Genomic DNA, 57,671 nt, shown 5'->3' with positions numbered 1-57,671 from the left:
CCACCTGCGACAAGCCGGTCGAGCGCACCGTACGCCGGATCGCTGACCAGTTGGAAGGCGTATCCGGAGCTGAAGTACGACACGTTGACCAGCAGGATGAGCAGCAGCGCAATCCCGCGCAACGCGTCAATGGCGTTGATCCGGGCGTCGTCGGTGTCCTCCGCGGCCACATCCAGGCCATGGCCCTGCTGCCCACGTCTGAGCAGACTCATGACATCACTCCTCGAAAGACGACGGTGTTGGCGTACGAGGCAGCGACCATCTCCCGGGCGCTGCTGCTCCCACCCGGACCTCCGGGGCCCAGGAAGGCAGTGCAACTGCCCGCGGCGATGCCGATGGTGACGCCGTCCAGCGCGGTCGCCGGGCCATCGTGGGTCCTGCGAAGCGACGTCAGAAGAACGAAATCAGTCATGTCGTACAGCGTATGAGTGCACTAGCAACCGATAACAGTGAGGCTGGCCCCCGTATTCGTCTACCGGGTACCGTGACTGCACTAGTGCACGGGAGGCTGCTGTGGAGGAACCGCCGTACCGCCGGATCGCCGCCGGTCTCGCGGACCGGATCGCGTCGGGCGAGCTCGCGCCCGGGGCGAGGATCCCGTCGACCCGGCAGCTCATGGCCGAGTACGGGATCGCGATGGCGACCGCGACGAAGGTCCTGGCAACCCTGCGCGAACGGGGTCTCGTTGAGCCCATGCGGGGCGTCGGCACCGTGGTCGCCGCGGCCGGCGCGGGTAGAGCACCCGACCCCGACCGCGAGCAGGTGGTCGCCGCCGCCGTGGCCATCGCCGACGCCGAAGGGCTGCACGGCCTGTCGATGCGCCGGCTCGCCGGACAGCTCGGCATTCCGACAATGGCGATCTACCGGTACGTGGCCGACCGCGAAGAGCTGGTGCTGTTCATGATCGACGAGGTCATGGCCGACAACCCGCCGCCGGCCCTCACCCCGGACCGCGACGGCTGGCGGGCCTGCCTGGAGGCCTTCGCCCGGTTGCAGTGGGCGATGTACCGGCGGCACGCCTGGCTGGCCCAGGCACTCTCCTTTACCCGGCCACTTCCGGCCCCGCACGCCATGGCCCACACCGAGTTCGCGATGCGGGCCCTGGACGGGCGCGGGCTCGACATGAACGCACAGTTCACGGCGGCGGTGACGGTGGCCAACTACGTGCGCGGCACGGCGGTGAACCTGGCCGAGGAGGCGCAGGCCGAGCAGGACAGCGGCCTGACCGACACCCAGTGGATGGCGGCCCACGGAGAACGGATCGGCACGGTCCTGGCCGACGGGCGGCTCCCGCTGATGGCCCGCTTCATCACCGCCGACGACATGGTCTGGAGCCTGGACACGCTCTTCGAGTTCGGCCTCCAACGCCTCCTCGATGGCCTCGCCCCGCTCCTGCGATGACGTCCGGGGGCCTTTACCGCGCCGGCAGCAACGGGTCCGCCACCGCCGGCGCGGCCCGACGTCAGAGCCGGGAGGTGAAGGTGGCCAGGAAGCGGTGCGGGGTGACTGCGCCGGTGTTGTCGAAGCAGATGACGTCGATGTCGGCGTTGGTGGTGTACGTCCAGGGTTGGGTGAGGTGGCAGTAGTTGCTGCCAGCGCCCTGCGCCACCACCTGGGCGTGCGTCTCCTTGATGCCGACCTGCGGGAAGGTCGCCAGGTAGCGGCCGGCGGGCGCCAACGGTGCCACCGTGTTCGCACCGACACCGAGCACCGAGTTGTCGTTTGTCGGCCCGCCGACGGCGGTACCCAGGTAGCCGAAGTACGAGGGCGGGCCGAGGGAGCCGATCACCGGCCGCCGACGGTGGTACGAGAGGACGAAGTCGGTGTTGATGAACGCGCCGGCCTGGTCGTAGCAGAAGACGTACACCTGCACGCCGGTGCCGACAGCGCTCCAGGAGTAGACCTTGCAGCGGCGGGGACCGGCGTTCGGCTGCACGGCGGTGACCTGCACGTTGCCGGCGAGCACCCCGGCCAGTCCCACCCCGGGCAGCCGCACCAGGTACTGCCCGACGCCCACCGGCCCGACCGTGTTCACGACACCGGTGGAGTTGTACGACTGCGCCACCAGGCCGCTGGTCCACTGCACGTACGCGTGGGAGGTGCCGGCCGGCAGCACGCCCGAGCTGGTCGTCCAGAGCACCGTGAACGGGGTGTCGTCGCGCGTGCCGCCCGGCTTGTGGCACTGCACGTCGACGATCTCGTCGGCGCCGGACTGGAACCAGCGGACCACCTCGCAGTAGTGACCGGTCCGGTTCACCGGGGTCACGTGCGGCACGCCCCGTGAGCTGGCACCTATCTGCGGGAAGCGGACCTGGAACCGGCCGGGCGCGAGCTTGATGCCGTCGGCCCAGGCGACCGGGAACGCGGTCTTCCAGCTACCCCACTGCCGGCTGGTGTCCAGCACGGTCCAGGCCGGCACCGTGGGGTCCTTGACGTACGCGAAGCCCCAGCGGTCGGCGGTGGCCGCCACGGCCGGTGCGGGCGGCGTGAGCGCGCCGGCGGCCAGGACGGCGGCCAGTGTTGCGGTGACGAACGATCGGAGACGCATCTGTCCTCCAGTCGACGGGAACATGTCGGAGAGGAGTGTGCGCGCAGTGATTTCATGGTCGCAGTCAGCTACCTAGTGCGCTGGTGTCGGCTGTCCGCTACCCGTAACGGAGCTTCTGAGCAGTGCAGGCACACGGGGGCGCTTCGGGGTCTGCTGCCGCTGACCGCACCAGCCGAGGCCTCAGGCGCCCTGGGATCGATGCCCCGGCGGATCCGGTGAACGACGCCGAGCAGCCGGCGCGCGAGCGTCTGCTCAGCGGAGGCGGTCGGCCAGGTCACGCACCGCCTCAGTGAACGCCTCATCAGATTCGCAGGGGCGGTGTCCTTTGATCGGTGGCGGAAAGATGTCGCCGGACGGAGGTGTGACGCCGTACGGGTCGCGAAGCCGTCGGTCCACAGTCGCCTCTCGGTCGGATACGCCGGGTGCCTCGTCGGGTCGTTGCGGCGCGAAGACGCGACCCCCGATGGGGTCGGTGTCCCGCCACAGATTCACCCACCGCCAGTCCACTCGGTCGGCGATCTCGTGGATCACCTCGTCGCTGACGTACGCGGGAAAGAGTCGGGCGTACAACCGTCGGAGGGGCGAACCGTGGGTCAGCAGCGCGACCCGGTCGGTGACCCGTGGCGGCAGTTGGAGCACCGTCGCGGCGAGCAGGACGGAGCCGTGGCTGTGTCCGGTGAGCACCACCGCGTTGCCGGAGTCGACGAGGTGGGTGATCCGGCAGGTCAGTTCGGGAACGGCCCGTTCGGCGTAGCACGGGGGCGCGAACGGGTGCGCGGCTCTGGGCCAGAAGGTGCCCAGGTCCCACAGCACGCCGACGTACCGGCGGAATCCAGGGGTGCGATAGGCGAAGATTCCGCCGAGGACCAGGCCGATGATGAGGGCGGCGATCAGATAGCTGCCGACACCGATGCTGAAGTCGACGAAGCCGACCGGCAGCCCGACGTAGCGCTGGACCAGTTCGCTGGGAGGCGTCGGCAGCAGGCCGAGCGCGACCGCCGCCAAGCCGATCCCGGCAAGGCAGGCGTAGACAACCGCGAGCGGCACCAGCCGCTCGGTGAACTGGGCGCGGGCCAGGGTTCTGCGCACCTGCCGCAGCCGCGGCGTGGCATTGGTCGGCGCGTCTGGGAAGTCACGAGCGACGATCGCGGACGCGGCCCGGATCCGGCCCGGTCGTGACGCCACCGACACCACGCCGGCAATGGCCAGCGTCGCCAGCACCGCCACCGAGAAGCCGAGGATCGCCCAGATGCAGGCCTGTGGTGGGCTGGTGATCAACGCCTCCGCGGTCGGCGCGCCCCGGTTCAGGACGTCGGACACCCGATAGAGCAGTTCAGCCGAGAACGTGAGCGCCAGACTGATCGCGGCCACGGAGGTCGCGAGGGCGCCGAACCCGAGCGCGGGCGGGACATCCGTCTTACCCCGGTGCCAGAACAGCACCGCCCCCAGGGCAGCCAGCAGCACCGCCTGACCGATGAACAGCCCGACGACGGTCAGGTTGTAACCGGGCAGCCCGTTCCGCTCCGGCCAGGAGGCCGAACTGGTCAGGACGTGGATCCAGACCAGCACGGTCAGGCCGAGGCGATCGTTCGCAGCACGCTGACCAACCGGTCGAGCCAGCACTCCGTGGGCGTGGTCAGGGGTGGGGTGCAGAGCAGAACCGCACACATGATCAGCAGGAGTCCGGCAGTTGCCGCCAGCGCGACGGTGCCGACCGACAGGTTCTGTGCGGCCCGGGCACCGAGCAGACTGAGGTCCAGCGTGGCAAACGCCGCCGCGACGTGAATCGAACGCAGTCGACCAACCAGCGGCTCATTGTCCCACCGGCCGACGGCGGTGAGCCGGTTCGCCGCAAGAGGCTGTCCTGCCGCGCGGAAGACGTGAGACGGGAGCGCCGGGCGAGCGCTGAGCCCCCACATCAGGCTGATGGCCGCAGCCGGCACCAGCGCGAGTACCGCCAGACGCAGTCCGGCAGGACGCCCGCCGAGCCAGGAGAGCCAACTGCGTCCGGCCAGGCACTCCGGTGAGGACATGCACTTCCACGCAATCACATCCAGTGCGATCCCCACGATGCTCAGGACGTACATCGTGGTCAGGGTGAGCGCCAACAACCGGCACAGGGCCTTGATCACCGGGTCGGAGCCGGCTCCGGCCGGACGCATCCAGATGGCGAGGTTGATCAGCATGAAGGGCAACAGGATCACCATCGACAGCGTTCGCACCGCGTTGCCAGCAGGCAGGTTGTTCCAGCGGTAGGCCTCCAGCGTCACCCCGCCGGCCTCGCCGCCCTCGTGGTTTCCCGGCCGCGGCCGGTAGAAGCCGCCCCGATGGTCGCCCGCCACCTGCTGCACGTGCGGTCGATCCAGCAGGTCATCCGGGCCGGTGGCGGAAACCCCGTGCACTCGCAGTTCCACGACGCCGTCAGCCCCAGAGCGCCCGCCCCCGTGTCGCTGATCCATCCGGTACCGGCCCCCGGCGTGTACGAGGCGCACACCGACCCGCTCGGCTGATCCGACGGCGCCCGCGTGGCGCAACGGGCGTACCCCGCGAAGGGAGATGCAACCGCGTGCTCGTAGCGCGCCGCTTCGTGCCGATCACCCGTGGCGGACCGACCCGACTACCAAGAGGTGTCTGGTCCGCCGGCATTCTTCGGGTATCGACTCGACGACCTGTCCGGCGTGGTACCAATACCCGGATAGGCCAAGCTGGCAGGAATGGGCGGCCCATGTCGACAAGGGCAGCAGCGCTGCTGCGGAAACCCGGGCAACCGCAGCGACCGAGCCTTCTGGAACTCTTCTTCGACCTGGTCTTCATCTTTGCCCTCAATCGGGTCTCGCAGCGGCTGGTCGAGGAGTTCACCGAGCAGCGAATCGTCCTCATCGAGGCTGGCGAGGCGCTGGTGTTGCTGCTGGCCTTCATGGTGCTGTGGTTCGTCACAGCATGGGTCACCGACCTCTACGATCCGCAGCGGCCGCAGCTTCAGGTGCTGGTCTACACGGCAATGCTCGGCGCGCTGGTGATGGCGGTCGCGGTGCCGCAGGCGTTCGGTGACAGAAGTCTGGCCTTCGCCGGTGCGTACGTCGCCGTCCACATCATTCGTGGGCTGGTCATCGTGCCGCTGCTGCGCGGCCACGAAGCTCAGCGCCGAGCGGCTGGAGTGTTCTTCTGGTTCACGCTGTCGGCGGTGCCGTGGATCGCCGGCGCGATAGTGACGGATCTGGCCCGCAGCCTGCTGTGGACGATCGCGATCGCCATCGACGGCGCGGCACTGCTGCTGTTCTATCCCGCGCCGTGGTCCCGCCTCACCCAACGGCAGTGGCCCGTCCTTGCCGAATACCTGTCCGAACGCTACCGACAATTCTTCATCATTGCTCTGGGCGAACTGATTCTGACGACCGGCTCGGCCTACAGCGACACATCGTTCCGGCGCGGCGGAGCCGCGGCAGCCTTCGCGGTTTCTTTCATCACCACTGTTCTGCTGTTTCGCGTCTACGTCTTCCGGGCGGGCCAGTTGTTGCCCGAAGCCATCAGAGCCGCCGCTGAGCCCGCGCACCTCATCCGGGAGGCTTTCCTCGCGCACGTACTCATGGTGGCCGGGATCGTCGCCGTTGCCGTCGGATACGAAATCGTGATCGAACATCCGTTCGGGCACACCAACGCGGCGTGGATCCTCGTCGTCCTCGGCGGACCGATGCTGTTCCTGATCGGGCGAGCCCTGGTGGAACACGCCGTATTCGCCCGGGTGTCCCGTTCTCGGATCTTCGGCGCTCTGGCGCTTGCCGGCGCCTCGCCGTTCATGACCCTGCTGCCGCCGCTGGCCGTGGCCGTCACCGCCGTCATCGTCCTCGCCGGCATCGCCGCCTCCGACGCCGTCCACGCCAGGGGTAAGCCTCCCGAACGGCCGCACCCGGCCAACGCCAGGCAGTGAACGGCGGCCGCGCCTCTAGCTTCGAGGTAGCACGGTGATGGCCACGACGGCGCTGTTGACGACAGTGGCCGTCACGGTGCGGGTAACGGCTGCCGCCGCGGCGTCGGCACCCCAGTCGCCCCGCTCGAGTTCCTTGGCTCGGCTGATCACCGATGACGTCCACGGGATCTCGCTGTCGAACTGCGGGAGCGTCCCGCTCGCCGAGAGCAGCGCCGCGAGCGCGGCGATCCGGGCTTGCGGCTCCGCGCCGTCCACGAGGACCCGCCGTACGTCGGCGAGCAGGCGGGGCCGTCGTTCGGTTCGGCCCTCCCGCAGGGCTGTCGTCCGGAACAGGCCGAGTACTTTACGCGGCTCCTGGTCGATGTCGCCCCGTGTGATGAGCCGCTGCAACACCGGCGCCCGCAGGGCGGGACCGATCGCCGCCAGTGCCGTCTGCACCCCTCGGGGTTTCTCGGCGAGGTAGTCCCACGCCGGCCGCAGCAGGCCGTCCGACGGCGGGTGACCCGCCACGCTGCTGACCCGTCCCCGGTCCGTCGTGGTCAGGTGGTCGCCGAGGGCGAGGTCAGCGAGGACGGCTCCGCCGAGGACGTAGAAGAGGGTGTTCTCTCCAGCTATGGTCCCGGACCTGGGTTGGAACAGGAGCAGCAGGAGATCTTCCACAAGGGTCGGGGCGTCCGACCGGGGATCGGTGGTCATCGGCGGGGCTCCCAGCGGAAGAGTCGGGTGGCCAGAGCGACGGCGACGACGACCCAGCCGAGCGTGGGCGCGAGCAGGAGCAGGGAGTCGGTCACGGCGACGCCGCCGTTCCAGGCGTTCATGGTCAGTTCGGTGGCCGCGCCGCCGGGCAGCAGCCGCTTGAGCCAGGCGAGGTTCTCGGTGCCGGTGATGCCGACCCAGCTGGCCATGGCGATCACCCCGAGGGTAACGGGCAGGGTGGTGACCTGGGCGTGTTCCGGGGAGTTCGTGAGGCCGGCCGTGGCCAGCGCCAGCCCGATCATCATGGCCACTGTCGCGAGGACCGCCACCACCAGCAGGGCGACGTTCGCCGGTGCGCCGGCGACCACGGCCAGGGCGGTCAGGATCGCTGTCACCTGCACCACGGTGAGGACGACCACGGGCAGCAGTAGGCCGGCGAGGATACCGGCGTCGCCTTCGGCGGTGGAGCGCAGTCGCTTGAGGAAGAGGTTCTGGCGTCGGGAGGCCAGGGTGGTGACGGCCGTGGCGTAGAGCCCGAACGCGGCCACTGTGAACAGCACGATCGCGGCGATGTAGCCGAGGCTCCCGAGGTCGGCGTAGGTCTCGTGCTGACGGACGAAGAACGCGGAGACCGCGGCCGGGATGATGAGGCTGGTGATCAGCACCAGCCGGTTGCGGAAGATCTGGATCAGTTCGCTGGACGCGATGGAAAACACGGTGAGGGACCTCTCGAAAGAACGAATCAACTGTTGATGGCGCGGAAGACGTCGTCGAGCCGGGTCGGGCCCGCCGCCAGGTCCCGCAGCTCCACGGCGTGGTCCTGCGCCCAGCCGAGCAGGAGGTGCAGGTCCTTCTGCAACTCGAAGGACTCGACCACCACCTTCCCGTCGGCGTCGACGACCGCGTGCAGCGGTAGCGGCGGCACAGGCGTGGCAAGGGCGAAGCGGATCACGCCGGGGAGAGTGTGGGTCAGCTCGGAGACGGTGCCCTCGCGGTGCAGGGTGCCCTGGTGCATGAGCCCGATCCGGTCGGCGCGCTGCTGCGCCTCCTCCAGGTAGTGGGTGGTGAGCACGATGGTGGCACCGTTCTCCCGCAACCGGTCCACTGTCGCCCACACGGCGTCGCGGGACTGGATGTCGAGGCCGGTGGTCGGCTCGTCCAGGAAGAGCAGCTCCGGGGTGCCGTAGACCGCTGTGGCGAAGTCCAGCCGCCGCTTCTCCCCGCCGGACAGCTGGGACACCTTGCGGCCGGCTCGACCGGTCAGGTCGACCACGTCGAGCACGCGGTCGACGTCGTCGGTACGCCGGGTGAGCCGGCCGATCAGGCCGACCGACTCACGGACGGTGAGGTCCGGGGAGAAACCACTCTCCTGGAGCATGACTCCCATTCGGGGACGTACCGCTCTCCGGTCGTCGGGGCTGTGCCCGAAGACGCGTACGGTGCCCGAGGTTGGCCTCCGGTGTCCCTCGACTACCTCCAGGGTCGAGGTCTTTCCAGCTCCGTTGGTGCCCAGCAGCGCGTACAGCTCTCCGGGTCGTACCTCGAAGGAGAGGTCCTTGACGGCGTGGAAGTCGCCGTAGGTGAGGTTCAGCCGTTCGACTTCGATGACTGGTGTGGTGGACATGTACCCATGACAGCGCGGGCGCGGCCGACCCGGCAGTGGCACCACGTCATCACCGCATGTGACGTGGTGTCACTGGTCAGGGCCCCTGACTGCCGGATACTGGCGTGGTGACCGCGAGATCGCCGCGCTTCACCGAGTCGACGCAGGGAAGGCTGCGCCGGCTCAACCTCGCGACGTCACTGCCGCCGGTGGTGTTCGCCGCGGCGGTCCTGCTCTACACCGACGCGCGTACCTGGTGGCACATCGTCGTCCTGGCGCCCGGGGCCGTGGCGGGCGTGGTGGCCTTCGAACGGTGGACGGCGAACGACCTCGCCAGGGTCGCGCTGCCCTGCCTGGTCGTAGCGGCAGCGGTCTGGCCGCTCGGGGTCCTGGTGACAGGCAGCCCGAATGCCTACTGGGGCTTCTGCGCAGTAGGTTCGCTTGCCCTGCGCGAGGTGCGACGACGCCGGAAGCTGGTGATGGCCGGGCTGTTCGCCTACGTCGCCGCCGTCGGCGCGGCGCGGCTGCTGGTGCAGCCTGACGACATCGGTCACGTTCTGGTCACCTACGTTCTCATCCCGACCGCCCTCACCATCATCGTGACGGTCTTCACCGTGGTGGGCGAGCGGTTCTACGACCTCATCCGGGAACTCGAACAGACGCGGGAACGCGAGGCGGAGCTGGCAGTGGTCCGGGAGCGCGTACGGTTCGCCAGCGACCTGCACGACATCCAGGGCCACACCCTGCACGTGGTCAAGCTGAAGATAGCCCTGGCCCAGCGACTGCTGCTCCGCGACGCCGCTCGCGCGGAGAAGGAGCTGCGGGAGACGTACACGCTGGTCAGCGACACCATCGCGCAGACCAAGGAGCTCGCCTACGCGCAACGGCGACTCAACCTCACCGCCGAGATCGAGAACGCGAAGAACCTGTTCGAGGCTGCCGGCATCCGGGTCCGGGTGACCCGGGAGGCCGAGGTAGATGCCCGCGCCAACGAACTGCTCGGGCAGGTGCTGCGGGAGACGACCACCAACATCCTGCGGCATGCGCAGGCCACCCAGGTGCAGATCACGCTCACCGCGTCGGGCATCACCATCGTCAACGACGGCGTGACCGCCACCACGGCCCCTGAGCTCAGGGGACTGGCGGCGCTGAGGCAACGGGTGGCGGTCGACGGAGGTGAGCTGACCGTGGAACAGAAGGACGGGCGGTTCCTGACCGCCGCGGTCTTCCCACCCATTCGGGCCGACGCGGCCCCGACGGTAAGCGGGAAGGACGGCCGATGACCACCATCGTGCTCGCCGACGACGAGGCGCTGCTGCGCACGGCCCTGGCCGCGCTGCTGCCGATGGAGGGCGACATCACCGTTCTCGCCGAGGCGCAGGACGGTCGGACGGCGATCGCCGCCACCCTGCGACACCGGCCCGACGTGCTCGTCATCGACCTGGAGATGCCGGGCGTGGACGGCCTGGGCGCGGTCGCCGAGATCCGCCGCGAGCGACCGGAGCAGGTGATCCTCATGCTCACCCGGCATGCCCGCCCCGGCGTGCTGCGCAAGGCGCTGAAGCTCGGCGTCCAGGGCTTCGTCAGCAAGTCCGCCGAGCCAGCCCACATCACCTCGGTCATCGCCACCCTGCACTCGGGGAAACGCTGGATCGACCCGGACGTGTCAGTGCTCGCCGTCACCGAGGACAGCCCTCTCACCGACCGTGAAGCCGACGTCCTGCGGGTCACCGGCGAGGGTTACTCGGTCGCCGACATCGCCGCTCGGCTCCACCTCGCACCGGGCACTGTCCGCAACTACCTCTCCAACGCGATGCGCAAGACCCAGACCCGGACCCGCCACGAAGCGGCCCGCTACGCCCGCGAACACGACTGGCTGTAGACGCGTCCACCGTCGCCGACCATCAGTTCCGGCTGTTTACGGAGAGGTCCGACGCGCGGTTGGTGACCTTCGCTGTCGACGCCGAAGCGGGCCGGACGGTTCGATCTGATGGTGATCAGCGAACCCGTCTCGGTGAGGCGTACCGTCGTCCGCGCGTTCGATGAGCGGATGACGGGCGACGTCGCGTGTATCGACGATCTCACCGCATCTTGTGGACCGCACGGGCGATCTCCTGCCGCAACAGAGTCGCCTCGTTGTCGCTGTCACAGAGCAGCAGCACCGCGAACTCTGGCTGGCCGAACGGGCTGGCCCAGTGATGAACGGCCTGCACCAGGATCTGGAACAGCGTGTGCCGATCCTCGGCACTGCTCGACAGCACCCGGGGCGCGTTCTCGACAACGATGAGATACCCGTCCGCGGGCAACCAGTTCAGATCGCTGAGACAGTCGGACAGCGCGGCCCAGTTCCAGCCGAAGTAGCCCGGAAAGAACAGCGCGTCGGAGAACTCGTAGAAGGCGTGGTCCGCATCCGTCATCCTCGTTCCGTCGAGCCGGGCGACGACGAACCTGCCCGCTGCCGGTAACACCGCCGCCAGCTCGACCAGGGCACTGCGCGAGCAGACCACGACCTGATCGGTGGAGCCGTTCCCCCACCTGCTCATCACACGATGACCAGGTTGGCCATGTCGACGACCGGCCGGTAGCCGAGGGCGGCGTAGATCTTGTTCGACGTCGGGTTGGCCTGGTCGGTGAACAGGCAGACCCGCGCACCCTCGGCCTGGATTCGGCGGGAAACCTCCGCCACCGCGTTGCTGGCCCAACCGCGCCCCCGCTGGGCCGGCGGTGTGTACACCGGGCCCACGCGGGCCACCCCGAACGACGGTGGGTTGGCACCGGTGAGGTGCACCGGCTCTCCGGTCTCGTCGACCCAGAACCACAGCCGTCCGGCGTGGAGCCGACGCAGCACCTCAGCGTGGTCGAGCGCTTCGTGCGCACTCGTACCGCGTGGGCGGCCCGCCTGTTCGTCGGCGTCGCCGATGAACGCGGCGAGCCACTCCGTGACCAGTCCCGCGTCGTTCTCGGTCGCGGCCACCAAGCCGCCAGGCACCGGCGGCGGCCATGTCAGCTCGCCGAGCGCGTGCAGCCGTGTGTGCCGGGAGACCTGGACCTCACCCCCACCGAGCCGGGCCAGCGCGGTGGCGCACAGGTGGACCGTGGGCAGGGCCCCGTTGACCGCGAGGACCTCCTCCCCGCGATCGTGCAACGCGTGGGCCAGCGCAACGGCCGCCTCGTCGGGCATGGGCAGCAGGAATGGAGGATAGGGGGGATGCGGCGCCGAGCGCATCCCGGCACCGACAACGGTGCCGGAGTCGTCGCTGACCACCAGCCACCAGTTGCGGTCGGGCTGCGGGATCCCCTCGGCCCGCTGTGACAACAGCCGGTGCGCGATGGTGGTCACGACCGTGCTGACGACCGGATCGGCGCCCAGGTAGCCGCCCGCAGTGGCCAGGAACTCACCCGGATCGCTGAGGAACCGCAGCCGCAGTCCGGTCCTCGGGACAATGCTCATCCGCGTACGCTAGCCACCGCCCACCACATCGACACGGGAATTTCGTACGGCCCGAGGACCTGCGAACGCTGAGCCAACCGTGATGGCGGGCCCACGGTTGGTCCCGGTCGGGCGGGGTACACCGCCGCGAGTGGCGCGGGGACTGGGTTCACCCGGCTGGGCCACCGAAGGCGCTTCGGAGGGGCCGATGTCGGGTGCGTCAGCGCGGTCAAGCGGGCCCGGGATGTCCGATGACGTGGTGGAGCTGCGGGTACACGGGGCCGCCAGCGCGAGCGCCGCCCAGGTGTTGAACGTGGCGCAGGTCGAGCAGGTCGCGGGCGACCGCAGTGGGGGCTTCTACCGACCCCACCGCCCATGTTCGTGCGGCAACGGCGAACGGGTGACGGAGGCGTACCGCTGGGGTGACCTGCCCGCCGGAAGCGTGGTCCGAACACTGACGTTGGTGTTCCTCCTGCCGTTCATGCTGGCCAACCTGGCGATCTGGATGCGACCGGCGAGCCCTGGCTCCGACGCGATGGTCAGGTCCCTGTGCCGGTTGCTGGCGCTCACCCTCACCGCGCTGTATGTGCTTGCCTTCGTCGGCGTCACGCTGGACGTGATCGCGTGGAAGTGCATGGGCTCGCCACGATGCCTGGCCGGGCGCACCTGGATGTCCTGGTTGGGTGGGCAACCCGTGGGCCTGCGCCTCGCGGTCCTCGCTGTGGTTCCGGCCGCCGCTATCGGCGTGCTCTGGCGGGCCGGCACCCGGCCGGGAAGGATGTTCGACGCGTTCCGTGCTCCCGCGGACGAGGTCTCCGAGCATCGACTCGGCGGGATCGGTCAATGGGACGCGGGGCCGCTGGTGGGTCGGCTGCGCTCGGTTCACGTCGCGGCGGCGTTCGCGACACTGGACGTCGCTCTGCTCGCCGCCCGAGCCGCGAACGGCGCCTCGGCCAGCACGATCGGGTTGGCCGTGGCCACCGGGACGGTGCTGGCCAGTTGCCTGGTCCTGCTCTGCATGCCTGCGCTGCTCGACCGGGCCGCCTCGGATCGGCGACTGGACCGAATCACGCGCACGGTGCGGACGGTAGCCGTGGCCCTGACCATCGTGGTGACGGCCCACGTCCTCGTCAGCCCAGCGCCGTGGCACGAGGGGGGCGGGCTACCCGGCTACGGCGCAATTCTCACCTCGCTGTTCGTTGCCCAGACGGCCCTGCTGGCCGCCCTCGGCGCTGTGCTGCTCTGGCGCCGGGTTCGGCGGCGCGACGCCATCCCGCTGCTCGGGCTTGGGGCCCTGGTGATGGCGGCCAGCGCGGTGAGTCTGGCGGTGGCGGTGTCCGCAGAGTTGGTCTACCGGGTGGCGGATTTCCTGGACCGTGATGCGCCGACCGGAGAGGGCCTGGCCTCCGGTCTGCCGCCGGCGTTCACCTGGGCGATCTTCGGCTTTCTCCGGACAGTGCTGTTCACGCTGGTGGTTGCGGTTCCGGTCGTCCTCATCTCGCGACGCCGTCGACTTCGTGCCGCTGCGGCGATTGTCGCCTGCGACTACCCGGACCGCCCGCCCGCAGCCGCGACCCGACTGCGGCAGGTGCAGAAGGCGATAGCCAGGGCCCGCTTCACCGAGAGACTGGTTCCGTTGGCGGTGGTCTACGCCTGCCTGGCCGGGATCGGCACGGCCACCACCACCCTCGGTCTGCTGGACTTGCTGCCGAGCGAGTCCGTGCAGCGGTACGCACGGGTGCCCGGCGACCTGATCACCTTCTCCATCGCGTTCGGCAGTTGGGGGATCGCCGCGATCATCCTCGGCCTGACCATCGGTGGAATCTTCGCCTACCGGACAGTCGAATTCAGGCGCCACGTTGGTGTCCTGTGGGACCTGGGCACGTTCTGGCCCCGGGCCGCCCACCCGTTCGCGCCACCCTGCTACGCCGAACGAGCCGTGCCGGAGTTGACCCGACGAATCACGTACCTGGTCGGACGCGGCAACCTCGTGCTGCTCACCGCACACAGCCACGGCTCGGTCCTGGCCGCCGCGACAGTGCTCCAGTTACCGCCCCAGGTCAGTAGTCGAGTCGCTCTGCTCACCCATGGGTCACCACTGAGCCGACTCTACGCGCGACTGTTCCCCGCCTTCGTCGACGACGAGGTGCTGCACGAGATCGGCGCTCGCGTGGACTGGCGGTGGGTGAATCTGTGGCGCGACACCGACTCGATCGGCGGCTGGATATTCACCGCCCACCGGGCGACCACGTCGGTAACCGTCGGTAGGACGGCGGCAACGGTGGACCGCCGGTTACGGGATCCCGCCGACGTGGTGCCGCTACCTGGCGACAGCGTCCCGCCGCCGATCCAGGGACACCGGCCCCGCGGATCGGAGCAGCGGTACGCCGAGGCGGCCCAAGAGTTGATCGAGCGCCTCCGCCAGCCGGTGGACCCACTACCGCTTCCGGGCGACCCGGCGACCGGGCACTGACGGATCCGCGGCGGTGACGCGGGCGCGCCCGAAGTACATGAGCTCCCAGATCGCGTCCTCGGTGAACTCCTCAACCAGGTGTCCGCCCTTGTGGTGCTCGATCGTGAGCAGGCCGGCGAAGCGGAGGTAGGCGCCGTCGAACCGGATCAACCGGGCCGCTGCCCGCTTCAACCAGGGCAGGTCCCTGGTGAGGGGGTTGCGGACCAGGTCGCGCTTGCGGTCGAAGGTCACCACGTACGTGTCGTCGTCGTCCACGTACGTGTAGCGGACGATCCCCGCGACCGGCTTGCCGGTCTTCGCGTCGGTGTAGACCCCGTCCCGCTCGAACGTCATTTTCGCTGGATCGTCGCCGATGATCCGGCCGGCGCGGGCCAGCATGAAGATGGGGATCTCGGCGAAGCCGTACTTCTCGGCAGCGGTGATGAACGACGCGATGACCGTGTACGGCCCGGCCTGCCCCCGCCCCCAGTACCAGTCATTGAGGATTTTCGGCAGCCCGACGTTGCCCCAGTTGTGGTCGTGGTAGCCGACGCCGGTCGTCTCATGCCGCGCCCCGTCGATCGTGTACGAACCCCGCACTGTTCCTTGGGGCACCGAGGGCAGCCAGTTGAACTGGAGGTCGCGCTCCGGGCCGAACAGCATGTGCCCGGTGGCCGGACGCCAGGCCGGGACGTCGGTCGTCAGCGTGAAGTCGACCCGCAGCCCTCCGGCGGTCGCCTGGATCCGGTACTCGCGCAGGTTCTCGCCCTGGAAGCGGTTGCCCGGCCCCATCCGGACGTCAGTACGCCCGCTCGCCGCCGACCACTCGGCCGCGGGGATCGCGATCGTGTTGTTGGACATCGTCCCGTCCGGCAGTTCCAGGTTGACCCGGAGTTGCGGCGACAGCGGGCTTCCCGCCGCGCCGAGGTCCTTGTTCATGAACACCACTACCACCTTCGCGCCGTCGTCGAGGTGGGCGTCGAAGTACCACCACTCGTACGACCCGGCGCGATTGTCGGTGCGGGCGCCGTCCTCCCATTCGCGTACGACATCGCGCTCCAGCCCGAAGCGGGCATGGTCGTCGCTCAGCGCGGCCAGTTTGGAGTGATCCGACATAACTCTTCGTCTCCGTTGCCTCTACAGGATCAAGATGTGCGGACGGCTCACACCGTGGCGAATCCCTGCCGCCAGGACGGATAGGCCGGGGTCCAGCCAAGGTGCGTGCGGGCGTGGTTGTTGTTCGCTCCCCGCGCCCAGCCGTGCCGCTCGCCCCCGGTCACCGCTGGCGCTGGCACGTCGGCGGCCGCGCAGAACGCGGGCACCCACTGCGCGGCGGCGGCTGGCTCGTCGTCGCAGACGTTGACGACGCCGACGGGCCACTCCAGAGCCGCGACCGCGGCGGCGACGGCGTCGTCGACGTGCAGCAGGCTACTCACGTCCGCGTCGGCGGGGACCTTGCCGGCGGCGGCGAACTGGGCCATCAGACCGTCGCGGGCGTACCAGGTGCTCGGACCGTAGAGGGTGCCGTATCTCAGCACGACCCACTCGGGCGCCTCCTGGACGGCGGATTCGAGCGCCGCGGCACCTGCCACACTGGTCTGGCGTGGCTCTGGGGCGCTGAGGTCGAGCGGGGTCTCCTCGGTCGCCGGCTCGGCGCCCGGCTCGTACGCCCAGGAGATGCTCTGTGCCACGATCCGGCGTACCCCGACGGCGAGCGCCGCGTCGACCAGGTTGCGGGTCCCGGTCCGACGCAGCCGCGAATTGGCGGCGAAGTCGCCGGTGCTCAGGCTGGTCAGCTGGTGCATGACCACATCGGGCCGGGCCTCGCGGACGGCGGCCGCCACCGTGTCCCGGTCGAGCACGTCGACGGCGACCGGGCCGTTGCGAGCCAGCCCGATGACCTCGTGCCCCTGGGCGGTCAGGATCGGTTCGAGACGGCGGCCGATGACGCCCGTCGAACCGGCGAGAACGATACGCATGACGTGCCTCTCCGTCAGTTCGGCCGGGTTGAGCGGCGGTCCTTACGCTGTTCGAGCTCCTCGGGGCTCACCAGCACCAGCATTTCCTGACCGGGCGCGCACACCATCACGACCAGGAATTTGGTCACCCGATCGGACAGGTTGTTGGCGGACCGGTAGTGGATGACGTCGCCGCCGGGCTCCCAGAACGCCTCACCGGCCTTGATCACCCGTTCGGGCTCACCCTCCAGCTCAAAGATCATCTCGCCCTCGAGCAGGTAGCCGAAGACCGGGCCGGAGTGCCGGTGTGGCGGCGTGCCCGGGTCGCCCGGTGGCAGTTCGATGGTCGCTGTCATCACATGGGAGCCCTCCGGCAACTCCGGCGGCATGGCCGTGCCCAGCAGCACGATCTCGTTGTTTCCGATCTTCATGGTCTGCATGAATCGAACGTATCCCCGACCGGACCAACAGGATGGACCAGTTGGCGGCGGGTCTGATGGACCAGTTGGCAGAGTCCGGACAGCGCCTCCTGCCAGGCATGAGCCGGCGGCGCCGCGTATCCGAGGACCAGGGCGGCCGCCTGCCGCTCATCCGCGGGATCGTGCCAGTAGCCGTTGCTGTGCAGGCCGATCAGGTGCAGCCCTTCGCGGCGTCCGGCCTGGATCAGCCAGCGCTCCTCCGCCACCGAGGCCAGCGGTAGCAGCGCGTGCACGCCGGCAGCGACGCCCTCCAGCGCAGTGGTGGTCACCTCGGCCAGGCGGCCGGCCAGCTCGGTCCGGCGACGCCGGTAGGTCAGGCGCATGCGGCGGATGTGCCTGTCGTAGTCGCCGTGCGTGAGCAGGTCGGCCATGGTGAGCTGGTCGATCGCGGAGACTGCGGCACCGGCCTCCACGATCGTCGTCGTCAGTTCACGACGCAGTGGCTCGGGGACGACGAACCAGCCCAGGCGGACGCCCGGCGCCAGCGACTTGCTCGTGCTGCCGGCGTACACGATCCGCTCGGGCGCCAGCGCCTGCATGGCGCCCACCGGCCGCTGGTCGTAGCGGAACTCGCCGTCGTAGTCGTCCTCGATCAGGAACGCGTCGTGCTTCCGGGCCCATGCGATGAGCCGGTAACGGTGGCGTGGGGCGAGCACGACTCCGGTCGGATGCTGGTGCGCCGGGGTGAGCAGCGCGGCCTGGCCCGCCGCGTCGTCCGGGTCGGCCCCGCCGGGGCCGACGGTGAGCGGGGTGACTGTCAGGCCCGCGGCGCGCAGCACCATGCGGTGATGGGCCAGACCGGGGTTCTCGGTGGCGATGGCGCGTACGCCGCGCCGGTGCAGCGTTCGCGCCAGGAGGGAGAGGCCCTGGGTGAAGCCCGCCGTGATCACCACCGCGTCCGGGTCGCAGAGCACTCCGCGAGTGCGCGCGAGATATCCGGCCACCGCCGCCCGCAATGCGGGTAGCCCGGTCGGCTCGGAGTAGTCCAGCGTGCCGCGCGAAGCCGTTGTCAGCGCCCGGCGGACACTGTCCGCCCAGGCCGTCCGGGGGAACGACGCGAGGTCGGGAATCCCCGGCCGCAACTCGATCAATGGCCCGGCCGGGGGCGACGGCCGCGGTTGCCTGCGCGAGTCGGGCGGATCATGGAGTACGTCCGCGACCCTGGTTCCCGAGCCCGGTGCCGTCAGCAGCCATCCTTCCGCCACCAGTTGCGCGTACGCCTGCACCACAGTGCCCCGGGCCAGGCCCAGGTCGGCGGCCAGGCTCCGGCTCCCAGGTAGGCGCGACCCGGCCCGCAGCCGGCCTGTCCGAATGCTCTCCCGTAACGCGCTCTCCAGCGAGCGACCCGGGAAACCCGCACTCCGATCGAACTCCAGATGCAGGTCAAGCGACTTCGTCACTCGGTAACGATCCCATCCGTGCGAGCAGCGCCGGCAGGTTCGGCGACGACTCACGTGCCGGCCGCCGCCGGTCACCGCAGCGACAGTTGCGGGCTCCACCCGCTCGGGCGGTCTGAGCGGTTTTCGCCGAGCTGAGGAGTCTCGGAGAGGTAGAACCAACAGTGACATCACAGCGGTTGACCTCTCTTTCACCCCGGCGCCCGGTCCGGGCGCCGCACCCCCGCGGCGTCACGGGGAAGGCGGACCGGGAGGTGACTCAGTGCGTATCGGGGTAGCTGGCGGGACCGGCGGCGTCGGACGCCTCGTCGTCCACGCCGTAGGGGCTGCCGGCCACGAGCCGGTCATCCTCGCCCGCTCCGCAGGCGTGGACCTGATCCGCGGTTCCGGGCTGGACGAGGCGCTGACCGGCGTGAATTGGGGTTACTACCTGCCCGTCCGACTTCCGGGAGCGACCGGTCGAGCCATGGCCGGACACGGCCTGCTGCCCAGCGGCCCGGGCCCGCGCGGCAGACAGACCCTGGACCAGTGGCTGACCAGCCCGGCAGCGCAGCACGACGCCCGGCGGGCCCGATGAACGACGGCCGGTCACCCAGCCCCGCCGCGCCGCAGGCAGCGTCAGCAGACGGGCGGGACACCGCGCTGACCGCGTTGATCCGGACCTCCCTGGCCGTCCTCTTCCTCGACGAACTCGTTGTCGGGTTCTGGAACCAGGCCTTCCCCGAAAGCTTCTACAACAACTTCCCGACCGTCTCCCTCACCCCGCCGTTCAGCGAGCACTACGCGCGAGACTTCGGCGGAGCTACCCTCGGCCTGGCCGTCGTCCTCGGCATAGCGTTTGTCGCACCTCGAGCCGCTTTCACCATCCCCGCCGCGGCGGCCTTCTCCACCTTCGCCATACCCCACTTCTTCTTCCACCTGACCCACCTCCACCACGCCACCCTTGGCGAGAAGGTGTTCCTGACAACCGCCAATGCCGTCGTCGCCCTGCTCGGCCTTCTCGTCATCGCCCTGACGCTCGTCCGAGACACCAGGCGTCGCCGCTCCCCGGCCACGTGATGCGGGCGGGCCCGGCGCGATGCCGGGCCCGCCCGTTTCAGGTGTGCTGGATCCCGCCCTGCCGCTGGTCGATCCGCACAGCATCGAGGAGGTGCCGAGCGGAGGCGGCCGTGATCAACCTGCGAGGGCGGCGAGCCGGAACTGCTGGTTGGTTTGTCCGTGGCAGTCGTAGAGCTGGATCTGGGCGCCGTTGGCGGTGCTCCAGGCGTCCAGGCATCGTCCGGATTGGACGTTGCTGATGGTGCCGTTGGAGTTGACGTTCCACTGTTGGTTGGTCTGGCTGTGGCAGCTGTAGATCTGCACTGCCGCGCCGTTGCCGGTGCCGGCCGCGTCGAGGCACATGCTGCCGTACACCTGTAGTTGTTTGCCTGAGGTGTAGGTCCAGGCCTGGTTGGTCTGCTTGTTGCAGTTGTAGAGCTGGACCCGGGTGCCGTTGTTACGCGAGGCGTTGGGTACGTCGATGCACCGGCCGGACTGCGTGCCGACGATCTCGCTGGCGGAGCCAGGTGGGACGGTCGGTGGATCGGTGGGGGTCGGCGGATCCGTGGGGGTCGGTGGATCGGTGGGGGTCGGCGTGGAGGGCAGCAACGGGCAGGTGCTGCGGTAGGTGACCACGCCGCTGGAGTCCAGCAGTGGGCAGAGGAACTGGCTGTACCGGGCGTCATTGTCGATGAACATCTTGACGAACGGCAGCATGGTCCGGACCATCACCGGGTTCGACCGTCCGACCATGAAGCCATGATCCGCGCCGGCGACCTCCAGGTAGACGCTCTCCGTCGTGGCCGGGAGGCTGTTGTACAGGCCGGTGGCGTAGGACGGGGTGACCACCGTGTCCGCCTGCCCAGCGAAAATCATGGTGGGCACCCGGTCGTTGGCCAGGTTCGACGACGGCGAGTAGGGCGCGATGCCGACCACTGCCTTCAACGACGGGCGTCGGGTGGCCGCGCTCAGCGCGCCACCGCCGCCCATCGAGTGACCGGCGACAGCCAACCGGTTGGGGTCGACCCGGTCGCGGACGGGGCTCTGCTGTGTGAGGTAGTCCAGTGCGGCGAGCAACTGGGTGCCGCGGGCCGTGTCGAAGTCGTTGCGGCTGTTGGTCTCGATGCCGATCACGACGAAGCCATGGGACGCCAGCCACGGGCCCATCCAGGCCAGTTCGGCGGAGAACAACGCGGTGTAACCCGGCGAGATCGCGATGGCACCGAAGGTGCCCTGGCTGGTGTCGGTCGGGTAGTAGATCCGGCCGCCGTTGAAGCCGTACCCGGTCGGGACGCTGACCGAGGTGTTGGCGAAGGGGCCGTTCACCGCGGTGACGCTGGTCCGGGTGGGGTCCGGGCCGCGCTGGTAGGGGTTGTCGGCGGCCGACGCCGACCCGGTGGCCAGGGTGACGGTCAGTAGGCCGACCGCTGCGGCGATCCCGGCCGCAGCGAGTTTGACCAGCCGGCCACGGATGCGGGGCGCCACGTGGTCGGCGGGGGTGTTCCCCGAGGGCGGGGGGTGGTGCGCGGGTCCTTGCACTGTCGGTACCTCCTGGTGGTGGAGCGGGGGGCGGGTGGGCTCGTCGTGTGCCGAGCCCACCCGCCCCCGGTGTCGTCCGATGGTCAGCGTTGCAGGGTCAGCAGACCCGGCCGGTACGGCAGGAGGCCGTAGTCGCCGCCGGAACTGGGGGAACGACCCTGGTAGAGCAGTTGCAGGTTGCAGGCGTTGACGGTCATCGTCTGGTCCGCGTTGGTCCGCAGCAGCTCACCGTGGCTGATGTCGTTGGTCCAGGTCGCGCCGCTGTTGGCCTTGCCCGCGAACGGGTTGCTCTCGGACGTGGCCTGCGGCGTCCACGAACCACCCAGACTGGTGGCCGTGAACGAGCGGAAGTAACGCCCGTTCGCGCCGATCGCTTCGACGATCATGAGGTACTTGTTCAGGCCCTGGAGCTTGTAGACCTGAACGGCCTCGAACAGGTTGTTCGTCGTGTCGGTCATGATCGTGGTGTAGTTGGAGCCGAAGCTGCCCGGGAAGTTCCCGATCGGCATGCTCGCCCGGTAGATCCGACCGTTGTCGCCGGCGAAGAACAGGTACATGTTCTGGTCGTCGCCGATGATCGCCTGGTCGATCGGACCGGTCGAGGAGTTGGAGATGCTGCCGGTGAACAGCGTCTGGGCCGACGACCACCCGTTCGGGTTGGTCGGGTCACTCGAGGTCCGGTACGAGAAGGCCGTGCCGCCCCACTGATAGGCCAGGACCCAGATGTTGCGCGGGGCGAAGTAGAACAGCGACGGCGCGACGGTCGCCGAGTTCATCGCGTTCTGGCTGGCCGAGCCCATCTGCGAGTAGTTGCTGAAGAGACCGAAGTTCATCGAGCCCCATGTGGTGCCGGTGTCGTGCGTGGTGGCGTAGACAAGCTGCTGGCCGTTGTACGGGGCGACGGTGAAGTCCTTCAGCGACACCCACCCCGACCTCGGCTGCGCCAGCGCGCCGGTCGACGACCAGCGGTACGACGAGGGAAGGTCACACGTGTCGCCGGTCGGCGGGGGCGTGGTGGGCGTCGGCGTGGGCGTCTGGGTGCCGCCGCCGACGGCGGCGAGCCGGAACTGCTGGTTGGTTTGTCCGTGGCAGTCGTAGAGCTGGATCTGGGCGCCGTTGGCGGTGCTCCAGGCGTCCAGGCATCGTCCGGATTGGACGTTGCTGATGGTGCCGTTGGAGTTGACGTTCCACTGTTGGTTGGTCTGGCTGTGGCAGCTGTAGATCTGCACTGCCGCGCCGTTGCCGGTGCCGGCCGCGTCGAGGCACATGCTGCCGTACACCTGTAGTTGTTTGCCTGAGGTGTAGGTCCAGGCCTGGTTGGTCTGCTTGTTGCAGTCGTAGAGCTGGACCCGGGTGCCGTTGGTGGTCGAGGCGTTGGGTACGTCGATACACCTGCCAGATTGGGCGCCGACGATCTCGCTGGCGGAGCCCGGCGGGACGGTGGGAGTCGGACCCGGCGTGGTGGGCGTGGGGGTGGTCCCGGGGCCCGCGCTGTTCAGCGCCTCAAGGGCGGCCGTGTAGGCGGCCTTCTTGTTGCCGTTGCAGTCGAAGAGCAGCGGAGTGCCGCTGGAGCGCCACGAGTCGCAGTCGCGCACACCCCACACGGTGAGCCCGTTGCAGCGAGCCACGGCAAGGCAGTCGTTGACCACGCTGCGGTAGGTGTTGGCCTGCGTCGTGCCGGAGCCCTCGATGTCCAGTTCGGTGATCTGCACGTCCACGCCGAGGGCGGCGAAGCTGGACAGCGTCGTGCGGTAGTTGCTGTTGTAGGGCGAGTTGGCGTTGAAGTGCGACTGGAACCCGACGCAGTCGATCGGCACGCCACGGGACTTGAAGTCGCGCACCATGTTGTACACGGCCTGGGTCTTGGCCCAGGTCCAGTTGTCGGTGTTGTAGTCGTTGTAGCAGAGCTTCGCGTCCGGGTCCGCCGTGTCGGCGGCGCGGAACGCCGCCTCGATCCAGTCGTTGCCGGTGCGCTGCAGGTTCGAGTTACGACGGGCGCCGCTGTTGCCGTCCTCGAACGCCTCGTTCACCACGTCCCACGAGTAGATCTTGCCCTTGTAGTAGCCCGCCACCCGGTTGATGTGGTTGAGCATCGCGTTGCGCAGCGCGGTGCCCTCCATGCTCTGCATCCAGCCCGGCTGCTGTGAGTACCAGGCCAGGGTGTGCCCCCGGACCTTCCAACCCCGGGAGATGGCGTGGTTCACGATCCGGTCCGCGTTGCCGAAGGTGAAGTTGTTCTGCTGCGGCTCGGTCGCGTCGATCTTCATTTCGTTTTCGGGAGTGACGGCGTTGAACTCGCGGTTCAGGATCGTCGTGTATGCGCTGTCGCCGAGCTTGTTCGCGGCGACGGCGGCACCGAAGTACCTGCCGGACTGGGCCGCGGCGGCACCGAGGGTCGTTTCGGCGGCCTGGGCCAGGTTGGGCAGCAGCGACACGATCAGGGCCAGAATTATCGCGGCCATTCCGGAAAGAGTGAGTGTTCGTAGTCGGGTGCGCCCGAGGGGACGGGTCCGGGAAACCATGCTGATCCTCCAGTGGTGGGGTAGGGGATTCCTGTCGCTGTTCCATTGGGAGGCCCCGCTCGGATGGCGGCGGCCGCGATGGTGAGTGCGCCCGAGCGGGGGCGGGACTCATGTCAGGCGTCCGCCCGGATGCGAGTCGGCTCGGGCTACCTGGCCAGCGGATATAGGGGTGGTGACAGGCATGCCCGGTCGCCCGTGGGGGAGTGGTTGCGGGCGCTGGGCTCGTTCGGTGGTGGACGTGGTCACCTGGTAGGTGGGTGGGCCCGACGGTCGCGTGGAGCGCCTCCAGTGCTAACGGATCTTGTTAACGTTCACACTTGTCGATGGCTCTCAGGCTGGCAGAAAATTCCAGAGTTTTCAACCGGTAGTTTCGGGCCTGTTGCGGATCAGGGCGGAAGGATTGGAGCCTTGCCGCACCGTGGCTGGTCGACGCGCGTTACGCGGTGGTGCCTGGCATCGCGCCGTTGCCTGCGCGGACGGCGCTGTGGGACTGGCGGAAGGCGCTGCTCCAGGCGGTCGCCGGCCTGGTGGTGTTCCGTGGTGCGTAACGCCCGGAACATTTCGCGTGCGCCCAGCGCCTCGTGGTAGGACGCGGCGTGGCCGCGGCGCTGAGCGCGAGTCGACGAAACGTCGGGTCTACGGCTGCTCGTCGGCCTCGGGGGTGAGCTGCCGCATCAGCACCGCGAACCCTTGCCCCGACTCCACAAAACCCAGTTTCCGGTAGAGCGCCAGAGCGGGGTGGTTGCTGTCGGTGACCTTGAGTCGTAGGTGTGTGATGCCGGCTGAGTGCGCACGGTGCAGGACCCGCGAGATCATCGCCGTGGCCACGCCACTGCGGCGCCAGGCTGCTCGGGTGCCCAGACAGTGCAGAAGCGCTGTCGGCGTGTCAGTGCTGCCGTCGGCGAGCGCGAAGAGGAAGCCGGCCACCGGGTTGTCGCTTCGGTCGGCCTCGGCGAGCACCAGACAGGAGAGGTCGGGCAGGAACCGCGGATGTCCGGTCGCGTGCTGGGGCCAGGTGCGCTGGTCTGGTCGAACCGCTGCCGGGCTGTCGGCGTAGGCCTCATTGTGGGCCAGCCGGGCCAGTTCGTCGTAGCGCTCCTCGACAGGCGTCAGCACCAGACCGGGCGGCAGCGCGGGAGCCGGCGGCTCATCAGGCACCGCCAGGACGAGGTCCCGTTCGTGCCGGACCAGCGCGAAGCCGCCACCGATCAGCAGCTCGCGGCCAGCCCGATCGTTCTCGGCACACCGGATGCCGAGGACGGCCTGTGCTGATCCTCGGTTGTCGCGTAACTGCTTCGCCTGGTCGATGAGCCAGCGGTGCAGCTCTGCGCGGACGTCGTCCGCGATGTCGGGATGGAACACGTTGGTCAGGCGAATGCGGAGCACGTCGTCCGCTGTTCCCATGTCGGCGACCTCGCCGTATGCGGCGACGCTGCCGGTCTCATCGCGGCCAACTCGGGTGCGTCCGGCACTGTCCGGCCCGAGAGTGGCCAGTCGATTCCGGACGTCCTCAGCGCGCTGCTCCATGCCGACGGGGGCGACCGCCTCGGCGCGCTGAAAGAGCGCCGCCAGCGCTGCTGCCTCGGCTGATGTGGCGCGACTCCAACCTGCGATCCTCATCGATGGTCATCCTAATGGAACTGGTTCGATGAAGGGGAACCCCAGCACCCTAACCTCCTAGGACGCTCTACGGGTTGTGTCTCAACCGTGCGCCAGCCAGCAGCTTCAGCTGCTCGAACCGTCCGCAGCAACGCCTTTGGCCTGCGGATCGTGACGCTACGGAGGGGGCAGCACACGTACTGAAAACACCATGTTCCGCGGACGCGGGTGATTGAAAGTTCGCGCCAAAACTCGGTAACCAAATCGGCTGGCCAACCCGTCAGGTCAATGACGGATCGCCACTGCGGGCGGTCGGCCGAGGAGGAACAAGGGACATGGGCGATGTGCGTGGGCGTTTCACTGACGAACTGGCCCAACATCCCGCCCCGCCACTGGGTGACCTGGTCCAACAGTCGGTGGTGCAGGGCCGCCGACTTCGTCACCGACGCCGCCTGGCGCAGTTCGGCGCCGGCGGATCGGCGTTGGCGATGCTGCTCGTGATCGGCCTGGCCGCCGGGCCGCTCGGCGTCGGCGCGGATGATGCCGGTCAGCCCGCGGGGCCGAACCTGGGTCTGCCGGGCGGGTCGGTCGACACCACCTCGCCGTCCCCGGCCGCGCCCTCGGCTGGCGCCCCGGTCCGGTTCGAGGAGGGCGCCGACGAGGAACAGGGAGGGCTGGTCCCGCCGACTCCCTCGACCACCGTGATCGACACCGTGAGGATGGGGCCGGGGCCGGACGGCGAGCTGCTGACCACCACGCCGCAGGGCGCCTTGGAACTGCTGACCCGGCTGCTGCCCCAGGGGAAGACCGGCGGCTATGCAAGTCTGCCGAGCCGCGGGGCAGGCTCCGGCATGCCGTACGTCCAGCTCTACCTGGACCGAGGCGATGGAGCGGGAATGGTGGGGCTCTCCATCTACCGGGACCGCCTCGGCGGCGATCCTGTCCCGGGGACGGTGGAGCTGACCGAAGTACCCGGCAACTGCTTGGAGAGCCAGAGGGTCACCGTGCACCACAGCGCTGGCCTCCAGGTCGATCTCATGATCGCTACCTGTCTGGCCTGGGACCCCAAGGGAACCTCGCCGGCATCGCCCGTCCTCTCCGTGAAGGAGGCGACCGCGATCGCCGCCAACCCGATGTGGGGGACGAAACTGCCGGCCGAGTACGTCCGCAACGGTGCCAAGAGGTTCCCGAAGCTGGCCCGGTCGAATGGCTGACGAGGAGTTCGTGGAGTTCGCGCAGGCGGCCGCCGGCCGGTTGCGCGACGCGGCGTTCCTGATGTGCCGCGACTGGCATCTCGCCCAGGACCTCACGCAGACGACGCTGGCCAAGGTGTACGCCAACTGGAGGCGGGTCCGTCGGGCCGACGACCCCCACGCGTACGCCCGCAAGATACTGCTGCGCTGCATGATCGACCAGCAGCGGCGTCGCTCCAGCCGCGAGTTGGCGATGTCGGCGCCGCCGGAGCGGAGCGAGGAACATCCGGCCGAGCTGCGCATGACGTTGCTGGACGCGGTCGCCACCCTGCCGTTGCGGGACCGGGCGATCATCGTCCTGCGCTACTGGGACGACCTGAGCGTGGAGACAACCGCCGAGGTTGTGGGCGTCTCCACAGCCGTCGTCAAGAGCCAGAGCATGCGCTCCCTCAACCGCCTGCGTGAGTTGCTCGGCGCGACCCGTTCCGAGCTGTTCGCCGAGGAACGCCATTGACCGGTTCCGTCCGCCGCCGGGGTGTGGCGGGTCCCGATGGTGTCGGACCGGCGGCCGGCAACCGCAGCGTCGGTGCTGCGGCAGCGACGAACGTGCCGCCAGGCGTCGTCGCCTGAAGCGCCACCTGCGGTGGCAAGTACCTGTGTTTGGGGAGGTTTTTCGGTGTCCGTATCGAGCAGCAGGACGAGCCGAGGCCGGGTTCGCGGCAGAGGCCGACGTTCGGTCGCGGTCGTGCCGGTCGTCGTGTCGGCGTTGATGGTGATGGCCGCGGGGTGCCAACGGGGGGAGTCCGCTGTCGGCCCCGACGAGCCGCACACCGTGAACGCGGAACGGGGCGATCCGAGCCCGCTGCTGGGGGCGGGCGAGCTGGGAGCGGAGTGGCATGAGGACGACGCGCGAACCGGTCTGGCGTCCTGGCCGTGGGAGCAGGACAGCTGCCCCAACTATCGCAGCAAAGACTACCTGGCCAAGTCGCATCGGCGCGCCGCCGTGGAGCGCTACTACCGGCTGTCTGACGGCTCGTCGCCGGCCCACCACGTCGTGGAGACGTACGAACCTGGTTGGGCCGAGCGGAACGTCGATGACGTCCGTCGGGTCCTTCTGCGGTGCGCGAGCTACCCGGTCCTCGGATCGCATGTCTCGTTCGACGTCGTCGACCCGCATTATCTGGAGGGCACCGGGATGCTCGTTCGAGGTCGTATCGCGCATGCGGACACCCCGAACACCATCACGTACTTCGTGATGGTGAAACGAGGCGAGACGGTCTCGACGGTCCGCCTGCCCGATCCGGGCAGCCGGGCCGTGGTGGACTCGATCGCGGCGAGGGCGGTGGCCCGCCTTGGCTGAGCGGAAAGGGCGGCAGCTGCCGCGACGCTGGGTCATCTCCGCGGTCACGATGTCGCTGGCCGGCGCTGCGACGGCCGCCTTCGGTGCCACCCGCGACGGCGACGGAGGGGGAGGCGGGCCATCGCTCGGTTCCTCCCCTGCCAGTCCGATCCCCACGACGCCGGCCATCGACTGGATCGGCCAGGCGAGAACGCGCATCACTGCCTACGTGGAGCGATACGACGGCCACCTGGCGGTCGCGGCTGTGGACCGACTGGGAACGGCTGAGGTGACTGTCGGCGCCAAACGGTTCGAGACCGCCAGCATCGTCAAGGTCAACATCCTCGCGGCTCTGCTGCTGCGCCAGAACCCGCCGGGCAAGGCCCTGGGAACTGACACCCGGCGGTTGGCCGAGGCCATGATCGTGTCCAGTGACAACGATGCGGCCGTCGCCCTGTGGCAGCGGATCGGGGGCTCGCGCGGCCTCAACGCCGCGAACCGCGCGCTCGGTCTGCGCGAGACCAAGCCCAACTCGCACTGGGGACTCACCACCACCACTGTCGCCGACCAGCTTCGCCTGCTGACGGCGGTGACGTCACCGACGGGACCGCTGACCCCGCAGGACCGTACCTTCATCATGGGCCTGATGAAGAAGGTGATCCCCGAGCAGCGATGGGGGGTCCCCGCCGCACGGGAGCCGGGCAGTCGTTCCGACTACGTCAAGAACGGCTGGGACACCGCCGATGTCGACGGCGGCCGCTGGCTGGTCAACAGCATCGGACGGATCGCCGAGGCGCGTCATGACTGGCTGATCGCCGTGCTCTCCGACCATCACGTGAGCCGGAAAGAGGGCATCCGCGTCGTCGAGAGGGCCGCCACGTACGTGCTCACCGAGCTGCGCGCCGCCACTGCGCACGACGGGCTGTCGCAGGGGTAGGCCCCGCGTCCGCTGAGGCCGACAGTGGGTCGGTCGACCTGCCCGGCCGGGCGCTCGTCATCGTCGGCGACAAACAATTCCCGATCTTGTACCCATCCGTCTGCGGGTCGGCCTCGAATGCCTCATGACAGCAGCAATCGAGTACAAGCATCTGAGGAGTTCGTATGAAGCGGCGCCTGTCTGCCACGGTCGGCGTGATCGCCGTGCTGGCCCTTTCCGCCTGCGGCGGTGCTGACGGCGAGGACACCGCCAGTGGCACGCCGAGTACGTCCGCCAGCGCGCCGATGGCCTCTGCCTCGCCGTCGATGGTGATGTCGGGTCAGTTCGGCTCGGGCTGTGCGGCCGTGCCGACCGATCCGTCCAACCCGGGAGTACACCTGCGACCAGGCCGGCGGTGTGCGGCTGCACGCCCGCCGGCTGCTGGTCAACGAGCGCAGGACCCGCGCTTACAGCCTGTCCCGGATCACTCAGGACAGCCAGTGGCACCAGACCGAACCTCTCCAACGACTGGCCCTCGCGAGCATCCGCCTCGACTGACGCGGCGGTGGCCGGTCACACCGGTCGACATCGCGGCGGAAACCGGAGGGTGGACGAGTGCGCGGGGGTGCGGATGAGGCCAGGACCGGCACAGCGATCCGGCTCAGGGCGCCAACGCCCTGAGCCGGATCGATTCTCTAGCTGTCGGTCGTGCCGATCAGGTGACGTTGATGTCGCTGCACCACATGTAGGTCTGGTCCAGGTGCGACGCCCTCCAGAGCACGAACAGGATGTGGTTCCCGCTGCGCGACGGAAGCGAGACGTTGAACGAGATGTTCTGCGCCGGCGCGTAGCGCCCCGTCGTCGTGATCAGGTCGAGGTTGCCCCACCCGAGTTTCTGGGTGGATGGGTTGAACCCCTGCTTGGTGACGTAGACCTGGAAGTAGTCAGCGCCGTGGCTGGCCTGGTCGTACAGCTGGACCGTGAGGTTGCGGCTGACGGTGGTCGTCTTCCACGCCCCGGGCTGGTTCACGCTGTCGTTCCTGGACAGGGCGTTGCTGCACAGCTGCCCGTCCGGGGTACGAGCCTGGTACTGACCGCCGAGGCCGTCGCGCAGCTGGCTCATCCAGTTCCACATGGTGTCGGGGTTGGCCTGGAACGCCTGCCAACACATGGGGTCCTGCGTCTGCATGGCGGGATTCATGTGCTGGTTGCCCCAGGTCTTCCAGCACTGATAGGCGCGACTCATCGGGTTGATGATGGTGCCGTGGGCCTGGGCTGCCCCGGTGAAGGGCAGCATGCCGGCCACGATGGCGAACACCATGACGAATGCTCGCAGCGACCGACGGACTGGTGACCGGGATCGTCCGCCGGATCGATCGGACTTGAGTGAACGCACTGTTCATCCTCCGCTCATCGGGACTACAGATCAGAATGGGAACGCTCCCAAACCAACTGTTGCATCTATCGGTGTAAATATCAATCGTTATCTATCTATGGTCGGATGTGGATCGAGCTGACCGGGCTGTCCGCAGCCGCCCCGGTTCGGATCAGGGTGGGGCGATGACCACGCCACCGGCTGCCCGGCATGGTCACAGGCCGGCTGCGGCGTCGTATCGGCGGCGCTGGTCGGCCATCTCCGACTCGGACAGCGCCTCCTTGAGCGCCAGATCCGCGTACTTGGGCGGGAGCATCTGCCGCACCCGGTCGGTGAACATGACCTCGGCGGTCGCCTCGACCACCTGGATGCCCGGAGGCTCGGTGGACATGTCCATGATCACGGGACCGGCCAGTTTGACCGCCACGTCCCAGGGGCGCTTCTGTTCGGCCACCCCGCAGAGGTGGAAGCCGTAGACCGTCTGCACGTCGGCGAGCGCCGTGGCCTCGGTCGGCTCGTAGCCGTAGACGCGGACCCCGCAGATCACCGCCGGCTTCGCCGTGCTGGCCGCCTGCTGGGCACCGTGTCCGGCGTGGTTGTGCTGCCCCGGGTCCGCCTGTTCGAGCGTGGTACGCATCCGGGCGATGATCTGCGACTGCAGATCCGCCGGCTTCGCCTCCGGGCCGGCCCGGTTGACCAGTACGACGGTGCCGGCCGACACCACCAGCAAAATCACCGCTACCCACACGAAGCGGTTCCGGTACCAACCCGCGAAAGTCTCTCGGGAAATCATTGTTGCTTCTCACCTCGTCGCCGGTTCTGGTGCTGGCAGGCCGAATCGGACGCCCCCGGCGGGTCAGGCGTCGAGCGCGTCAGCCGTCGGGGACACGTGCCGGGGGTTACCTACGGCGGGCGAGAATGATTGCCCGGCAAGGTGCCCGCCGTCGTAGAGATGGCCCGGCGATTCGCCAGGCGCGCGTCCGCCAGGGCGGCGCGCTGCCGGCGCTGCGATGCTCCCGTGCTGGCCGTTCCCAGCGCGGTTGCCCCCGCGCTGCGGCGATATGAGCCATTCCAGCACGTCTGGATCGGCTTTGGCAACATCGACGGGCATCAGCGTGAATTCGGCCCGGTCACCCGCTCCAGTGGTTGAGGATCACCGCCCCCGCAATGCCGCCTCTGTGGCCGCGACGAAGCCATCGGGGTTGTCCAGCATGATGTTGTGGCCAGCCTCTGGTACGGCGACCACCCGGACGCCGGCATCGGTCAGGGCGCGCGCGCCCCTCGGCTCGTTGTCGGCCGGATGGAGGTATGTGCGCGGTACGGGCAGGTCGACCAGCAGCTCACGCATGGTGGGGGTGGTGGCGCGGCCGAGGTGGACCGCAGTGCGGTAAAGCGCCTCCGGGCCGGTGAGCCGCATCGTCGCCGCCCAGGCCGGGCCGACCCGGGTGAGGGTCTCGGACCGGCCGCCGCCGTGGACGAACTGCTCCTCCGTGTAGCGGGCGCCGATGCCCTCGCCCGGCGGCTGCGGGTCGAGGGTGGCGTCGACGAGGACCAGTGCGGAGACAAGGTGCGGATGGCGCGACGCCAGGACGATGGCGACGGCGCCGCCCATGCTGTGTGCGATCACCTGCGCGGCGCTGACCTTGGCTGCTGTCAACGCGGTAGCGAGGAGGTCGGCGTGCTCCTCAAGGGTGTACGAGGCGTCGACCGGCCGGTCGCTGATGCCGTGCCCGAGCAGATCCATCAGCAGGCTGCGTCGTCCGGCGAGGGCGGGGTTGGTGGCCACCGCCGCGTAGTACGCCAGCGAGGAGGCGCCGAGCCCGTGCAGGTAGACCCGAGTGGGTTCGGTGCCGGGGAGCTCCACCCAGCGGATCGTCGTGCCATCTGGTCGAACCTGGGCGCCGCGCATCACATACCTCCTGACCCATACCTCGTGTTCGAGGTATCTCTTGGCCGAGGTAAGCTAACACGGTGTTGGAGTTCGCGATAATGGGCTTCCTGGCCGACGCCCCGCTGCACGGCTACGAGCTGCGCAGGCGCGTGGCCGCACTCACCGGCCACGTCCGGCCGATCGCGGACGGGACGCTGTATCCGACGATCAAGCGCATGGAACGTGCGGGCCTGCTGCGCCGTGACGTGCAGGCTGGACAGATGGCGGCACCACGGCACGTGCTGACCCTGAGCCCGGCCGGGCAGGCGGAGTTGCTGCGTCAGCTCCGCGCACCCGACGAGCTGTTCATCACCGACGAGAACCGCTGGTTCACGCTGCTGGCCTTCCTGCGCCACCTCGACGACCCGGCGGCCCAGGGGGCCGTGCTGCGCCGGCGGCTGACTTTCCTCACCCAGCCGGCAAGCTTCTTCTGGGACGGCGACCGGCCACTACGCGCCAACGACTTCCCCGACGACCCCTTTCGCCGAGGATTGTTCCGCATCGCCACCGCCACCAGCCGCACGGAGATTGCCTGGCTGCGGGAAATGCTGACATCGCTCGCCCGATGACCACCGCCATCGCTCAAGGACCTGGCCCTCGGCCCACTGCTCCGCGAAATCGCGATCCTGCGAGTTGCCCAGTTGAGCGACGTGGCATACGAGTGGGCTCAGCACGCGCCCATCGCCCGCTCCGTCGGCGACGTCCGCCCGCCCGACGAGTCGACAAGCCGATGGGCGCCGCCGTTTACGGTGCGCGGCCCTGACTAATGTCATGAGTACCTGTGCGCCTCGCATCGAAGGTGATGACTAAGCGCACTGGAGCCCACCACGTCCCGTCGATGAGACTCGATTCAACGCCGGAACAACAGCCGGCCGAGTTCGAGGGGCGGCGAGACGGTGGACGAACGCTACGACAGCTACTGCGCCGCGGATCGGCTGTTCTACGACTCGCTCGGCAGCGCCGTCGCCCAGCCCGTCTTCCCGGCCGCCGAACGGCCGACGCCGACCGGCTGGCGCCGCGAGCCCCTCGACGACTGGCTGATCTACGGCCCCGACGGCGGTTCGCTGCCGCAGCAGGGCTGGAAGATCCACGTTTCGGCCGGTCTGGCGAACGCCGAGCGGGTGCTGGACGCGGTCTGGAACTACTGCGTCCCCCGCGGGCTGTCCTTCAAGTTCCTGCGCGGGCCACGCACGCTGCTGCTGCGCAATTCCAAGTACGCCGCCCGGGCCGCCAGCGGCAAGTTCATCACTGTCTATCCGCGCGACGACGCGGAGCTGGAGCTGGCCTGCAAGGAACTCGACGAACTGCTCACCGGCGAGACCGGGCCGTACATCCTCAGTGATCTCCGCTACGGCACCGGCCCGGTCTACGTGCGCTACGGCGGCTTCGCCGCCCGCTACTGCCACTCAGCCGACGGCCAGGTGGTTCCGGCGATCGAGGACGACTCCGGCACGCTGGTGCCGGACCGCCGGGAGCCCGTCTTCCACGTGCCGTCCTGGGTCACCCTGCCCGACTTCCTCGGCCCGCACCTGGCCGCCCGCAACGACACCAGCACCAACGAGGTGCCGTACCGGATCGAGCGGGTGATCCACTTCTCGAACGGCGGCGGCCTGTACGTGGGCAGGGACCTGCGTACCGACACCGAGGTGGTGCTGAAGGAGGCCCGACCGCACGCCGGCCTGGACGCCGACGGCACCGACGCCGTCGCCCGGCTGGCCCGCGAGGCGCAGGCCCTACGGCAACTCGCCGACCTTCCGCAGGTACCCCGGGTGCACGACGAGTTCGCCCTCGGCGAGCACCGGTTCCTCGCGCTCGAGTTCATCGAGGGCCGACCGCTGAACAAGGTGCTGGTCGACAGGTACCCGCTGATCGACGCCGACGCGACAGACGACGACCGGGCGGCGTACGCCCAGTGGGCCCGCCAGACCTACGAGCAGGTCGAATCCGTCGTGACGGCGATCCACGACCGCGGCCTGGTCTACGGGGACCTGCACCTGTTCAACATCATGATCCGGCCGGACGACCGGGTCGCCCTGGTGGACTTCGAGGTGGCCGCCCCGATCGCCGGGCACCGCCGACCCGGGCTGCGCAACCAGGGCTTCGCGGCACCGAGGGACCGCAGCGGGCCGGCGGTCGACCGGTACGCCCTGGCGTGCCTGCGGCTGGCGCTGTTCCTGCCACTGACCCAGCTGGTCCGGCTCGCCCCGGCGAAGGTCACTCACCTGGCCGACATCATCGCCGCGAACTTCCCGGTGCCGAGGTCCTTCCTCGATCCGGCGGTCGAGGAGATCACCGGTGAGCCGCGCGTCGCCGCGGACCCGCAAAGGGCTCTCGACGCGGATGACTGGCGCACCACGCGGGACCGACTGACGACGGCGATCGTGGCCAGCGCCACCCCCGAGCGCGACGACCGGCTCTTTCCCGGTGACATCGAGCAGTTCCGCAGCGGCGGCCTCAACCTCGCCCACGGGGCGGCGGGAGTGCTGTACGCGCTCGACAAGAGCGGCGCCGGACGGTGGCCCGACCACGAGGACTGGCTGGTGCGGCGGACGACAGCGCCCCCGTCCGGCACCCGCTGCGGCTTCTACGACGGGCTGCACGGTGTCGCGTACGCACTCGAGCACCTCGGACGCCGGCAGGACGCGCTGGACGTTCTCGACATCTGCCTGCGGGAACCCCTGGACGGGCTCGACCACAGCCTGGCCAGCGGACTGTCCGGGATCGCGCTCAACCTGGCCGAGCTGGCCGCACGCACCGGGGAGGTGTCGCTGCGCGAGGCCGCGTGGCGGGCCGCCGAACGGGTGATCGGGCAGCTCGCTCACGACCCGGGCCCGGACGTCAGCGGCGGACGTAACCCGTACGCCGGGCTGTTGCGCGGCCGGACCGGACCGGCGCTGATGCTGTTGCGGCTCTACGAGCTCAGCGGCGACGCCGAACTGTTGGGGCACGCCGCCACGGCGCTGCGTCAGGATCTGCGCCGGTGTGTGCTGCGTCCGGACGGTGCCCTGGAGGTCAATGAGGGCTGGCGCACCATGCCCTATCTGGCCCACGGCAGTGTCGGTATCGGGCTGGTCCTCGACCAGTACCTGCGCCACCGGGCCGACGAACGGTTCGCCGAGGCGAGCGCGGGGGTCCGCCGCGCGGCGCGCTCACCGTTCTACGCACAGTCCGGGCTCTTCACCGGCCGGGCCGGCATCATCGCCTACCTCGCCGCCTCGACCGACGACGCCGACCGCAGCGAACTCCGCGCGCAGGTGGACCGGCTGGCCTGGCACGCGCTGCCGTACCGGGAGGGGACCGCATTCCCCGGTGAGCAGTTGCTGCAGCTCTCCATGGACTTCGGCACCGGCACCGCCGGCGTGCTGTACGCGCTGGCCAGCGCGCAGCACGACCAGCCGCCGGCGCTGCCCTTCCTCGCGCCCCTGCCGGGCGCGAACAGACTCCCTCGCGACAGCGGGGGCGACCAGTTCGGCGAACGGATGGAAGGGAGGTGAACGACATGGCACTTCTGGACCTCCAGGGCCTGGAGATGGCTCCGGCCGACCGCACCGGTGGCGGTAGCCGGGCGAGCCTGCTGCTCTGCGGCGACAGCTCGCTCTCCGTCACGACCTGCAACTGATCCACGCACACGTGGGGCCCTGGGTGGGTAGACGTGCCCACCCAGGGCAACCGCGTACCAACGGGAGGACCGATGCCGACGTTCGCCGTGGGGGACAGGCTGCTGCGGCAGACGGTCCTGGCGGGCGGCGGCTGGACCGCCGGACTCGCAGCGGTCGCGTTGCTCGGCGCGGCCGCCGAACTGTTGCTACCCGCGGCCCTCGGCCGTGCCGTCGACGCCGCCCTCGCCGGCGGCTCCGGCTGGTGGGCGGTGTCCGCCTGCGCCCTTGTCGTCGTCCTCATCTGCGTCGACACCCTGACGGACCTGGCCAGCGGGTTCGGTGCGGCGCGTGCCACCGCCGGACTGCGCCGGCGCCTACTGCGTCACCTGTTCGCCATGGACGTCCGCGCCACCCGCCGGCACCCGGTGGGTGATCTCGTCGGCCGGTTGGTCGGCCAGGCTGCCGACGCGGGACAGGCCGGCAACGCCATGGTCCTGACCATCGTGGCGGTGCTTCCGCCGCTCGGCAGCGTCGTCGCGCTCACCATCATGGAACCGGTCCTCGGGGTCACAGTGCTCGCCGGTCTCGGCCTGCTCGCCGTCCTCATGCGCGCCTTCGTGGCCGACGCCTCGGCCGCGACCGCCGGCTACCAACGGGTGCTCGGCAGCATCGCCGGCCGACTGTTGGAGTCGTTGACCGGTGCCCGGACCATCGCCGCCGCCGGCACCACCCGTCGCGAGGAGGACCGGGTGCTGGCGGCCCTACCGGAGCTGGACCGGCACGGCCGGCGTACCTGGGCACTGCTGGCCCGGGCGAGTGCGCGCACCTCGGCCGTGGCGCCACTGCTGAACCTGAGCGTCATCGCGGTCGGCGGGTACGCCTTGACCGCAGGCTGGCTCACACCGGGTGAACTGGTTGCGGCAGTCCGGTACGCGGCAATGGGCGCCGGGCTCGGTGCAGTGCTCGCCACCCTGAACCACCTGGTCCGCAGCCGCGCGGGAGCACACCGGGTCGCCGAGGTGCTGACGCAGCCCGCCACGCCGGCAGGTGATCGGCCCCTTCCACCCGGCGGCGGCGCCCTGCGACTGCGCGGGGTGTGCGTGTACGCCGACGACGGCCGGCCCATCCTGGACGGCGTCGACCTGGACGTGCCGGCCGGCGCCACAGTGGCCGTGGTCGGAGCGTCCGGTGCCGGCAAGTCGACGGTGGCGGCCGTGGCGGGACGGTTGTACGACCCCGACAGCGGTGACGTGCGACTGGACGGGGTGCCGCTGCGGGACCTCGACGCGGTGGCGCTGCGCCGGGCCGTCGGCTACGCCTTCGACCGGCCGGTGCTGATCGGCGCTACCGTCCACGACGCGATCGGCCTGGCACTGCCTGACGACTCGGCGGCGCCGCCGGCCGATCGGAGCCCGGCCACACCGGCCGTTCTGCGGGCGGCCCGGATGGCGGCGGTCGCCGACGTGATCGACCGGCTGCCCGGCGGTTACCGCACCCCGCTGGTGGACACACCGCTCTCCGGGGGCGAGACCCAACGCCTCGGCCTGGCCCGCGCGTTCGCCGCCGAACGGCTGCTCATCCTGGACGACGCGACGTCCAGCCTCGACACCGCCACCGAACATCGGATCACCGAGGCTGTTCTCGGGCACGCCGGGGGGCGTACCCGACTGGTGGTCACCCACCGGAGCGCGGCGGCCGCGGCGGCCGATCTCGTCGCCTGGCTGGACGGCGGCCGGGTGCGCGGCCTGGCGCCGCACCGGCACCTGTGGGCCGACCCGGACTACCGTGCCGTCTTCCAGCCGGCCGGCGGTGGGTCGTGAGCCGTGCCGGCGTACGCCGGGTGACCTGGCGGGCGCTGCGGGCCAGGCGGCGTGAGCTCGCCGGGCTCGGCGGCTGGTCGCTTGTCGAGTCGCTGCCCGCGCTGCTCGCCGGCTACCTGGTGGCCCGTGCCGTCGACGAGGGTTTTCTGGCCGGACGTCTCCTCAACGGCCTGGCCTGGTTGGGGGTCCTCGCGGTGGCCGTACTGGTCGGCGCGGCGGCCACCGGTCGGACGTACCGGAGCCTCGGCGCCGTGGTCGAGCCGTTCCGCGACGAGGTGGCCGCTCAGGTGATCCGGGGCGCGCTACGCGACGCCACCACTGCGGGTGGCCGTCCCGACAGCGCCGCCGTGACCCGGCTGACCCACCAGATGGAGATCATCCGCGACACCTTCGCCGGTCTGCTGATGGTGACCCGCGGGTTCCTCTTCTCCGCTGGCGCGGCAGTGCTCGGCCTGCTCGCCCTGGCGCCGGTGGTGGCGGCGCTGGCGGTCGCGCCGCTGGTCGCCGGTCTGGTCGTGTTTCTCGCCGCGCTGCCGGCGATGGTCACGCACCAGCGCGCCTACGTCCGGGCCGGTGAACAGCTCGGCCAGTCGGCGGCGACCGCGCTGGCCGGTCACCGCGACGTGCTGGCGTGCGGCGCACAGACACGTGTGACGGCGGAGGTGGCACGGTGGGTGTCGGAGCAGGCCGCCGCCGAACGCATGCTCGCCCGGATGGCGGCGATCCGCAGCCTCAGCCTCGGCATCGGCGGCTGGCTGCCACTGCTGGTGCTGATGGTGACCGCCCCGTGGCTGGTCGAGCGTGGTCTCACCGCCGGCGCGGTGCTGGGGGCGCTGATCTACGTCTCCACCGGGCTGCAGCCCGCGCTGCACACATTGGTGCAGGGCCTCGGCGGCGGCGGGCTCCGTTACGCGGTAACCCTGGAGAACATCCTGCGCACCTGTCCGGTCTCCGACGACCAGCGCCCGCCAGCCCTCGCCGCCGGGACGCCCCACCGTCGACCACCCGCCGGTCCGGCCGATCGTCCACCAGCCATCGAGGTACGGGGACTGACCTTCGGCTACGGCCCGGGCGCCCGGCCCGTCCTGCTGAACTTCTCGCTGACGCTGGCCGACCGGGGCCATCTCGCCGTGGTGGGCCCGAGCGGTGCGGGCAAGTCCACACTGGCCGCCCTGATGGCCGGTCTGGTGCCGCCGCAGGCAGGCACGGTCCACCTGGCCGGCATGCCGGTCGCCGAGGCTGAGCCGGCCGTTCTCGCCCGGATGCGAGTGCTGGTGCCCCAGGAGGCGTACGTCTTCACCGGCAGTCTCGCCGACAACCTCCGCTACCTCCGGCCGGACGCCGACGATGACACGCTGGAGGTCGCCCTGGACGCGCTCGGTGCGCGTCCCCTGGCGTCCCGCCTGGGCGGCCTGGGCGCGCAGGTCGCGCCGGCCCTGCTCTCCGCCGGCGAGCGGCAGCTCATCGCGGCGGCTCGGGCCTGGCTGGCACCCGCCCCGTTGGTGGTCCTCGACGAGGCGACCTGTCACCTGGACCCGGTGCTGGAAGCGACGGTCGAGGCCGCCTTCGCCCGGCGGCCCGGCAGCCTGGTGGTGATCGCGCACCGGATCAGTTCCGCGCTGCGGGCCGGTCGGGTGCTGGTCCTCGACGGCGACGAGCCCGTGGTGGGGACGCACGAACAGTTGTTGGCCCGCTCGGCCACCTACCGGGCGCTCGTCGGCTGCTGGGACGACTCGATGGTGCCGTCCCCGGCGGCGTCGACGCGGCGGGGCTGACAGCGCAGCCGCGCCGACGGCGCGGCTCAGATCCAGCCCGCCTCGCCGGCCATCCGCACGGCCTCCACCCGGGTACGCGCGCCCACCTTGCGGGCGATCCGTCCGAGGTGATTGCGGACGGTGCCACGGGTGAGCCCGAGCGACACCGCCACCTCCGCGACCGGCGCCCCTGCGGCCGTCAGCCTCAACACCTCCGTCTCGCGGCTGGTCAGTGGGCCGTCCGAGTGCAGCGCCGCGACGACGAGATCCGCGTCGAGCACTGGCTCCCGGCGGGCGAGCCGGCGGATCCCGTCGATGACCCGCTGGGGGGCGGCGTCACTGCGCAGGATGCCGACCGCCCTGGTCGGGCACAGCATGCCTCGCAGCCGCCGGGCCCGATGGGGGTGGGCCAGCACCAGGACGGGGCACTTGCCGAGGCGGTCGGGATCGACCTGCTCGACGAGATCGAGGTCGGCCACCACGACGTCGGGGCATTGAGCGTGGACGGCCGCGGAGACCGCGTCGCCGCTATCCACCTCCGCCACGACGCGGATGTCCTCCTCGGCGGCGAGGACGAACGACAGCGCGCCCAGAACCAGGGCACCGTCCAAGGCGAGCAAGGTACGGATCACGATGAACCTTCCCGCACTCCGATGGTGATCACACAACGTCAACATTCAAACACGCATCCGGTGGGGCCGCACGGCGACGAGGGCGGGTCGGTCATCTTCACCGGACCCGCCCTCGACGGTCACAGCCAGCCGTTACGCCGCGCGCGTGACACCGCCTCCAACCGGTTGCGGGCCCCGGTCTTGCGCAGAATCACCGACAGGTGATTGCGCACCGTTCCGTGTGCCAGGTAGAGGCGGACGGCGATCTCCTTCAGTGGCAGCCCTTCGGCCGCCATTCGCAGCACGTCCATCTCCCGAGGCGTCAACGGCATCTCCGGGGGACTCAGCACCGCGATCGCCGCGGCCGGGTCGATCGCCCGTTCCCCGGCCGCGAGCGCGCGGATCGCGCGCACCAGCTCGGCCAGCGAACAGTCCTTCCCGACCAGGCCGCGCGCGCCGGCTGCCAACGCCGCCTCCACCAACGCCGGACTCCACCGAGGGCTCATCGCCAACACGGCGGCGTGCGGCGCCTCGACGTCGATCCGGGCGACCACCTCCACCGGGTCGGGCAGCTCCGGTGTCAGTGCCAGCACCACCACCTGTGGTCGGCACCGCCGGACCACAGTCAACAGTTCACCGACACCATCGACGTCGGCGACCACCTCCATGTCCTCCTCGCGTGACAGCGCGGCGCAGAGCGCCCCGCGGAGCAAACCCATGTCCTCGGCGACAACAACGTGGATCACCACGTTTTCTCCGATCTCCGGTATGCGCCACGACGGCCACCGATCCCGGAACGTCCACGGGTTGGTCCGGGCGTCGTGCGCTACAGACGTGTGGGCATCGGCCCGCGGCATCGTCGCGGCGGACGGGCGCGGGCACTGATCGACCGATCAGCGGGTGGAGCAGGCCGCTCGGGCCAGCAACCGCTGTCGGTCGACAGGCCTCAGCCTGGGCGGGCGATCGCAGACGGAGTTCGGCTCTCGACCAGAAGCGGCACGAGATCGCAGGATTGCCCGGCATCGCGGGGCGAATACCGGTCGAGCGGTCGGACCAGCCCTGGTGCAGGCGTCGATCCGTTGTCAATGCCGGCGGCGTCCTGGTCGGCGGGTGCGACGGGCTCACCGGGAAGCACTGCCGGCGCGGCCACCGGTGCCGGGCGGGCGGCGAGGTGCCCCGTCGGGGCCGTGGCCCACGCGGGGCCGACGACGGACATCGGCGGTGGCGCGGCCGGGGCCGGCGGCGCTGCGACGCGTACGGGGGTCAGCGCCGGACCTGCCGGTGGCGTCGGAACTGTCAGCACGGGAGCTGGCTCGGTCACCGGCACGGCGGTCGGCCCGAGCGCTGGAGGAGCGGGCAGCGCAGGTATCACCGCCGGAACGATCACCGGGCAGAGAGGGGGTGGTAGAACGGCATCGGCGACCCGGAGGAGCCCCAAGACGACGGGCCTGATCGGCACCGCGCTCACGATGTCGACGACGTGCGGCAGGGGAGCGGTGATCAGGCCCAACACTGGTAGATCGCCTGGTCCGCGCGGCGCGGGTGGCCTGGGTGCGACGGTGGCTGGCTTAACTGGTGGATCGGCGGGCGGCTGCGTCAGCCCGACACGATGAGCCGCACGGGCTACGGAGGTCGGCCGGAGCTTTTCGCGCTCCGTCGCCGAGCCGGGTGAAACGGGTGCGCCGAGCCTCGACGCAGCCGTCGACAGTCGAGGCTCCGTCGAGGGTGGCTTGTCGCGGGGGCCGGTGGCGACACCGGTCGGCCCTGCCAGCGGGGTACGGGGCCCGGGGCGGCGACTGTCGTCGGCAGTCGCGGCTCGTTGGCGGTCCTGGTTGGGGCGCTCGGCGATCGTGAGCCGCGCGACCGACTCGACCAGAGCGCCGATCCTCCGATGAGGCTCGTCACCGGACCCGCTGCGCATCCCGTCGGCGGCGGCCGGCCCCTGAAACAGGGTAGCCACGACGAAACCGGCCCCGACGGCGGCCGCGATCAGCACCAGCCGCCGGGCGAGCCTACGCAGCCGGCCGGCCGCAAGCGGCGCGGATCGGCCCGGCGCAGACGCCGACGCGGTCTCGGTGACGGGACTTCGCACGCGAGCACGACCCCTTCCCTCTGGATTGCTGACCCATCGTAGCGATGTGCTCACGTAATCGCATCCGGTGATGGGAGCGCTCCTAGGCGGGATGTCACCGCACCACGTCTGCTGTGGAGGCTGGCTGGCCGCCACCCGGCTGCTCAGTGATCGGCGAACCGGTCATGTCGCTGTGCGGGCCGGGTGGGCGCATCCGCCGGTCCGTCCGGCACCGGCCCGTCCGCGGCCACGACTGCAGGGTCACGGCCGACCCGCCTGGGTCAGGTGAACGGCCCGGATCACCCCGGCCTGCCCGGCCCGAACGTTTCGGGCCGGGGGAGACCGCCTACGCGGGTGGCGGCGCGGTCGACCCTCGGACCCGCAGCGATGGGCTGATGACGATCCGGTGGGTGGGACGCTCGGGGTCGGTGAGCCGGTCGGCGACGAGACGCACGGCGGCTCGTCCGATCGAGCGTCGCGGCGGTCGGACCGCCGTCAGCGGCGGGCTGAAGAGCCCGGCGACCTCGTCGTCGTACGCCACGATGGAGAGGTCGCCGGGAACGGACAGGTGTCGCTCCTCGCAGTGCTGCACCAGCGCTATCGCCTCGGCGTCAGCGTGCACCAGCAGCGCCGTCGTCCCGGTCGCCTGGCACTGGTCGAGGATGCCGTTGAGTACCGTGTCTCGCTCGGACGACCGTGCGCCGGGTACAACAGCCATCACCGCGGCGTCCGGGTCGAGGCCGCACTCGGTAGCGGCGTCGAGCCAGCCGCGCCGCACGTGCTGGCTGGTGGGGCTGTTGGCGTCGAGCACCAGGCCGACCTTGCGGTGTCCGAGCGAGGTGAGGTGACGCACCGCCATTGCCGCACCGAGCGCGTGGTCGGTGACCACCGACTCCAGGACCGCGTGGTGGCTGCCTACCGTGGCGGTGCGTTCCAGCAGGACAACCGGGACGCCGACCTGGTCGAGCCACTCGATGGTGCGCTCGGCGGTCGGTGCGGCCATGCTCGGCGCGATGATCAGCGCGTCGACGCCCATCCGCCCCACCATGCGGGCCAGTTGCGGCTGGTCGTCCTCACTGTCGTAGGAGGAGCCGCGCAGAACCACCCGCATGTCGAGCTCGCGGGCGGCCCCCTCGACGCCGCGAGCCACGTCCGGCCAGTAGTAGTCCAAGGAGGGCACGAGCATGCCGAGGGCGCGCCCGACCAGCGGGTCCGGGCCTGCGGCGGATGGCTCGTCGGCTGCCGGGACGTCGTCCGGCAGGATCAGGGCGACCCCACCGTGGACCCGGCGAACCAACCCTTCGGCGGCGAGATCGGCAATGTCGCGCCGGATGGTGACCGGCGCGGCACCGAGCACCTGGGACAGGTCAGAGATGCGCATCGAGCCGTCGCGTTGCAGGGCTGCCAACAGTTGCTGGCGGCGGGCGACCTGAAGCGGCCCTCGGGAGGCCTCCGCCGTGACGACGACGGGGCTGTCCTTGGTCATGGGGACCTCCGAGGAACGCTTCGTGCGGCGAAAGCTCTTGCATGGTGCGGGCCACCTCGCCGGCCGGGCCGAACGCGGTGATGTCGATCGTGAGCCGGATCACGAGCCCGCCCCGGCCGCGTCGCGGCCAGAGGGCCTGCGAAGCGGTCTGCGCCGGTCATGGCTCCTCGGACTGATAGAGCGGCTGTGAACGATTCTGATCGTATCAGAGCGATTGTGGCTGTCGAGGTGCAGGCGGGAGCGCAGCAAGTGCCGTCGGCCGGACAGCAGGCGGGGCCGGGCCGACTTCGAGGCGCATCGTGCGTTCTTTTGATCGAGTGTGTTCACATCGGTTTGGGAAGGGCATTGACTTGCTCCTTTGTGAGCGTTTTACTTCGGAAACCCTGCGGATGCCTGCACGTCACATTCATGGGCAACCCCCCGCTCGCCACAGTCGACGGAGACCGATCGATGCGACAGGACCACGGATGACGTTCGGGACGACCGGCCAGGTGGCACCGGCGACGGACTCGGATGTCGCCACCGCCGCGACCTGGAGCCGGGATGACTGGTTGGCCCTCGCCGACCGGATGCTCGCCGCCGCCCGACCGTTCGCCTCACCCGGACACTCCCTCGTCACCTTCCCCGGGCCGGAGGGCGGTTACGGGCGGGCCGTCGACGGACTGGAGGGCTTCGCCCGCACCTTCCTGCTGGCTGGGTTCCGCATCGCAGGTGCCCGGGGAGTGGGCTTGGACGAGCTCGTGGCCCGGTACACGGCAGGCATCACCGCCGGCACCGACCCGAGCTCTCCAGACCGTTGGGTGCGCTTGGACGAGCACCCCCAGGCGAAGGTGGAGGCCGCCTCCATCGCGCTGGTCCTGGACATGACCCGCCCGTGGATCTGGGATCGACTGCCGTCCGTGGTGCGCGAGCGGGTAGTGGACTATCTGCGCCCGGCAGTCGGCGACGACACGTACCCACGGATCAACTGGGTCTGGTTCCGGCTGGTCGTACAGACGTTTCTGCGTTCGGTGGGCGGGCCGCACTCGCTCGACGAGATGAACGAGGACCTGACCACCCATGACGGGTTCGTCCGCGGGGACGGCTGGATGTCCGACGGGCCGGACCGCGCCTACGACCACTACGTGGGCTGGGCCCTGCACCTCTACCCGACGCTGTGGGCCCGGATGGCCGGCGCGGCGGACCTGGCCGAGCAGCGCCGCGAACGGGACCTGGCCGGCCTCGACCGCTTCCTGAGCGACGCGGTCGCGCTCGTGGGCGCCGACGGATCACCGTTGATCCAGGGGCGCAGCCTGACCTACCGCTTCGCCGCGGCGGCGCCGTTCTGGGTCGGTGCCATCGCCGGTGTGCCCTCGGTCAGCATCGGCCGGTTGCGTGGCGCGGCCACCCGCATCGTGCGTCACTTCGTCGCCAACGGCGCCCTGGACGAACGAGGCCTGCTCACCCTCGGCTGGCACAGGCCGTGGCCGCGACTGGCGCAGTCGTACTCCGGGCCGGGCTCGCCGTACTGGGCCAGCAAGGGCCTGCTCGGCATCGCGCTACCCGCCGACCATCCGGTCTGGACGACTCCCCAGGAGCCGCTACCGGTGGAGGAGCGGGACACGGTGCGGGCGATACGCGCGCCAGGCTGGCTGATCTCTGGCACCCGCGCCGACGGCATCGTCCGCGTCGTCAACCACGGCACCGACCACGCCGTCGAGGGCGCCACCGTCTCAGATTCCCCGCTCTACGCCCGACTGGGCTACTCCACGGCCACCACCCCGGTTCTCGACGACAGCGGCTGGGCCACTCCGCTCGACCAGTCCGTCACTCTCGTCGACGACGCGGGCCGGGTCACCCACCGCGCCGGCATGCGCCTGCTCACCGTCCACGTCGACACCGACGGCGTGGGCGTGGCCGGGTCACGTGCCCTCGCCCACTGGGTCGACCCGGATACAGGTCAGCGCGACCACGGCGGCGGCCGCGTGGGCCGGTCCCGGCCGGCCGGACACCTCACTGTGTATTCGCTGGTCCGCGGCCCCTGGGAACTACGTCTGACCCGCGTCGACGACCTCGCCGACGGCGTCGAGGCAGCTGCGCTGAGGCTACGGATCGGCGGCTGGGCCATTGCCGGGGATGCGACGGTCACCGTCGACGGCGGCGTGGCGGTCGTGACCCGGGCCGACCTGACCAGCCGGCTCGACAGCATTCACGGCGGCGGCACGGCCGGCGTCACCGCCGTTGCGCACGGCGGGCCCCTGGCCGACGGGCTGGTCGTGCCATGGCTGGACCACCCCGTTCGGCCGGGCGCATGGGCCGCCGCCTTCACCGAGCTGTCCAGGGTGCCGGTGGCCACGGCCGGGCAGGCATGCCGGGCCGTGCTCGACGAGGACGGCCGCGGCCTCCACCTGGCGGTCGACTGGCCCGACGGGATCAGCACGTCGACCCGTCTGGACACGGAGCATGCCAGGCCCACCAGGCGTCCTGGTAGCAGTGCGGGCCCGTCCGGGCCCCTTGACCCAAGGAGAGAGTGATGAAGCGTGCCATACCAGCCGTCATCAGCGCTGCGACGGCCCTGACGCTTGTTCTCGCCGGTTGCGGCGGCGGAGACGAGCCAGTCGACCCCAACGCCCCGGTGACGATCACCCTGGCTGGCTGGAGTCTGTCGTCCACGCCCGAGTTCAAGACGCTCGCCGACGGCTTCAAGGCGACCCACCCGAACATGACGGTGGAGCTCAAGGAGTACGCCCCAGGCAACGACTACGACACCCAGATGATCACGGACCTGGCCGCCGGCACCGCCCCGGACGTCTACGTCATGAAGAACCTCAAGAACTTCTACACGTACCAGAGCGGTGGTCAGCTGCTCGACGTCTCCGACATCACCTCCGGTCTCGGCTCGAGCCCGGCGCTCGCGTCGTACCAGGTGGATGGCAAGGCGTACGCGGTGCCGTACCGGCAGGACTCGTGGGTGTTGTTCTACAACAAGGACCTGTTCGCGAAGGCGAAGGTGGCACCGCCGGACGGCAGTTGGACCTGGGACGACTACACCGCCGCGGCGAAGCGACTGCACACCGGGCTGAAGGGGGCCGGCTCGAACGCGACCGGCGCGTACCAGCACACCTTCCAGTCGACAGTGCAGGGATTCGCGCTCGCCCAGACCCCCAACGCGGACCTGCTCTCCGGGGACTACGGCTACCTGAAGCCGTACTACGAGCGGTCACTTGACCTGCAGGCGGCCGGCGCGCAGCCGACCTTCGGCACCGCGAAAACCAACAAACTCACCTACCAGGCGCAGTTCGGCAAGCAGCAGTCGGCGATGCTGCTGATGGGCACCTGGTACGTGGCCACGCTGCTCAACCAGCGACAGAGCGGTGACGCCGACAAGTTCCAGTGGGGGATCGCCCCGGCGCCGCAGTTCGACAAGTCCACCACCGGCACCTCCGCCACGCCTGTCACCTTCGGTGATCCGACCGGCCTGGGGATCAACCCGAAGATCAGCAAGTCCAAGACCGCCGCGGCCAAGGCATTCCTCCAGTACGCGGCCGGCCCGGAAGCCGGCAAGGCGCTGGCCGGGATCGGCATCACCCCGGCCCAGGTCACCGACGCGGTCACCGCGACGCTGTTCGGGCTGGACGGCGTACCGCAGGACGACCTGTCGAAGTTCGCCTACGCCAAGCACACCATCAAGCCGGAGAACCCGGTGTCGAAGCACACCGCCGGCCTGCAGAACCTCCTCAACGAGACACACTCGGCGATCCTCTCCGACAGCAAGGGCGTCGACGCGGAGCTGAGCAAGGCGCAGACCCGCGCCAAGAACGAGGTCCTCAACCAGTGAGCTGATGGCGGGTCCGGCGCGCCTTCGTCGCACGCCGGTCCCGCCACCATGCCGAACGCTTCCGGAGACTCCCTATGGCAACATTGCCGCGCACGAGACCCAGGAACCGGCGGCTGGTGTCGCGTAACACGGTCGCCGGCTGGTCGTTCATCCTGCCCAACTTCGTCGGCTTCGCCGTGCTCACCCTGCTACCCGTCGTCGTGCTGTTCTACGTGGCATTCACCAACTGGAACGTCTTCGGGGTGGCCGAGTGGACCGGCACCGCCAACTTCCGGCGCATGTGGAGCGACGCGAGCTTCTGGACCGCTCTGCGCAACACCGTCTACTACACCGTCTTCCACATCCCGCTGACCCTCGGGGCGTCACTCGGGCTGGCGCTGCTGCTCAACCGCAAACTGCGCGGCGTACGGTTTTTCCGCACCGTCGCCTTCTTCCCCTACATCACCTCGATCGTGGCGATCGCGATCGTCTGGAACCAGCTGTTCAGCCCGGAGTACGGCCCGATCAACGCTCTCCTCGGTGCCGTCGGGGTGGACAACGCCCCGGGCTGGACCACGTCGTCGACCTGGTCGATGCCGGCGGTCATCATCGTCGGCACCTGGCGGTACATGGGTTACTACATGCTGCTGTTCCTGGCCGGCCTGCAGACCATCCCGGCCCAGCTCTACGAGGCGGCCGAGACCGACGGCGCCTCACCGTGGCAGCGGTTCGTGCACGTGACCCTCCCCGGGTTACGCCACACCACCTTCTTCGTCACAGTGCTGCTCACCATCGAAAGCTTCAAGGTCTTCGACCTCATCCTCGTGATGACCGGCGGCGGACCGGGCCAGTCGACACTCGTGCTCTCGCAGTACATCTACCAGAAGGGCTTCGAGGAGAACCAGTTCGGCTACGCCTCGGCGGTCTCCATCGTCCTGTTCGCCATCTGCTTCAGCATCACGGTCATTCAGTTCATGGTCAACAAGCGGAGGAACAGCTGATGACCGCTACCGACCTCTCCCTGCCCACCCCGGCCGTCGCCGCGCCCGGCAACCGCAACGCGCCCCGCCGATCGGTCCAGTCCCGGGGCTGGCGGCTCGTCGGGTACGCCGCCCTCGTGCTCGCGGCGGCCGGGCTGCTACTGCCGTTCTACTGGATGGTGGTGGCGTCGTTGAAGACCAACAGCGACGTCTTCACCATCCCGATCACCTGGCTCCCCGATCGCGTGGTGTGGCGAAACTACCTCGACATCTGGCAGCGCTCGGACATGACGACCTGGTTGGGAAACACGCTGCTGCTGTCGGTGGTAGTCAGCCTCCTACAGGTGGTGACCGGCAGTTTCGCCGCCTACGGCTTCGCCCGGGTGCGCTTTCCCGGCCGCAACGCGCTCTTCCTGGCGTACGTCGGGACGATCGCGGTGCCCTGGCAGTCGTACATGATTCCGCAGTTCATCCTCATGTCGAAGTTGCAGTTGTCGAACACGCTGTGGTCGATCGTCGCGCTACAGGCGTTCGGCGCGTTCGGCGTGTTCCTGATGAAGCAGTTCTACGAGACGATCCCCGAGGAGCTGAGCGAGTCGGCGCGGGTGGACGGGCTCAGCGAGTTCGGCATCTACCGACGGATCATGCTGCCGCTGTCCCGACCGGCGCTGGCCAGCCTGGCCCTGCTGACGTTCGTGACCACCTGGAACGACTACCTCGGCCCGCTGATCTACCTGCGCAGTCCGGAGCTGCGCACCATCCAACTGGGGCTCAACACCTTCATCTCCCAGTACAACGCCGAGTACGCGCTGATCATGACGGGCTCCGTGCTGTCCGTGCTGCCCGTCGCTGTCATCTTCCTGCTCGGCCAGCGCTACTTCATCGAGGGCATCGCCACGACCGGACTGAAGGGTTGAGGCCCATGCGTTCGCGCCACAACACCATTGCCGCCGTCTTCGACGGGTTCTATGTCGCGCTCGTCAGCAACCTGCTGCTGGTGCTCGGTTGCCTGCCACTGGTGACGCTCGCGTTCACCACCGAGGCGGCGCGCTCCTGGCCGCTGTACGCGCTGACCGCCCCGCTCTGCGCGCCGGGGCTCTGTGCGGTCTTCGCGGTCATGTCCGCCTATTCGGCCGGCGACACCGGCGGCGTGCTGCGCACCTTCGGCCGCGCCTGGCGAGCCACCGCCCGGCCGGCGATGCTCTGGACGGCGGCAGCCATGGCTGCCCTGGTGGTGCTCGCCGTCGACGCGCGCGCCGCGTGGGGCCACCGGGTCGGGGCACTCGCCCTTCCGGTGCTGGCGACCCTCATCGTCCTCACCGTCGCTACCACGTTGCTGGGGCTGGTGACCGTCGCCGAGCGACCCACCGCGCGGTTGCGTGAGGTGGCCCGCGCCTGCCTGTATCTGGCGGTGCGCCGGTGGTACCTCAGCGCCGTGTCTCTCCTCGTCCTCGTGCTGCTCGCACAGATCCTGGCGGCCCGCCCCGCGATCGCGCTCGGCCTCGCCGCCGCGCCACTGCTCTACGTCGTGTGGGCCAACAGCCGCTTCACCCTGCGCGCCGCCCTCGACCCACCGACGCCCGCACCGCAGAGCGCCTGAGCACCACGTTCCGGCCAACGAGCCTGGACGCCGATGAGACACCTGCCCGGCACCGGACCGGACCCACGAGGGAGAACAGCATCCATGACGGCGACCGACGTCCGTCCCAGCTCCGACGCAGAGGCCACGGCGGCCGCGGTGGCCGCCGCGATACTTACCGTCGACGCGAACATCGCCACCTTCGGCGACCGGTACCCCGCGGACACCACCGACGCCAACCGCTACCCGCTGCGGCCACCGAGCGGAGGCCAGCCCGAGGGCGCCAACGTCGGCTGGACCACCAGCTTCTGGCCCGGCATGCTCTGGCTGGCACACGACCTGACCGGCGACGAACGCCACCTGCGGGCCGCGCTCTCCCACGTGGACAGCTTCGCGGCCCGGATGACCCACGGCATCGACCTGGACACCCACGACCTCGGGTTCCTCTACACGCTCGCCTGCGTCACCCCGGCCCGCCGTACCGGTGACGCGCAGGCCCGAGACGCGGCCCTCGCCGCCGCCGACCACCTGATGACGCGCGTCCTCGAACCCGCCGGAATCATTCAGGCCTGGGGCGATCTGAACGACCCACGCCAACGCGGGCGCACGATCATCGACAGCCTCATGAACACGCCGCTGCTCTTCTGGGCCAGCCAGACCACCGGTGACGACCGCTACGCCGCCGCGGCCCGCCGGCACACCGCTCAGTTGCGCCAGCACATCCTTCGTCCGGACGGCACCACCTTCCACACCTTCTACTGGGACGCGGACAGCGGTGCGCCGCTACGCGGCGAAACCGAACAGGGCCACTCCGACCACTCCTGCTGGGCGCGCGGGCAGGCATGGGGCATCTACGGGTTCAGCCTCAACCACCGGCACATCGGCGACCCGGCGCTGCTCGCCGCCGCGAGGACCTGCGCCGACCGCTTCCTCGCCCACCTGCCCGACGACCACGTCGCGTACTGGGATCTGGAGTTCGGTGACGGCAGCGGTCAGGAGCGGGACAGCTCGGCCGCGGCCATCGCCGCCTGCGGCCTGGTCGAACTGGCAGACGGCCTTACCGACACGGCCAGCGCCGACCGGTACCGGAAGGCCGCCGCCGAGATCCTGGGCTCGCTCATCGGCCACTACTCCACCGAAGGTCAGCAGGTCTCGAACGCGCTGATCCTGCACGGCGTCTACGACAAGCCCAAGGGCATCGGCGTCGACGAGGGAACCCTCTGGGGCGACTACTTCTACCTGGAAGCCCTCACCCGGGCCACCGTCGCGGGCTGGACCAGCCCCTGGTGACGACCCTGCACCGACCCGCTCCACCCCGCATCCCGAAAGGTGACCATGGACTACCGCTACCACTGCGCCATTCCCGCCCTCGACGGCCGGAACACGCTGCCCTTCAATCCCTGCCGGCTGCTGGACTTCACACTGCTGCGGCTGTCGGCCGGCGAGTCGTGGACCGGCGAGTCCGGTGACCGGGAGATCCTGGCCGTCGTCCTCGGTGGCACGGCCAGCTTCACCGTCGCCGGCCACCATTTCCCGCAGGTCGGCCAACGACCGGACGTCTTCTCCGGCAAGCCGCACTCGGTCTACATCCCGGCCGGCTCCCCGGTGACCGTCGAGGCGGTCACCGCCGTGGAGATAGCCCTACCCAGCGCGCCCAGCGAACTGGCCACAGACCCCTACGTCATCGCACCGGAGCAGGTAGCGACCGGCCGCTGGGGGGCGGCCAACTTCGGCCGTACCTACCACCAGATCCTCACCGAGATCTCCCAGCCGGAGCTGCCCGCCCGCCGGCTCATCGTCGGCGAGACCTACACGCCCTCGGGCAACTGGAGCACCTACCCGCCACACCGGCACAAGGTCGACGACCTGCCCGCCGAGGCCGCACACGAGGAGATGTACTACTACCGCGTCAACCCGGCGAACGGGTTCGGCATCAGCCGGGTCTACACCGACGACGGGTACGAGGAGAACGTCACCATCCGTGACCATGTGATGCAGATGATGCCCGAGGGATACCACACAGTGGTCAGCGCACCCGGCTACACCACCTATTTCCTGTGGTTCCTGGCCGGCACGCAACGTACCCAGGGCGCTCGCGAGGACGTCGACCTCGCCTGGGTGGGCCAGACCGTACCGACCCTGCGGGGCCTGGGCCTGTAGCGAGGTCGGTGAGACCCATCGCCAAGTCGTCGTCCGGGGCCTTGACGTGGCTCGACGAGAGCAGCAGGGCGCTCGCCACCCACCCGCCTGGTCGGGCGGCGGCGCGACGCCGAGCTGACGCCAGGGAGAGTGTCAGAAGCTGCTGACCAGCTTCACGAACGCCTCGTCGATCTTGGCGGGATCGGTGGCGTCGAAGGCCTTGCCCGACGACGCCTTGGCGATCCGGTCCAGGGTGGCGAAGTCCGACTCCCTGTCGAAGGCGATGCAGAACACCTTCACCGGACGCTGCGGGTCCAGGGCAACCTCGGCGAGCAACCGGGCCAGGTCGTTGTCCCGGCTGTACTCGTTCTTGCCGTCGGTCAGCACCACTATCGCGTTGATCCGCTCCGGGTCGTACCGGTCGAGTAGTTCTCGATGTGCGGCCCGGACCGTCGCGTAGAGCGCGGTACCGCCCTCGACCGGCAATCCGGCGATCTTGCTGTTGATCCGCTTCTGGTCGAACCCGCCGAGCGGGACCTCCTCCCGATAGGGGCTCTTCGGCCGCTGCTGCGTCTCCGAGGAGAACGACCAGAGCCCCACCCGGTCTTCGGTGTTGAGCAGCGCGAGGCCCTTGCCCGCCGCCGCCGAGGCCACCTGGAAACGGGTACGGGTGCCGACCTTCGCCAGCATGGACCCGGAGGTGTCCAGGGCGATCAGGATGTTGGCCTTCTTGCGGAGCGTGCGCCAGCCGTCCAGCATCGCGCCGACCACCTCCGGGTCCGGCGGTTCGAAGTAGCTCAGCCCACCGCTGGGTTCGGCGCCGACGCTGGCGAGCAACTCCGCCGAGGCGCGGCGCTCATGGTCCCGGAAGCCGAGGCGGGCAAACCTCTCCTGCTGGGTGTCCTCGGTCAGGAACTTCTGGAAGTCGGTTGCCGCCGCGCGTTGCCGCTCGTCGGCGGACGGCAGCACGACGAACGGGTGGTCCAGGTTGAACGTGCCCTCCTTCGGATGTACGGCGACCAGCGGGACGTTCGGCCGGCGGCCCCGCTCCTGCCCTTCCTGCCGAGGGCTCAGCGCACCCGTGTTGTAGAGGTCCACGAGCTCCTCCTGCAGGACGATGGCACTCATGTCGTCGGTGCTGCCCGCCCCGCCGGCCAGGTCCGCCTCGGCGAGGCTGCGCAGCAGGTCCACCGAGTCGTCGCTGTAGTGCGACACGTTGGCCTCGATCCGGCGGACGAACTGGGTGACCGCCGGGTCGGCCAGGTCGGACCGGGTCAGGTCGCTGGCCCGTTGCACCGCCGCGTAGTAGGTGGCGATGGTCGCCGCCAACCCGGAAGTGGACAGGTTCGGGTTGTCCTTGCCGAACGTGAAGCGGCCCCACTCCGGCTTGCCGAAGTCCGCCCACCCGTCCCGCCCGGACAGGCCCAGGATCTCTCCCCAGCCCAGCGACCCGCGCTTGCGGAGCAGCTCGGCCTTGGGCTGCGGCATCGCGATCACCAGCGGGCTGTTGGCGATCGACGGGTAGCGGTCCGGAGTCTGCAACTCCCGGCCGGCGGCCTCGTCGAGCAGCCGGAGCTGGCCGGTCCACAGGCTCGACGTCGGCAGCCAGACCTGTGGTTGCGGCAGACCGGTGTGCGTCCAGCCGCTGGCCAGCGCCTCGGTTGCCTTGCCCGAGTTCAACGCGCTGACGTGCACCCGGGCGCAGCCGCCGCCCTCGATCGACCGGTCGCCGCGGTTGTACGCCTCGGCCAGGTCGACCAGCAGCGCCGCCTTCTCCGTCGAGGAGTTGACCTGGAGGATGACGGCGCAGTCGTTGCCCGCTTCGCGCTGTCGGACGAACACGAACGCCCCGGCGATGACCAGCAGCCCGGCGGTGACGGCGGCGGTGTACGGCAACCACTGCCGGGCACGCGTAGCGGGTGGGGCCATCGGGACGTCCTCCTCGGCGGGCGGCTGGTGGCAGTCAACCTATCGATGCGGCGCCAGTCGGCGAGCCCGACCCCGGCGCACCGGTCACCCGTGCTCGGACCGGCTCCCGAGGGCCGTCGCGACCAGCAACCGAACCAGGTAGACCACGACGAAGGCGGCCCCACCGACAGCGGCGGACGGACCGAGCGCGCTCGACGCGACGTAGCCGGCGGCGGCGCCGACCGAACCGAGGAAGAGCGCTGTCGAGATGCCCCAGGCGTCGACGGCCTCACGACGCAGCCGCCGCAACGCGCCGCCGCCTCCCGTACCGACGCCGGGCTCGGACACCGGCAGGTGCGCCGGCTGGGTCGGCCGGGCCTGGGTCGGCACCTGCGGCTGCGTCCCGCCCGGTTGGGGCGCCGTCGGCGTGACCTGGGGGAGCGGATGGTCCGGTGTGGGCGCGCCAGCGGTCTCGTTGCCGACCTCCAGCAGGCTCTCCCGACGTAGCGGCTCGGTGACCCTGCCGTCCTGCCGAAGCAGCCGCACCAACACGCGCTCGGCCGCCGGCCGGTCCGCCGGATCCTTGGCCAGGCACTCCCGGATCAGCTCGTCCAGGACGGGGGGCATCGCCGGCAGGTCAGGCGGATCGTGCAGCACCCGGTGCATCACGGCGAAGAGTGAATCGGTGCCGAAGGGCGGCCGACCACCGGCGGCGAAGGCGATCGTGGCCGCCCAGGCGAAGACGTCACAGGGTGGACCGATCGCGTCGTCGCGGAACCGCTCCGGCGCCATGTACGCGGTGGTCCCCATGACCCGGCTGGACGCCGTCTCGGTGTTGCCCAACGCCCGGGCGATACCGAAGTCGATCACCCGAGGACCGTCCTCGCCCAACACCACGTTGTCCGGCTTCAGATCGCAGTGCACCACCCCGGCACTGTGGATCGCCGCGAGCGCCGTGACAGTCCCGACCGCGAGCCGGTGCAGGGCGTTACCGGTCACCGGACCACGCTCGCGGACGTGCCGGTGCAGGGTCAGGCCCTCGATGAACTCACTGACCACGTAGGGCCGCTCGCCGTCCACCTCCGCGAAGAGCACCTGCGCGGTGCAGAACGGAGCGACCCGCCGGGCGGCGGCGATCTCCTTCACGAACTGCGACCGCGCCCGTGGATCACTCAGATCGACGTTGACCATCTTGACAGCGACCCGGTCACCGGAGTCGTCCTCACCGAGATAGACGACCCCCTGCCCACCCGCGCCCAACCGCCCGACCAGGCGATACGGGCCGGCGGTGACCGGGTCGTGCGTCCACAGTTTCGCCAACCCTGGCACCGGCGGGCCGGCCAGCTCCGACATCCCGACTCCATCAGTGTCGTTCCCGGCCACTGGCGGCGCAGGACACAGCCATCGTGCCATGTCGGCCGTCGGCGACCGAGGACGTTCCACCATGGTTTGAGGCCGACGAAACCCTTTCGCAGGGGACGTGAGACCCGCGTCGTCGCCGGTGCGGCTCGGCGGCCCAGCCCCGCTGGGCGTGTACCCGCCTGCGCTGTCACCACACAGGAGTCGATGCCCCACCCGACCTCGACCCGGCTCTGCCCGAAGCAGCCGACCTAGTCCTGCGTGCTGCGGCCGGCGACCCGGCGGAGGGCCAGGTAGGCGACCCCCGCGGCCAGCACCCAGGGTGCGGCGACGAGGACCGGGTCGAGCGGGTGGTGTAAGCGGTCGACCCGCTTGCCGCCCAGCCGTGACGGGAGCCCGTGGTGGGTGAATTCGCTCAGGACGCCGGTCTCGGTGATCGGGTTGTCAGGATGGCGGGTCAGGAACGAAGCGAAGGTGCTCTCGACCGCGTCCACCCGGTCGGCGGCGAGCAGGAGCAGCCAGTGGGCGGCACGTCCCTCGCTGTACCTGCGGTAGGAGTACCGGCGGATCATCCCGGACAGGCCCTTGGGTGGGCACGAGGTACCGAAGACCGGGGTGAGGAACTTGTGCTCGATTGACCTCTCCCTCGGCCACTTCTCCGGCTGCCGCTCGGGGAACTCCCAGTGTGCACCGTTGAGGGTCGGGTCGAACCGCTCCTGCGGCACCGAAGGCCGGTCCTTCGGGTCGAGGTCGACACCCCAGCCGGGGATTCGGGCACGCAGCTCGTCGCTGGACTCAGCCAGTTTCGGCTTGTCTGCTGTGTAGGCCATGTCGGGCTCCCGATCGGGTCAGGCGGGGTTCGGAACGATCAGCGGCTTGATGCAGCCGTCGAGCTTCGCGGAGAAGATGTGGTAGGCCTCGGCGATGTGCTCCAGCGGAATCCGGTGGGTCACGATGTCGCTGGGCTTGAGGTAGCCGTTGCGGATGTGCTCGAACAGGCGCGGCCACTGCCGCTTCACCGGGCACTGGTTCATCCGCAGGGTCAGGCCCTTGTTCAGCGCGTCACCGAACTTGACCGCGCTGAACATCGGCCCGTACGCGCCCATCACCGATACGTTGCCGCCCTTGCGTACCGAGTCGATCGCCCAGTTGAGGGCGACCGGGGAGCCACCCTGCAACTTCAGCTTCGCGGCAGTGACGTGCTGGAGGAGGTTGCCGTCCGCCTCCGCGCCGACGGCGTCGATGGCCACGTCGGCGCCCAGGTGGTCGGTGATCTTTTTCAGGTGTACGACGATGTCGTCGTACACCCCGAAGTTGTAGGTCTCGGCGTGGGCGAACGCCGCCGCCTTCTCCAGCCGGTAGTCGAGGTGGTCGATGACGATGACCCGACCGGCGCCCATCAGCCAGGCCGACTTCGCGGCGTACAGGCCGACGGGTCCGGCACCGAAGACCACGACCACGTCACCCTCGACGATGTCACCGAGCTGGGCGCCGAAATAACCGGTGGCGAGCGCGTCGGTGAGCAGGACGGCGTCGTCGTCGTCCATCCACTCGGGGATCTGACGTGGGCCGATGTCGGCGAACGGCACCCGGACGTACTCGGCCTGACCGCCGTCGTAGCCGCCGCAGGTGTGTGAGTAACCGTAGATGCCGCCGACGGCTGTGGCGTTGGGGTTGACGTTGTGGCAGTTGCTGAACAGCCCCCGGGCGCAGAAGAAGCACGACCCGCAGTAGACGTTGAAGGGAACCATGACCCGGTCACCCGGCTGGACGTTTCGCACCGACGGACCGACCTCGTCGACCACACCGACGAACTCGTGACCGAAGGTCATCCCGACCCGGGTGTCGGGCATCATTCCGTGATAAAGGTGCAGGTCGGACCCACAGATCGCCGCACGGGTCACTTTGATGATCGCGTCGTTGGGATGCTCGATGGCGGGACGGTCCTTCTCCTCCACCCGCAGACGGTACGGACCGCGGTAGACCATTGCTCGCATTGACTGCCTCCCGGAGCAGAGGGCTAGCGGATGGGCCGCTCCGGATCCCGTCCGAAGCGCCGCGAAACTGGTACCCCTGTCTTTTGTCGACAAACCGGGAGCTGGGTTGAGCGGTGACTCAGTCTGCCGCTGCCGGAGCGACACCCACCGCAGCCTGCGTGCCGGTGCCGCTGCCTCTCGTCCGCTCCTTGCGGCCGGCTCGGGCCGGTGCGGCTGCTGACGAGTGGCAGAACCTCGCCGACCGTTCTAGGCTCATCTCTGGGTCAAGCCACGTGCCCGACACGATCCCGAGTCTCGGGAGGTCCGCACGTGACCGACGAGCCAGCAACCGCAACGGCCGTGAAGGCCACCTGATGTCCATCGATACAGGTTTGCGAACGGCTGGCGACCCGCCCGGTCTGAGCACGACGCGGCCTCCCCACGCGGGGGTCGCGACGACGCCCACACCGGACAGCGGAGGAACCGATGACCATCACTTCGACAGGTCGGCCCGCACCGACGAACAACCTGGCTGATCGCAGCACCACGCCTGAGTCGCCGGCCAGCCACCTCCTCGCCGTGATGGTCGCGCTGCCGGCTGGCCATCCGTCCAGGCCCGCTGCCCGGGCCCGGGCCATCGAGGCCTGGCTG

At 69.8% G+C, this 57,671-nt stretch carries 52 protein-coding genes (2 of these 52 cut by a window edge); 25 read left to right on the top strand and 27 right to left on the bottom strand.

The window, feature by feature from the left end; genetic code table 11:
* Window positions 1-212: the start of a DUF418 domain-containing protein gene (locus tag MED01_RS08780; protein WP_238668008.1), read on the bottom strand. Its footprint begins 982 nt before the window's first position; only the first 212 of its 1,194 coding nucleotides appear in the window; it begins with the start codon at window positions 210-212; its stop codon lies beyond the left edge, outside the window.
* Complete coding sequence (locus MED01_RS08775; protein WP_238668007.1) at window positions 209-412, bottom strand: hypothetical protein; 204 nt, start codon at window positions 410-412, stop codon at window positions 209-211. The genes MED01_RS08780 and MED01_RS08775 overlap by 4 nt, the downstream gene beginning before the upstream one ends.
* Before the next feature lie 101 nt (window positions 413-513).
* Between MED01_RS08775 and MED01_RS08770 the strand changes: the two genes are divergently transcribed.
* A complete protein-coding gene (locus tag MED01_RS08770) occupies window positions 514-1,401 on the top strand; it encodes a TetR/AcrR family transcriptional regulator C-terminal domain-containing protein (RefSeq protein WP_238668006.1) in 888 nt (295 codons plus the stop codon).
* A gap of 61 nt (window positions 1,402-1,462) precedes the next feature.
* Here the strand turns inward: MED01_RS08770 and MED01_RS08765 are convergent, their stop codons facing one another.
* From MED01_RS08765 to MED01_RS08755, 3 genes are all read right to left on the bottom strand, one after another.
* Window positions 1,463-2,548, bottom strand: a complete 1,086-nt coding sequence (locus MED01_RS08765; RefSeq protein WP_238668005.1) for a hypothetical protein — start codon at window positions 2,546-2,548, stop codon at window positions 1,463-1,465.
* Window positions 2,549-2,800: 252 nt separating this feature from the next.
* Entirely contained in the window at window positions 2,801-4,117 is a 1,317-nt protein-coding gene (locus tag MED01_RS08760) for a hypothetical protein (RefSeq protein ID WP_238668004.1), read from the bottom strand.
* Window positions 4,118-4,119: 2 nt separating this feature from the next.
* Window positions 4,120-4,950, bottom strand: coding sequence for a hypothetical protein (locus tag MED01_RS08755; protein ID WP_238668003.1), 831 nt, complete (start codon window positions 4,948-4,950; stop codon window positions 4,120-4,122).
* Between the two features lie 164 nt (window positions 4,951-5,114).
* Here MED01_RS08755 and MED01_RS08750 point away from each other — a divergent pair, with 164 nt between their 5' ends.
* Complete coding sequence (locus MED01_RS08750; RefSeq protein WP_238668002.1) at window positions 5,115-6,476, top strand: low temperature requirement protein A; 1,362 nt, start codon at window positions 5,115-5,117, stop codon at window positions 6,474-6,476.
* A gap of 15 nt (window positions 6,477-6,491) precedes the next feature.
* Here MED01_RS08750 and MED01_RS08745 read toward each other — a convergent pair whose 3' ends face one another.
* Genes MED01_RS08745 through MED01_RS08735 form a run of 3 tightly spaced genes read right to left on the bottom strand, consistent with a single transcriptional unit; the run spans window position 6,492 to window position 8,796 of the window.
* Window positions 6,492-7,172 carry a GOLPH3/VPS74 family protein gene (locus MED01_RS08745; protein ID WP_238668001.1) on the bottom strand — a complete coding sequence of 227 codons (681 nt, stop codon included), beginning with the start codon at window positions 7,170-7,172 and terminating at the stop codon, window positions 6,492-6,494.
* Window positions 7,169-7,888, bottom strand: coding sequence for a hypothetical protein (locus MED01_RS08740; RefSeq protein WP_238668000.1), 720 nt, complete (start codon window positions 7,886-7,888; stop codon window positions 7,169-7,171). The genes MED01_RS08745 and MED01_RS08740 overlap by 4 nt, the downstream gene beginning before the upstream one ends.
* 26 nt (window positions 7,889-7,914) lie before the next feature.
* A complete protein-coding gene (locus MED01_RS08735) occupies window positions 7,915-8,796 on the bottom strand; it encodes an ABC transporter ATP-binding protein (protein ID WP_238667999.1) in 882 nt (293 codons plus the stop codon).
* 107 nt (window positions 8,797-8,903) lie between these two features.
* On the opposite strand from MED01_RS08735, the gene MED01_RS08730 reads away from it, so the two are divergent.
* Together MED01_RS08730 and MED01_RS08725 are read left to right on the top strand one after the other, a co-directional pair.
* The gene (locus MED01_RS08730) at window positions 8,904-10,058 is read left to right on the top strand and encodes a sensor histidine kinase (RefSeq protein WP_238667998.1); all 1,155 of its coding nucleotides are present in this window, start codon (window positions 8,904-8,906) and stop codon (window positions 10,056-10,058) included.
* Window positions 10,055-10,657, top strand: a complete 603-nt coding sequence (locus MED01_RS08725; RefSeq protein WP_238667997.1) for a response regulator transcription factor — start codon at window positions 10,055-10,057, stop codon at window positions 10,655-10,657. The genes MED01_RS08730 and MED01_RS08725 overlap by 4 nt, the downstream gene beginning before the upstream one ends.
* Window positions 10,658-10,856: 199 nt before the next feature.
* On the opposite strand, the gene MED01_RS08720 is transcribed toward MED01_RS08725, so the two are convergent.
* Together MED01_RS08720 and MED01_RS08715 are read right to left on the bottom strand one after the other, a co-directional pair.
* Complete coding sequence (locus MED01_RS08720; RefSeq protein ID WP_238667996.1) at window positions 10,857-11,318, bottom strand: barstar family protein; 462 nt, start codon at window positions 11,316-11,318, stop codon at window positions 10,857-10,859.
* Window positions 11,318-12,226 (bottom strand): GNAT family N-acetyltransferase, encoded by a 909-nt coding sequence (locus tag MED01_RS08715; RefSeq protein ID WP_238667995.1) that lies wholly within the window; start codon window positions 12,224-12,226, stop codon window positions 11,318-11,320. Before MED01_RS08715 ends, MED01_RS08720 begins: the two co-directional genes overlap by 1 nt.
* A gap of 223 nt (window positions 12,227-12,449) precedes the next feature.
* On the opposite strand from MED01_RS08715, the gene MED01_RS08710 reads away from it, so the two are divergent.
* Entirely contained in the window at window positions 12,450-14,678 is a 2,229-nt protein-coding gene (locus tag MED01_RS08710) for a hypothetical protein (protein ID WP_238667994.1), read from the top strand.
* On the opposite strand, the gene MED01_RS08705 is transcribed toward MED01_RS08710, so the two are convergent.
* From MED01_RS08705 to pdxR, 4 genes are read right to left on the bottom strand one after another with little or no spacing between them, the layout of a single operon-like run.
* Entirely contained in the window at window positions 14,643-15,773 is a 1,131-nt protein-coding gene (locus MED01_RS08705; protein WP_238667993.1) for a lipocalin-like domain-containing protein, read from the bottom strand. The genes MED01_RS08710 and MED01_RS08705 overlap by 36 nt on opposite strands.
* A 47-nt stretch (window positions 15,774-15,820) precedes the next feature.
* Entirely contained in the window at window positions 15,821-16,636 is an 816-nt protein-coding gene (locus MED01_RS08700; protein WP_238667992.1) for an NAD-dependent epimerase/dehydratase family protein, read from the bottom strand.
* Window positions 16,637-16,650: 14 nt separating this feature from the next.
* Window positions 16,651-17,055 (bottom strand): cupin domain-containing protein, encoded by a 405-nt coding sequence (locus tag MED01_RS08695; protein ID WP_238667991.1) that lies wholly within the window; start codon window positions 17,053-17,055, stop codon window positions 16,651-16,653.
* On the bottom strand, window positions 17,043-18,494 hold the full coding sequence (gene pdxR / locus MED01_RS08690; RefSeq protein ID WP_238667990.1) for a MocR-like pyridoxine biosynthesis transcription factor PdxR: 1,452 nt from the start codon (window positions 18,492-18,494) through the stop codon (window positions 17,043-17,045). The genes MED01_RS08695 and pdxR overlap by 13 nt, the downstream gene beginning before the upstream one ends.
* 259 nt (window positions 18,495-18,753) lie before the next feature.
* Between pdxR and MED01_RS08685 the strand changes: the two genes are divergently transcribed.
* Window positions 18,754-19,068, top strand: coding sequence for a hypothetical protein (locus MED01_RS08685; RefSeq protein ID WP_238667989.1), 315 nt, complete (start codon window positions 18,754-18,756; stop codon window positions 19,066-19,068).
* Window positions 19,020-19,550: a hypothetical protein gene (locus tag MED01_RS08680; protein WP_238667988.1), complete on the top strand. Its 531-nt coding sequence runs from the start codon at window positions 19,020-19,022 to the stop codon at window positions 19,548-19,550. Before MED01_RS08685 ends, MED01_RS08680 begins: the two co-directional genes overlap by 49 nt.
* Before the next feature lie 114 nt (window positions 19,551-19,664).
* On the opposite strand, the gene MED01_RS08675 is transcribed toward MED01_RS08680, so the two are convergent.
* The 3 genes from MED01_RS08675 to MED01_RS08665 all read right to left on the bottom strand — a co-directional run bounded on the left by MED01_RS08675 (window position 19,665) and on the right by MED01_RS08665 (window position 25,210).
* The gene (locus MED01_RS08675) at window positions 19,665-21,068 is read right to left on the bottom strand and encodes a poly(ethylene terephthalate) hydrolase family protein (protein ID WP_238667987.1); all 1,404 of its coding nucleotides are present in this window, start codon (window positions 21,066-21,068) and stop codon (window positions 19,665-19,667) included.
* 83 nt (window positions 21,069-21,151) lie between these two features.
* Complete coding sequence (locus MED01_RS08670; RefSeq protein ID WP_238667986.1) at window positions 21,152-23,530, bottom strand: non-reducing end alpha-L-arabinofuranosidase family hydrolase; 2,379 nt, start codon at window positions 23,528-23,530, stop codon at window positions 21,152-21,154.
* A 696-nt stretch (window positions 23,531-24,226) separates the two neighbouring features.
* The gene (locus tag MED01_RS08665) at window positions 24,227-25,210 is read right to left on the bottom strand and encodes a GNAT family N-acetyltransferase (RefSeq protein WP_238667985.1); all 984 of its coding nucleotides are present in this window, start codon (window positions 25,208-25,210) and stop codon (window positions 24,227-24,229) included.
* A gap of 314 nt (window positions 25,211-25,524) precedes the next feature.
* Here MED01_RS08665 and MED01_RS08660 point away from each other — a divergent pair, with 314 nt between their 5' ends.
* From MED01_RS08660 to MED01_RS08640, 5 genes are all read left to right on the top strand, one after another.
* Entirely contained in the window at window positions 25,525-26,403 is an 879-nt protein-coding gene (locus MED01_RS08660) for a hypothetical protein (RefSeq protein WP_238667984.1), read from the top strand.
* Window positions 26,396-26,896: a SigE family RNA polymerase sigma factor gene (locus MED01_RS08655; protein ID WP_238667983.1), complete on the top strand. Its 501-nt coding sequence runs from the start codon at window positions 26,396-26,398 to the stop codon at window positions 26,894-26,896. Before MED01_RS08660 ends, MED01_RS08655 begins: the two co-directional genes overlap by 8 nt.
* 231 nt (window positions 26,897-27,127) lie before the next feature.
* The gene (locus MED01_RS08650) at window positions 27,128-27,742 is read left to right on the top strand and encodes a hypothetical protein (RefSeq protein WP_238667982.1); all 615 of its coding nucleotides are present in this window, start codon (window positions 27,128-27,130) and stop codon (window positions 27,740-27,742) included.
* Between the two features lie 208 nt (window positions 27,743-27,950).
* Complete coding sequence (locus tag MED01_RS08645; RefSeq protein WP_238667981.1) at window positions 27,951-28,658, top strand: serine hydrolase; 708 nt, start codon at window positions 27,951-27,953, stop codon at window positions 28,656-28,658.
* 336 nt (window positions 28,659-28,994) lie between these two features.
* Window positions 28,995-29,195 (top strand): hypothetical protein, encoded by a 201-nt coding sequence (locus MED01_RS08640; protein ID WP_238667980.1) that lies wholly within the window; start codon window positions 28,995-28,997, stop codon window positions 29,193-29,195.
* A gap of 157 nt (window positions 29,196-29,352) precedes the next feature.
* Here the strand turns inward: MED01_RS08640 and MED01_RS08635 are convergent, their stop codons facing one another.
* The 3 genes from MED01_RS08635 to MED01_RS08625 all read right to left on the bottom strand — a co-directional run bounded on the left by MED01_RS08635 (window position 29,353) and on the right by MED01_RS08625 (window position 31,876).
* Window positions 29,353-29,958, bottom strand: coding sequence for a lytic polysaccharide monooxygenase auxiliary activity family 9 protein (locus MED01_RS08635; protein WP_238667979.1), 606 nt, complete (start codon window positions 29,956-29,958; stop codon window positions 29,353-29,355).
* A gap of 268 nt (window positions 29,959-30,226) precedes the next feature.
* Window positions 30,227-30,805: a hypothetical protein gene (locus tag MED01_RS08630; RefSeq protein WP_238667978.1), complete on the bottom strand. Its 579-nt coding sequence runs from the start codon at window positions 30,803-30,805 to the stop codon at window positions 30,227-30,229.
* Window positions 30,806-31,165: 360 nt separating this feature from the next.
* Window positions 31,166-31,876 carry an alpha/beta fold hydrolase gene (locus MED01_RS08625; RefSeq protein WP_238667977.1) on the bottom strand — a complete coding sequence of 237 codons (711 nt, stop codon included), beginning with the start codon at window positions 31,874-31,876 and terminating at the stop codon, window positions 31,166-31,168.
* 125 nt (window positions 31,877-32,001) lie between these two features.
* On the opposite strand from MED01_RS08625, the gene MED01_RS08620 reads away from it, so the two are divergent.
* The 5 genes from MED01_RS08620 to MED01_RS08600 all read left to right on the top strand — a co-directional run bounded on the left by MED01_RS08620 (window position 32,002) and on the right by MED01_RS08600 (window position 39,136).
* Window positions 32,002-32,511, top strand: a complete 510-nt coding sequence (locus MED01_RS08620) for a PadR family transcriptional regulator (RefSeq protein WP_238667976.1) — start codon at window positions 32,002-32,004, stop codon at window positions 32,509-32,511.
* A gap of 327 nt (window positions 32,512-32,838) precedes the next feature.
* Window positions 32,839-35,436: a class III lanthionine synthetase LanKC gene (gene lanKC, locus MED01_RS08615; RefSeq protein WP_238667975.1), complete on the top strand. Its 2,598-nt coding sequence runs from the start codon at window positions 32,839-32,841 to the stop codon at window positions 35,434-35,436.
* 5 nt (window positions 35,437-35,441) lie between these two features.
* Complete coding sequence (locus tag MED01_RS08610; protein WP_013734295.1) at window positions 35,442-35,561, top strand: SapB/AmfS family lanthipeptide; 120 nt, start codon at window positions 35,442-35,444, stop codon at window positions 35,559-35,561.
* Window positions 35,562-35,633: 72 nt separating this feature from the next.
* Window positions 35,634-37,361, top strand: coding sequence for an ABC transporter ATP-binding protein (locus MED01_RS08605; protein WP_238667974.1), 1,728 nt, complete (start codon window positions 35,634-35,636; stop codon window positions 37,359-37,361).
* A complete protein-coding gene (locus tag MED01_RS08600) occupies window positions 37,358-39,136 on the top strand; it encodes an ATP-binding cassette domain-containing protein (RefSeq protein WP_238667973.1) in 1,779 nt (592 codons plus the stop codon). Before MED01_RS08605 ends, MED01_RS08600 begins: the two co-directional genes overlap by 4 nt.
* A gap of 26 nt (window positions 39,137-39,162) precedes the next feature.
* On the opposite strand, the gene MED01_RS08595 is transcribed toward MED01_RS08600, so the two are convergent.
* From MED01_RS08595 to MED01_RS08585, 3 genes are all read right to left on the bottom strand, one after another.
* Window positions 39,163-39,747 carry a response regulator transcription factor gene (locus MED01_RS08595; RefSeq protein WP_238667972.1) on the bottom strand — a complete coding sequence of 195 codons (585 nt, stop codon included), beginning with the start codon at window positions 39,745-39,747 and terminating at the stop codon, window positions 39,163-39,165.
* Between the two features lie 119 nt (window positions 39,748-39,866).
* A complete protein-coding gene (locus MED01_RS08590; protein WP_238667971.1) occupies window positions 39,867-40,475 on the bottom strand; it encodes a response regulator transcription factor in 609 nt (202 codons plus the stop codon).
* A 1,668-nt stretch (window positions 40,476-42,143) separates the two neighbouring features.
* On the bottom strand, window positions 42,144-43,283 hold the full coding sequence (locus MED01_RS08585) for a substrate-binding domain-containing protein (RefSeq protein ID WP_238667970.1): 1,140 nt from the start codon (window positions 43,281-43,283) through the stop codon (window positions 42,144-42,146).
* Between the two features lie 467 nt (window positions 43,284-43,750).
* Here MED01_RS08585 and MED01_RS08580 point away from each other — a divergent pair, with 467 nt between their 5' ends.
* From MED01_RS08580 to iolB, 7 genes are all read left to right on the top strand, one after another.
* Window positions 43,751-45,796 carry a DUF2264 domain-containing protein gene (locus MED01_RS08580; RefSeq protein ID WP_238667969.1) on the top strand — a complete coding sequence of 682 codons (2,046 nt, stop codon included), beginning with the start codon at window positions 43,751-43,753 and terminating at the stop codon, window positions 45,794-45,796.
* Window positions 45,796-47,100 carry an ABC transporter substrate-binding protein gene (locus tag MED01_RS08575; RefSeq protein ID WP_238667968.1) on the top strand — a complete coding sequence of 435 codons (1,305 nt, stop codon included), beginning with the start codon at window positions 45,796-45,798 and terminating at the stop codon, window positions 47,098-47,100. Before MED01_RS08580 ends, MED01_RS08575 begins: the two co-directional genes overlap by 1 nt.
* A gap of 116 nt (window positions 47,101-47,216) precedes the next feature.
* Window positions 47,217-48,080 carry a carbohydrate ABC transporter permease gene (locus MED01_RS08570; protein WP_238667967.1) on the top strand — a complete coding sequence of 288 codons (864 nt, stop codon included), beginning with the start codon at window positions 47,217-47,219 and terminating at the stop codon, window positions 48,078-48,080.
* On the top strand, window positions 48,080-48,976 hold the full coding sequence (locus tag MED01_RS08565; protein ID WP_238667966.1) for a carbohydrate ABC transporter permease: 897 nt from the start codon (window positions 48,080-48,082) through the stop codon (window positions 48,974-48,976). The genes MED01_RS08570 and MED01_RS08565 overlap by 1 nt, the downstream gene beginning before the upstream one ends.
* Before the next feature lie 5 nt (window positions 48,977-48,981).
* Window positions 48,982-49,659, top strand: a complete 678-nt coding sequence (locus MED01_RS08560) for a hypothetical protein (RefSeq protein ID WP_238667965.1) — start codon at window positions 48,982-48,984, stop codon at window positions 49,657-49,659.
* Between the two features lie 84 nt (window positions 49,660-49,743).
* A complete protein-coding gene (locus tag MED01_RS08555; protein ID WP_238667964.1) occupies window positions 49,744-50,928 on the top strand; it encodes a glycoside hydrolase family 88 protein in 1,185 nt (394 codons plus the stop codon).
* Window positions 50,929-50,973: 45 nt separating this feature from the next.
* Window positions 50,974-51,798: a 5-deoxy-glucuronate isomerase gene (gene iolB, locus MED01_RS08550; RefSeq protein ID WP_238667963.1), complete on the top strand. Its 825-nt coding sequence runs from the start codon at window positions 50,974-50,976 to the stop codon at window positions 51,796-51,798.
* A gap of 132 nt (window positions 51,799-51,930) precedes the next feature.
* Here the strand turns inward: iolB and MED01_RS08545 are convergent, their stop codons facing one another.
* The 4 genes from MED01_RS08545 to MED01_RS08530 all read right to left on the bottom strand — a co-directional run bounded on the left by MED01_RS08545 (window position 51,931) and on the right by MED01_RS08530 (window position 57,002).
* Window positions 51,931-53,706, bottom strand: coding sequence for a substrate-binding and vWA domain-containing protein (locus tag MED01_RS08545; RefSeq protein ID WP_238667962.1), 1,776 nt, complete (start codon window positions 53,704-53,706; stop codon window positions 51,931-51,933).
* A gap of 84 nt (window positions 53,707-53,790) precedes the next feature.
* Window positions 53,791-55,038, bottom strand: coding sequence for a serine/threonine-protein kinase (locus tag MED01_RS08540; RefSeq protein ID WP_238667961.1), 1,248 nt, complete (start codon window positions 55,036-55,038; stop codon window positions 53,791-53,793).
* A gap of 257 nt (window positions 55,039-55,295) precedes the next feature.
* Window positions 55,296-55,874 (bottom strand): hypothetical protein, encoded by a 579-nt coding sequence (locus MED01_RS08535; RefSeq protein ID WP_238667960.1) that lies wholly within the window; start codon window positions 55,872-55,874, stop codon window positions 55,296-55,298.
* An 18-nt stretch (window positions 55,875-55,892) separates the two neighbouring features.
* Window positions 55,893-57,002, bottom strand: a complete 1,110-nt coding sequence (locus MED01_RS08530) for a zinc-dependent alcohol dehydrogenase (protein WP_238667959.1) — start codon at window positions 57,000-57,002, stop codon at window positions 55,893-55,895.
* 504 nt (window positions 57,003-57,506) lie between these two features.
* On the opposite strand from MED01_RS08530, the gene MED01_RS08525 reads away from it, so the two are divergent.
* Window positions 57,507-57,671: the 5' end (the start) of a SigB/SigF/SigG family RNA polymerase sigma factor gene (locus tag MED01_RS08525; RefSeq protein ID WP_238667958.1), read on the top strand. Its footprint extends 651 nt past the window's final position; only the first 165 of its 816 coding nucleotides appear in the window; the start codon lies at window positions 57,507-57,509; its stop codon lies off the right edge, out of view.

Source organism: Micromonospora alfalfae (assembly GCF_022230925.1).
Taxonomy (GTDB): Bacteria; Actinomycetota; Actinomycetes; order Mycobacteriales; family Micromonosporaceae; genus Micromonospora; species Micromonospora alfalfae.
The sequence above is the reverse complement of the archived record's forward strand: the minus strand, read 5'-3'. Positions and strand labels throughout refer to the sequence as shown.

Coding starts and splice junctions, on each gene's coding strand:
- MED01_RS08775 (WP_238668007.1), bottom strand. CDS start 412: ATGACTGATTTCGTTCTTCTGACGTCGCTTCGCAGGACCCACGATGGC.
- MED01_RS08765 (WP_238668005.1), bottom strand. CDS start 2,548: ATGCGTCTCCGATCGTTCGTCACCGCAACACTGGCCGCCGTCCTGGCC.
- MED01_RS08745 (WP_238668001.1), bottom strand. CDS start 7,172: ATGACCACCGATCCCCGGTCGGACGCCCCGACCCTTGTGGAAGATCTC.
- MED01_RS08735 (WP_238667999.1), bottom strand. CDS start 8,796: ATGTCCACCACACCAGTCATCGAAGTCGAACGGCTGAACCTCACCTAC.
- MED01_RS08725 (WP_238667997.1), top strand. CDS start 10,055: ATGACCACCATCGTGCTCGCCGACGACGAGGCGCTGCTGCGCACGGCC.
- MED01_RS08720 (WP_238667996.1), bottom strand. CDS start 11,318: ATGAGCAGGTGGGGGAACGGCTCCACCGATCAGGTCGTGGTCTGCTCG.
- MED01_RS08715 (WP_238667995.1), bottom strand. CDS start 12,226: ATGAGCATTGTCCCGAGGACCGGACTGCGGCTGCGGTTCCTCAGCGAT.
- MED01_RS08710 (WP_238667994.1), top strand. CDS start 12,450: ATGTCCGATGACGTGGTGGAGCTGCGGGTACACGGGGCCGCCAGCGCG.
- MED01_RS08705 (WP_238667993.1), bottom strand. CDS start 15,773: ATGTCGGATCACTCCAAACTGGCCGCGCTGAGCGACGACCATGCCCGC.
- MED01_RS08700 (WP_238667992.1), bottom strand. CDS start 16,636: ATGCGTATCGTTCTCGCCGGTTCGACGGGCGTCATCGGCCGCCGTCTC.
- MED01_RS08695 (WP_238667991.1), bottom strand. CDS start 17,055: ATGCAGACCATGAAGATCGGAAACAACGAGATCGTGCTGCTGGGCACG.
- MED01_RS08670 (WP_238667986.1), bottom strand. CDS start 23,530: ATGGCCGCGATAATTCTGGCCCTGATCGTGTCGCTGCTGCCCAACCTG.
- MED01_RS08665 (WP_238667985.1), bottom strand. CDS start 25,210: ATGAGGATCGCAGGTTGGAGTCGCGCCACATCAGCCGAGGCAGCAGCG.
- MED01_RS08660 (WP_238667984.1), top strand. CDS start 25,525: ATGGGCGATGTGCGTGGGCGTTTCACTGACGAACTGGCCCAACATCCC.
- MED01_RS08655 (WP_238667983.1), top strand. CDS start 26,396: ATGGCTGACGAGGAGTTCGTGGAGTTCGCGCAGGCGGCCGCCGGCCGG.
- MED01_RS08635 (WP_238667979.1), bottom strand. CDS start 29,958: ATGGTGTTCGCCATCGTGGCCGGCATGCTGCCCTTCACCGGGGCAGCC.
- MED01_RS08630 (WP_238667978.1), bottom strand. CDS start 30,805: ATGATTTCCCGAGAGACTTTCGCGGGTTGGTACCGGAACCGCTTCGTG.
- MED01_RS08620 (WP_238667976.1), top strand. CDS start 32,002: ATGGGCTTCCTGGCCGACGCCCCGCTGCACGGCTACGAGCTGCGCAGG.
- MED01_RS08610 (WP_013734295.1), top strand. CDS start 35,442: ATGGCACTTCTGGACCTCCAGGGCCTGGAGATGGCTCCGGCCGACCGC.
- MED01_RS08605 (WP_238667974.1), top strand. CDS start 35,634: ATGCCGACGTTCGCCGTGGGGGACAGGCTGCTGCGGCAGACGGTCCTG.
- MED01_RS08585 (WP_238667970.1), bottom strand. CDS start 43,283: ATGACCAAGGACAGCCCCGTCGTCGTCACGGCGGAGGCCTCCCGAGGG.
- MED01_RS08580 (WP_238667969.1), top strand. CDS start 43,751: ATGACGTTCGGGACGACCGGCCAGGTGGCACCGGCGACGGACTCGGAT.
- MED01_RS08575 (WP_238667968.1), top strand. CDS start 45,796: ATGAAGCGTGCCATACCAGCCGTCATCAGCGCTGCGACGGCCCTGACG.
- MED01_RS08565 (WP_238667966.1), top strand. CDS start 48,080: ATGACCGCTACCGACCTCTCCCTGCCCACCCCGGCCGTCGCCGCGCCC.
- MED01_RS08560 (WP_238667965.1), top strand. CDS start 48,982: ATGCGTTCGCGCCACAACACCATTGCCGCCGTCTTCGACGGGTTCTAT.
- MED01_RS08555 (WP_238667964.1), top strand. CDS start 49,744: ATGACGGCGACCGACGTCCGTCCCAGCTCCGACGCAGAGGCCACGGCG.
- iolB (WP_238667963.1), top strand. CDS start 50,974: ATGGACTACCGCTACCACTGCGCCATTCCCGCCCTCGACGGCCGGAAC.
- MED01_RS08545 (WP_238667962.1), bottom strand. CDS start 53,706: ATGGCCCCACCCGCTACGCGTGCCCGGCAGTGGTTGCCGTACACCGCC.
- MED01_RS08540 (WP_238667961.1), bottom strand. CDS start 55,038: ATGTCGGAGCTGGCCGGCCCGCCGGTGCCAGGGTTGGCGAAACTGTGG.
- MED01_RS08535 (WP_238667960.1), bottom strand. CDS start 55,874: ATGGCCTACACAGCAGACAAGCCGAAACTGGCTGAGTCCAGCGACGAG.